42 protein-coding genes, 3 tRNA genes and 1 pseudogene are annotated in these 45,050 nt (G+C 28.1%); 34 read left to right on the forward strand and 12 right to left on the reverse strand.

Going from position 1 to position 45,050, the window contains the following annotated elements:
• From AMO08_RS01355 to lpxB, 6 genes and pseudogenes are all read left to right on the forward strand, one after another.
• Positions 1 to 312, forward strand: a pseudogene (locus tag AMO08_RS01355) (hypothetical protein); the annotation flags it as partial.
• A 2-nt stretch (positions 313 to 314) separates the two neighbouring features.
• On the forward strand, positions 315 to 761 hold the full coding sequence (gene fabZ / locus AMO08_RS01360; RefSeq protein ID WP_075484447.1) for a 3-hydroxyacyl-ACP dehydratase FabZ: 447 nt from the start codon (positions 315 to 317) through the stop codon (positions 759 to 761).
• A gap of 51 nt (positions 762 to 812) precedes the next feature.
• A complete protein-coding gene (lpxD, locus tag AMO08_RS01365) occupies positions 813 to 1,793 on the forward strand; it encodes a UDP-3-O-(3-hydroxymyristoyl)glucosamine N-acyltransferase (RefSeq protein ID WP_075484449.1) in 981 nt (326 codons plus the stop codon).
• Positions 1,790 to 2,572, forward strand: a complete 783-nt coding sequence (gene lpxA / locus AMO08_RS01370) for an acyl-ACP--UDP-N-acetylglucosamine O-acyltransferase (RefSeq protein WP_075484451.1) — start codon at positions 1,790 to 1,792, stop codon at positions 2,570 to 2,572. The genes lpxD and lpxA overlap by 4 nt, the downstream gene beginning before the upstream one ends.
• Before the next feature lies 1 nt (position 2,573).
• Complete coding sequence (lpxI, locus tag AMO08_RS01375; RefSeq protein ID WP_075484453.1) at positions 2,574 to 3,359, forward strand: UDP-2,3-diacylglucosamine diphosphatase LpxI domain-containing protein; 786 nt, start codon at positions 2,574 to 2,576, stop codon at positions 3,357 to 3,359.
• Complete coding sequence (gene lpxB / locus AMO08_RS01380) at positions 3,356 to 4,498, forward strand: lipid-A-disaccharide synthase (RefSeq protein ID WP_075484455.1); 1,143 nt, start codon at positions 3,356 to 3,358, stop codon at positions 4,496 to 4,498. The genes lpxI and lpxB overlap by 4 nt, the downstream gene beginning before the upstream one ends.
• Here lpxB and gltX read toward each other — a convergent pair.
• From gltX to AMO08_RS01415, 7 genes are all read right to left on the reverse strand, one after another.
• On the reverse strand, positions 4,469 to 5,866 hold the full coding sequence (gene gltX / locus AMO08_RS01385) for a glutamate--tRNA ligase (protein WP_075484457.1): 1,398 nt from the start codon (positions 5,864 to 5,866) through the stop codon (positions 4,469 to 4,471). The genes lpxB and gltX overlap by 30 nt on opposite strands.
• Before the next feature lie 22 nt (positions 5,867 to 5,888).
• Positions 5,889 to 6,566 (reverse strand): transcriptional repressor LexA, encoded by a 678-nt coding sequence (gene lexA, locus AMO08_RS01390; protein ID WP_075484459.1) that lies wholly within the window; start codon positions 6,564 to 6,566, stop codon positions 5,889 to 5,891.
• Positions 6,567 to 6,655: 89 nt separating this feature from the next.
• Positions 6,656 to 7,447 (reverse strand): indole-3-glycerol phosphate synthase TrpC, encoded by a 792-nt coding sequence (locus tag AMO08_RS01395; RefSeq protein WP_075484461.1) that lies wholly within the window; start codon positions 7,445 to 7,447, stop codon positions 6,656 to 6,658.
• Positions 7,440 to 8,432 carry an anthranilate phosphoribosyltransferase gene (trpD, locus tag AMO08_RS01400; protein WP_075484463.1) on the reverse strand — a complete coding sequence of 331 codons (993 nt, stop codon included), beginning with the start codon at positions 8,430 to 8,432 and terminating at the stop codon, positions 7,440 to 7,442. The genes AMO08_RS01395 and trpD overlap by 8 nt, the downstream gene beginning before the upstream one ends.
• A gap of 4 nt (positions 8,433 to 8,436) precedes the next feature.
• Entirely contained in the window at positions 8,437 to 9,003 is a 567-nt protein-coding gene (locus AMO08_RS01405) for an anthranilate synthase component II (RefSeq protein ID WP_075484465.1), read from the reverse strand.
• Positions 9,003 to 10,460 carry an anthranilate synthase component I gene (gene trpE, locus AMO08_RS01410; RefSeq protein ID WP_082255000.1) on the reverse strand — a complete coding sequence of 486 codons (1,458 nt, stop codon included), beginning with the start codon at positions 10,458 to 10,460 and terminating at the stop codon, positions 9,003 to 9,005. Before trpE ends, AMO08_RS01405 begins: the two co-directional genes overlap by 1 nt.
• Complete coding sequence (locus AMO08_RS01415; RefSeq protein WP_075484469.1) at positions 10,460 to 11,878, reverse strand: SurA N-terminal domain-containing protein; 1,419 nt, start codon at positions 11,876 to 11,878, stop codon at positions 10,460 to 10,462. Before AMO08_RS01415 ends, trpE begins: the two co-directional genes overlap by 1 nt.
• Before the next feature lie 56 nt (positions 11,879 to 11,934).
• On the opposite strand from AMO08_RS01415, the gene tpiA reads away from it, so the two are divergent.
• From tpiA to AMO08_RS01455, 8 genes are read left to right on the forward strand one after another with little or no spacing between them, the layout of a single operon-like run.
• Complete coding sequence (tpiA, locus tag AMO08_RS01420; protein ID WP_075484471.1) at positions 11,935 to 12,675, forward strand: triose-phosphate isomerase; 741 nt, start codon at positions 11,935 to 11,937, stop codon at positions 12,673 to 12,675.
• Between the two features lie 6 nt (positions 12,676 to 12,681).
• Positions 12,682 to 12,981: a preprotein translocase subunit SecG gene (secG, locus tag AMO08_RS01425; protein ID WP_075484473.1), complete on the forward strand. Its 300-nt coding sequence runs from the start codon at positions 12,682 to 12,684 to the stop codon at positions 12,979 to 12,981.
• Between the two features lie 44 nt (positions 12,982 to 13,025).
• Positions 13,026 to 14,642 (forward strand): CTP synthase, encoded by a 1,617-nt coding sequence (locus AMO08_RS01430; RefSeq protein WP_075484475.1) that lies wholly within the window; start codon positions 13,026 to 13,028, stop codon positions 14,640 to 14,642.
• The gene (gene kdsA, locus AMO08_RS01435) at positions 14,639 to 15,463 is read left to right on the forward strand and encodes a 3-deoxy-8-phosphooctulonate synthase (protein WP_075484477.1); all 825 of its coding nucleotides are present in this window, start codon (positions 14,639 to 14,641) and stop codon (positions 15,461 to 15,463) included. Before AMO08_RS01430 ends, kdsA begins: the two co-directional genes overlap by 4 nt.
• Positions 15,463 to 16,719 (forward strand): phosphopyruvate hydratase, encoded by a 1,257-nt coding sequence (gene eno / locus AMO08_RS01440; RefSeq protein WP_075484479.1) that lies wholly within the window; start codon positions 15,463 to 15,465, stop codon positions 16,717 to 16,719. Before kdsA ends, eno begins: the two co-directional genes overlap by 1 nt.
• The gene (locus AMO08_RS01445; protein WP_075484481.1) at positions 16,719 to 17,021 is read left to right on the forward strand and encodes an FtsB family cell division protein; all 303 of its coding nucleotides are present in this window, start codon (positions 16,719 to 16,721) and stop codon (positions 17,019 to 17,021) included. The genes eno and AMO08_RS01445 overlap by 1 nt, the downstream gene beginning before the upstream one ends.
• A complete protein-coding gene (lipA, locus tag AMO08_RS01450) occupies positions 17,011 to 17,937 on the forward strand; it encodes a lipoyl synthase (protein ID WP_075484483.1) in 927 nt (308 codons plus the stop codon). Before AMO08_RS01445 ends, lipA begins: the two co-directional genes overlap by 11 nt.
• Entirely contained in the window at positions 17,937 to 18,392 is a 456-nt protein-coding gene (locus AMO08_RS01455) for a type II toxin-antitoxin system RatA family toxin (RefSeq protein ID WP_075484485.1), read from the forward strand. Before lipA ends, AMO08_RS01455 begins: the two co-directional genes overlap by 1 nt.
• On the opposite strand, the gene AMO08_RS01460 is transcribed toward AMO08_RS01455, so the two are convergent.
• Genes AMO08_RS01460 through ispF form a run of 3 tightly spaced genes read right to left on the reverse strand, consistent with a single transcriptional unit; the run spans position 18,385 to position 20,437 of the window.
• Positions 18,385 to 18,849: a CinA family protein gene (locus tag AMO08_RS01460; RefSeq protein WP_256997634.1), complete on the reverse strand. Its 465-nt coding sequence runs from the start codon at positions 18,847 to 18,849 to the stop codon at positions 18,385 to 18,387. The genes AMO08_RS01455 and AMO08_RS01460 overlap by 8 nt on opposite strands.
• Entirely contained in the window at positions 18,849 to 19,340 is a 492-nt protein-coding gene (locus AMO08_RS01465) for a phosphatidylglycerophosphatase A family protein (protein WP_075484489.1), read from the reverse strand. The genes AMO08_RS01460 and AMO08_RS01465 overlap by 1 nt, the downstream gene beginning before the upstream one ends.
• Complete coding sequence (ispF, locus tag AMO08_RS01470) at positions 19,337 to 20,437, reverse strand: 2-C-methyl-D-erythritol 2,4-cyclodiphosphate synthase (RefSeq protein ID WP_075484491.1); 1,101 nt, start codon at positions 20,435 to 20,437, stop codon at positions 19,337 to 19,339. Before ispF ends, AMO08_RS01465 begins: the two co-directional genes overlap by 4 nt.
• 24 nt (positions 20,438 to 20,461) lie before the next feature.
• On the opposite strand from ispF, the gene AMO08_RS01475 reads away from it, so the two are divergent.
• The 10 genes from AMO08_RS01475 to AMO08_RS01520 all read left to right on the forward strand — a co-directional run bounded on the left by AMO08_RS01475 (position 20,462) and on the right by AMO08_RS01520 (position 31,684).
• The gene (locus tag AMO08_RS01475; protein ID WP_075484494.1) at positions 20,462 to 22,243 is read left to right on the forward strand and encodes a sensor histidine kinase NtrY-like; all 1,782 of its coding nucleotides are present in this window, start codon (positions 20,462 to 20,464) and stop codon (positions 22,241 to 22,243) included.
• A 2-nt stretch (positions 22,244 to 22,245) separates the two neighbouring features.
• Positions 22,246 to 23,601, forward strand: a complete 1,356-nt coding sequence (locus tag AMO08_RS01480) for a sigma-54-dependent transcriptional regulator (RefSeq protein WP_075484496.1) — start codon at positions 22,246 to 22,248, stop codon at positions 23,599 to 23,601.
• Positions 23,602 to 24,993, forward strand: coding sequence for a Trk system potassium transporter TrkA (trkA, locus tag AMO08_RS01485; RefSeq protein WP_075484498.1), 1,392 nt, complete (start codon positions 23,602 to 23,604; stop codon positions 24,991 to 24,993).
• Between the two features lie 238 nt (positions 24,994 to 25,231).
• A complete protein-coding gene (locus AMO08_RS01490) occupies positions 25,232 to 26,404 on the forward strand; it encodes a TrkH family potassium uptake protein (protein WP_256997635.1) in 1,173 nt (390 codons plus the stop codon).
• A gap of 28 nt (positions 26,405 to 26,432) precedes the next feature.
• Positions 26,433 to 26,509 (forward strand) — tRNA-Arg (locus AMO08_RS01495).
• Between the two features lie 176 nt (positions 26,510 to 26,685).
• Positions 26,686 to 27,726 carry an amino acid ABC transporter substrate-binding protein gene (locus AMO08_RS01500; RefSeq protein WP_075484502.1) on the forward strand — a complete coding sequence of 347 codons (1,041 nt, stop codon included), beginning with the start codon at positions 26,686 to 26,688 and terminating at the stop codon, positions 27,724 to 27,726.
• A 63-nt stretch (positions 27,727 to 27,789) separates the two neighbouring features.
• A complete protein-coding gene (locus tag AMO08_RS01505; protein WP_075484504.1) occupies positions 27,790 to 28,941 on the forward strand; it encodes an amino acid ABC transporter permease in 1,152 nt (383 codons plus the stop codon).
• Positions 28,942 to 30,384, forward strand: coding sequence for an amino acid ABC transporter permease (locus tag AMO08_RS01510; protein ID WP_075484506.1), 1,443 nt, complete (start codon positions 28,942 to 28,944; stop codon positions 30,382 to 30,384).
• A 3-nt stretch (positions 30,385 to 30,387) separates the two neighbouring features.
• The gene (locus AMO08_RS01515) at positions 30,388 to 31,122 is read left to right on the forward strand and encodes an amino acid ABC transporter ATP-binding protein (RefSeq protein ID WP_075484508.1); all 735 of its coding nucleotides are present in this window, start codon (positions 30,388 to 30,390) and stop codon (positions 31,120 to 31,122) included.
• Between the two features lie 190 nt (positions 31,123 to 31,312).
• On the forward strand, positions 31,313 to 31,684 hold the full coding sequence (locus AMO08_RS01520; RefSeq protein WP_075484522.1) for a helix-turn-helix domain-containing protein: 372 nt from the start codon (positions 31,313 to 31,315) through the stop codon (positions 31,682 to 31,684).
• 63 nt (positions 31,685 to 31,747) lie between these two features.
• Here AMO08_RS01520 and AMO08_RS01525 read toward each other — a convergent pair.
• Positions 31,748 to 31,823: transfer RNA gene (locus AMO08_RS01525), tRNA-Asn, on the reverse strand.
• Positions 31,824 to 31,873: 50 nt separating this feature from the next.
• Positions 31,874 to 31,947, reverse strand: a tRNA-Cys gene (locus AMO08_RS01530).
• Positions 31,948 to 32,071: 124 nt separating this feature from the next.
• Here AMO08_RS01530 and AMO08_RS01535 point away from each other — a divergent pair.
• The 10 genes from AMO08_RS01535 to phoB all read left to right on the forward strand — a co-directional run bounded on the left by AMO08_RS01535 (position 32,072) and on the right by phoB (position 44,816).
• Complete coding sequence (locus AMO08_RS01535; RefSeq protein ID WP_075484524.1) at positions 32,072 to 34,699, forward strand: valine--tRNA ligase; 2,628 nt, start codon at positions 32,072 to 32,074, stop codon at positions 34,697 to 34,699.
• A complete protein-coding gene (gene ilvD, locus AMO08_RS01540; RefSeq protein WP_075484526.1) occupies positions 34,699 to 36,417 on the forward strand; it encodes a dihydroxy-acid dehydratase in 1,719 nt (572 codons plus the stop codon). Before AMO08_RS01535 ends, ilvD begins: the two co-directional genes overlap by 1 nt.
• Positions 36,417 to 37,622 carry a sugar phosphate nucleotidyltransferase gene (locus tag AMO08_RS01545; protein ID WP_075484528.1) on the forward strand — a complete coding sequence of 402 codons (1,206 nt, stop codon included), beginning with the start codon at positions 36,417 to 36,419 and terminating at the stop codon, positions 37,620 to 37,622. The genes ilvD and AMO08_RS01545 overlap by 1 nt, the downstream gene beginning before the upstream one ends.
• Positions 37,622 to 38,779 (forward strand): ATP-binding protein, encoded by a 1,158-nt coding sequence (locus AMO08_RS01550; protein WP_082254999.1) that lies wholly within the window; start codon positions 37,622 to 37,624, stop codon positions 38,777 to 38,779. Before AMO08_RS01545 ends, AMO08_RS01550 begins: the two co-directional genes overlap by 1 nt.
• Positions 38,780 to 38,886: 107 nt before the next feature.
• Positions 38,887 to 39,906: a substrate-binding domain-containing protein gene (locus AMO08_RS01555; protein ID WP_075484530.1), complete on the forward strand. Its 1,020-nt coding sequence runs from the start codon at positions 38,887 to 38,889 to the stop codon at positions 39,904 to 39,906.
• A 112-nt stretch (positions 39,907 to 40,018) separates the two neighbouring features.
• Positions 40,019 to 41,422 (forward strand): phosphate ABC transporter permease subunit PstC, encoded by a 1,404-nt coding sequence (gene pstC / locus AMO08_RS01560; protein ID WP_075484532.1) that lies wholly within the window; start codon positions 40,019 to 40,021, stop codon positions 41,420 to 41,422.
• Positions 41,415 to 42,677, forward strand: coding sequence for a phosphate ABC transporter permease PstA (gene pstA, locus AMO08_RS01565; protein WP_075484534.1), 1,263 nt, complete (start codon positions 41,415 to 41,417; stop codon positions 42,675 to 42,677). The genes pstC and pstA overlap by 8 nt, the downstream gene beginning before the upstream one ends.
• Positions 42,677 to 43,438: a phosphate ABC transporter ATP-binding protein PstB gene (gene pstB, locus AMO08_RS01570; protein ID WP_023853850.1), complete on the forward strand. Its 762-nt coding sequence runs from the start codon at positions 42,677 to 42,679 to the stop codon at positions 43,436 to 43,438. Before pstA ends, pstB begins: the two co-directional genes overlap by 1 nt.
• Positions 43,439 to 43,441: 3 nt before the next feature.
• The gene (gene phoU, locus AMO08_RS01575; protein WP_075484536.1) at positions 43,442 to 44,134 is read left to right on the forward strand and encodes a phosphate signaling complex protein PhoU; all 693 of its coding nucleotides are present in this window, start codon (positions 43,442 to 43,444) and stop codon (positions 44,132 to 44,134) included.
• Position 44,135: 1 nt separating this feature from the next.
• Positions 44,136 to 44,816, forward strand: a complete 681-nt coding sequence (phoB, locus tag AMO08_RS01580; RefSeq protein ID WP_075484538.1) for a phosphate regulon transcriptional regulator PhoB — start codon at positions 44,136 to 44,138, stop codon at positions 44,814 to 44,816.
• Positions 44,817 to 45,050: the final 234 nt, after the last annotated feature.

Below are 45,050 nucleotides of genomic sequence, written 5' to 3' on the forward strand. Positions count from 1 at the left end.
AAAACAGAAGAAGACAAAATTAATAAAAAAAAAAATTTAATATCTAAGGAAGAATTTCAAAAAGAGATAAATAAACTTCGTATTAAACTTAATGAATTTAATACAAATAAAGATTTGATGTCTAATAGTTTTAAAATTATGAAAAGTAAAGAATTAGAAAATCTTTTCAAAGTTATTAATCCTGTTATCCAAAATTATATGAATGAAAATTCTGTACAAATTTTGCTCAATAGCAAAAATATATTTATGGGTAAAAAAGAAATTGATTTAACAAAGCAATTAATAGATGAAATAAATAAACAAGTTAAATAATAATGACAAAATTGAATAAACAACAAATAATCGAGCTTCTGCCTCATAGAGAACCAATGCTACTTATTGATGAGCTTTATGATATTAAAAAACTAACTTCTGCAACAGCAGTTGTTAATGTCAAAAAAGATAGTTTTTTTGTTCAAGGGCATTTTCCAGGTAATCCCGTTATGCCCGGTGTGTTAATAGTCGAGTCTTTTGGTCAAGCAGCAGCAGCACTTACAGCCAATGGTTTAGATAAAGCTACCTATGAAAACAAGTTGGTTTTCTTAATGGGTGTGGAGAAAGCTAGATTTAGAAACCCTGTTATACCTGACTGTGAACTAATTCTCAAAATTGAAGCAATTAGATCTCATGGTAAAGTTTGGAAGTACAAAGGTGAGGCTTTTGTTAATGATAAGAAAATGGCTGATGCAATTTGGTCAGCTACGATTGTAGATAAGAAATAAATAGCAATAAATATTGATAACTTATTTAAAATTGCTTTGGTAAAAGCAACTATGTCTAATCCTTTTTTTAAAAATCATGGTCCATTTAAAATCTCAGAAATTGTAAATTCTTTAAACATAAATATTGATAATTTACACTATAAGAAAGATATCCATGATATTAAAGATCTTGCTTCATCTACTAAAAATGACATAACTTTTTTTCATTCAAAAAAATATAAAGATGTTGCAAAAAAAACTAAAGCTTCATTTTGTTTAACCACAGAAGTTTTAAAAACAGAATTACCTAAAAGTTGTTTACCTTTGGTTGTTGACAATGTTTTAGTTTGCACTTCAAAAATTACATCAATTTTTTATCCAGATTCCATAAATGATATTTTTGATGATACAGTATCCTTAATTGATGATACTAATTTTAAGAATAAAGTTAATTATGGTAAAAATGTTTTAATTGGAAATAATGTTTCTATAGGAAACAATTGTAAAATTGGACACAACACAATTATAGAAAAAAATGTTATCATTGGGGATGATTGTTTTATTGGATCAAATAATGTTATTAGAAATACATTAGTAAAAAATAATGTTAAAATATTAGATAATTGTATAATAGGTAAACACGGTTTTGGTTTTTTTCCTATTAAAAATAAGAATTTAAGATACCCACATATTGGAATAGTTATAGTTGAAGATAATTGTGAAATTGGTTGTGGTTCCACTATCGATAGAGGATCAATGTCAAACACAATAATTGGTAAAAACACATATTTAGACAATCAAATACACATAGCTCATAATGTTAAAATTGGTGAAAATTCAATTATAGCTGGTCAAGTAGGGATAGCTGGAAGTTCCATAATTGGTAATAATGTTAAAATTGGTGGTCAAGCAGGTATATCGGGACATCTTAAAATTGGAAACAATGTTGAAATTGGAGGTGGTTCTGGAGTAATTAGAGATATTCCTGATAACACTAAAGTAATGGGCTATCCAGCAAAAAATATTAGAGAATTTTTAAGAGATAATAAATGATACACAAAACAGCTATAATTGACTCTAATGCTAAAATTTCTAAAGACGTAAGTATCGGCCCTTATACTGTTATTGGTCCAAATGTTGAAATAGGTGAGGAAACAGAAATTAAATCACATGTTAATATTACAGGGAATACTAGAATTGGAAAAAATAATATAATTTATCCATTTGCGTCAATAGGTAATGACCCTCAAGATCTTAAATTTCAAGGTGAAGAAACTAAATTAGAGATTGGTCATAATAATAAAATAAGAGAATATGTTACTATTAACCCTGGAACACGAGGCGGTGGCGGATTAACAAAAGTTGGAAATAATTGTTTGTTTATGGTTTCTGCACATATTGCTCATGATTGCTTTGTTGGAAGCAATGTAATACTAGCCAACAATGTACCACTTGGAGGTCATGCCCACATTGATGATGGTGCTATTATTGGTGGCAATTCAGCAGTTCAACAATTCACAAGAGTAGGTAAATCGGCAATGATTGGAGGCATGTGTGGTGTTGTAAGAGATATAATTCCATATGGCATTGCACATGGAAATAGAAGTATTTTACAAGGATTGAATTTAATAGGTTTAAGAAGAAAAAATATTCCAAATAAAGAAATAATGATTTTAACCGATGCTTATAAAGAAATATTTAAAAATGAAAATTTAACAGAAAATTTAAACAATCTATCAAAAGATTTTAAGAGTAATGAACTAGTAGCAGAAGTTGTTGGATTTATAGAAAAGGATAAAAAAAGACCAATATGTACACCGTTTTCAAAATAAAATGATAGGATTGTTTTTAGGTGATACTGATTTTTCAGAAATAGTTTTAAAAAAAATAAAAACAAAAAAAATTAAATATTTCATAATAGATTTTTCAAAAAGAAATAGATTTAAGAAAGATAAGAATTCATTCAGAATAAGTATTGGAAAATTTGGAACAATTATAAATTTAATTAAACAAAAAAAATGTAAAAAAGTTTTATTTGCAGGTAGGATCGCAAAACCAAATTTTTCATCTTTACGATTAGATTTTAAAGGTATTTATTATATGCCAAGTGTAATCAGAGCCGCTAAGATAGGTGATGCAGCTATAATTAAATCAATTATAGAAATTTTAAGTAATGAAGGAATAAAAGTCATTAGCTCAATATTTTTTAATCCTGAATTATCTTTAAAGAAAGGTTGTTACACGAAACTAAAGCCAAATCATCAAGATTTAATATCAATTAAAAAAGGAAAATTTTTTTTTAATCAAACAAAAAGTTTAGACCACATCCAAGCGCTAGTAGTTAAAGGAGATAAAATTTTAGCTAAAGAAGGTAAAGAGGGAACAAAAAAAATGTTATCAACATTAAAGAAAAAATCAGATGGTATCTTAATTAAATTACCAAAAAAGAAGCAAGATTTGAGAATGGACCTTCCAACAATTGGTTTACAAACCTTTAAGGATGCTAAAAAATGTGGATTACGTGGTGTGGTTTTACAATCTAAAAAGAATATTTTTCTAGATAAACTCAATTGCATTAAATTTGCTAATAAGAACAATATATTTATCAATATTATATGAAAAAAATATTCATACTCACAGGCGAGCCTTCTGGAGACAAGTTAGCTTCAACAGTTATTTCTAAGTTAAAGTCTCAAATTCCTAATATTGAATATTCATCTGTTGGTGGAGATCATTTAAAAAAATTAGGAATTAAAAGTATTTTTAATTTAAATGAAATAACCTATCTGGGTTTTACTAGTATTTTATTAAATATATTTAAAATTAGAAATAAAATTAACCACACTGTTAATGAAATAATAAAATTTAACCCTGATATATTATTTTCTGTTGATAGCCCTGATTTTACTATGCGTGTCGCCGAAAGAGTAAAAAAAATTAATAATAATATTAAAATAATTCATTATGTAGCTCCACAAGTTTGGATATGGCGAAAAAATAGAGTAAAAAAAATTAAAAAATATATCGATCATATTCTTCTATTATTTGACTTTGAAAAAAAATATTTTGAAGAAGAAAATATTAAAAATACTTTCGTTGGACACCCATTAATTGAGAATAATCAAGATAACAAAAAAATTGTTGAAAATATAATTCCTAAAGATAAAAAAATTATATCAATTTTCCCTGGAAGTAGAAAATCTGAAACAGACGTATTATTAAACATTTTAATTGATTTTATAAAGCTAATGAACAATAGACATAATGATTTTTATTTTTACTTTCATGCAACTGATGAAAATAAAAATTTAATTTTGTCGGAAATTAAAAAATTTAATTTTGAGAATGTAGATGTGGTTTCAGATGAAGGTATTAAATCTAAAATTTTATCTAATTCAGTTTTCGCTGTATCTAAGTCTGGTACAGTTTCACTACAAATTTCAAGCTCAAACATACCTTCTATAATAATTTATAAACTCAGTTTTATTAATTTTTTGATATTTAAAATGTTAGTTAACGTTAAATTTGCAAATATAATCAATATTATCAATAATCGTGAAGTCATTCCTGAATTATTACAAAGTGAATGTAATGCTGACGAAATTTATAGATCTGTAATTTATCTTTTAAAAAACCCTAACCTTATCAAAAAACAATTATCTGTTTGTTCAAAAACATTAGATGGAATAAGATCTAAAACATCTTCATCTGAAGAGGCTTGTCTAGTTTTAAGAAATTATCTTATCCAGCCTAATTAACACCTCTTCTTTGCCAAGAGCTATAACTATATCATATAAACCAGGACCAAATTTTGACCCAGTCAAAGCAATCCGTATAGGCTGACCAACTCCCTTAAAATTTGTATCATTTTTTTTAATCAAATTATTTACTACAGGCTCTAAACTCTCCTTATTTATATTTGATATAAGTGATAATTCTTTAATAAATTCTGAAATAATTTTTTTTGCTTTATCATCAATCAATTTGAAATCATCCTTATTGAAGTTAACTTCATCATTGATGATAAACTTTGCATTATTATATATATCTTCTAATGTTTTAGCTTTATTTTTTAAAAAAGATAATGAGGATTTAATTTTTGTTTCTTTATCACTTTTAATTTCTTCTTTATAAATTTTGCAATATTCAAATAGATTTTGATAAAGATCGTTCTCATCGATTGTTTTTATATAGTGCTCATTCAGTGATAATATTCTGCTAATGTCTAGTTTTGATGGTGATTTACCAATACCCTCTAAATTAAAGCACTTAATACTCTCATCCAGAGTAAATATTTCTTTGTCTTGATATGACCATCCAAGTCTAAGTAAATAGTTTCTTAATGCATCAGGCATTATACCTATTTTTGAGTAATCATCCAAAGTCGAGGCATTATCTCTTTTTGACAGTTTTTTACCTTCAATTGTATGAATTAATGGAATGTGCGCAAATTCAGGAACATCCCAACCCATTGCTTGATATATTTGTATTTGTTTAAAAGTATTTATCTTGTGATCATCTCCTCTAATTATATGTGTCATTCTCATTTGATGATCGTCAACGGTTGCAGAAAGATTGTAAGTCGGCGTTCCATCGTTTCTTAAAATTATAAAATCTTCTATTGTATTATTTTCAATTTCAATATCTCCTTGGACTAAATCTTTAAGTTTAGAATTTCCATTTATTTTACTTTTAAATCTAATCACGGGTTTAATATCTTTAGGAACATCTTTTTCATCAGAATCTCTCCATTTTCTATTATAAATATATGGCATCTTTTTTTGCCTAGCTCTTTTTTTTTGTTCCTCTATCTCTTCAGCAGAGCAGTAGCATTTATATGCGTTACCTTTTTTTAATAATTCATTAGCAATTTTAATGTGATCTTCTATTTTTTGTGACTGAATATATTCTTCACCATCATGTTCAATTCCTATCCACTTTAATGATTTAATAATTTGTATTTTATATTCTTCTTTTGATCTTTCTTTGTCAGTATCTTCAATTCTTAGGTGAAAAGTTCCTTTTTGATTTTTAGAGAACAACCAATTAAATAAGGCAGTTCTAACCCCTCCAATATGAAGAGCTCCAGTAGGGGATGGAGCAAAACGTGTTGCTACTTTAGACATCAATGTTGTTTAGACTATTTTTTTAGAAGTTTCTATATAAAGATACTAAAACTCCTTGAACTTTTACTCTATCAGGTCCAAAAATCTTAGTTTCATAGTTTCTATTAGCACTTTCAAGCGCCACAACTTTACCTTTTTTTCGAATTCTTTTTAACATCGCTTCATGCTCATCTATTAATGCAACAACAATTTTACCATTATCAGCAGTATCTGTTCTTTTAATAATAACAGTATCACCTTCATGAATACCTGCATCTATCATGGAGTCACCTTGAACTTTTAATCCAAAGTAATCACCATTTTTTTCTAAATTATTTGGTAGTGGAATTCTAGATACCTCATTTTGTATTGCTTCAACAGGTGTTCCAGCTGCAATTTTTCCAAGCACTGGTACTTCTACTTCATCTGAAACAGTTTGTTCTTCATCTAATCCACCTTTAATCACACTAGGTGAAAAGCTATTATAAATATCATTGGCAGAAGCTGTTTCTGGCAATTTAACTACCTCTAAAGCTCTTGCTTTGTGAGCTAATCTTTTTATAAAACCTCTTTCTTCTAAAGCACTAATCAATCTATGAATACCTGATTTAGATTTTAAATTAAGAGACTGTTTCATCTCTTCATATGAAGGAGATACGCCAGAACTTCTCAACTTTTTGTTGATAAATAAAAGTAGGTTTTTTTGTTTTTTTGTTAGCATAAGAACAAATATCGTACAAACAATGTTCTATAAAAGTTCTTTTAAATTAACAATACTAAAAAAAACTAGTAAAATAGGGCTTTATTTGTCTATAAAACTGAAAATATAGAATTTTTATCTAAGTTTTTCAAAAGTGATTCACCAATTAAAAAAGTGTTAATTGATGTTTTGTTATTAAGCTCTAATAGCTCTTCTTTATTCTTAATTCCACTTTCAGATATTAAAGGACCTTTGTGACTTTTTACAACATCATAAATATCATAAGTTGTATTTATATCAGTTTTAAGTGTTTTTAAATTTCTATTGTTTATTCCAATTAATGCATCTTTAAAATTTAATGCTTTTTTAGCTTCTTCCACCGTATGAACTTCAACTATAACCGACATATTGTATTTCGTAGCTTCATCATATAATTCAGAAGCAAGATCATCTGAAACCCCAGCTAAAATAATTAAAATAGCATCAGCGCCATAACTTTTTGCCAAAGGTATTTGAAATTTATCGATAAAAAAATCCTTACACAATATAGGTAAATTTATTTTATCTTTTATTTTTCTTATGTGAATTAAATTTCCTAAAAAATAATCTTCTTCTGTTAAAACTGAAAGACAAGTTGCCTTATTATTTAAATAAATCTGAGCAATATCTACAGGATTATAATCGTCAATTATTATACCCGCTGAAGGACTTGCTTTTTTAATTTCAGCAATAATTGAAGTTTTATTATTTTTTATATTATTTTCTATTTTCTCTTTAAAATTAATAAAGCTGTTGTTTTTATTAATTAATTCATCCAAAATTTTAAGATCTAGAGATTTTTTTAATTTATCAACTTTTTCAATTTTCTTTTGAATGATATTTTGAAGTATATTTTCAGACATTTTGAATTTTTTCTAGATGTAAAAAAGTTTTTCCAGAAAGGATAAATTCTCTTGTGTAATTATATGCTTCAGAAAAGTCTGAAAATTTTTCTCCAACAATTAAACCTGCTGCAGCATTTAAACAAACTGCTTTTGAAAAGTCATTATCTTTACCTTTAAAAATTTCAATCATCTTATCAGCATTAAATTTTGCATCATCACCCACTAGATTTTGAAAATTATCTGCATTAACCCCTAAAGCATTTGGATCTATTTTTATTTCAGATATTTGACCATCTTTTAATTGAATAACATTAGTGATTGTATATGGAGATATTTCATCTAATCCATCCTCGCTATTTACTATCCAAGCAAATTTTAAATTTAAATTTTTAAGTCCTTCAGCAAAAATTTTTAATAATTTTTTATCAAAAACTCCTACAACTTGTCTCTCTGCAAGTGCTGGATTACTTAATGGACCAATCATATTAAAAATGGTTCTTTTTCCAATTTTTTTTCTTACGGGTCCTACAAATCTCATCGCACTATGATAATTTGGTGCAAACATAAAACCAAAATTGTTGGTATTAATTTCTTTTTCTATATCCTCAGGTTCTAAATCAATTTTAATTTTAAGAGCTTCTAAAACATCACCGGACCCACATTTCGAGGAAACAGCTTTATTACCATGCTTAGCAACTTTTGTACCCATACTAGCTAAAAGTAGGGCAGAAGCAGTTGAAATATTGAGGGTATTCATACCATCACCGCCAGTACCACAAGTATCAATACAATCACTTACATTTACTCGTTTTGATTTTTCTCTAAGAACAAAAACTCCACCTGCTATTTCATCTGAAACTTCACCTTTTTCAGATAGTAAAGTTAAAAAGTCAAAAATTTCATCATCACTGGCTTTTCCTGTCATTAATATTTCAAAAGCAGTTTTACTTTCTTTAAAAGTTAAATTTTGTTTATTTTTAAGTTTTTCTAAAATTTGATCCATAAATTTAATTATTAATAAAGTTTTTAAGAATTTTCATTCCAAACTTAGTTTTAATACTTTCAGGATGGAATTGTACACCATGAATATTAAATTTTTTATGTTGAACACCCATTATAATTCCATCTTCAGTCTCTGCTGTAATCTCTAGCTCTTTTGATAAGGTTTTTTTATCAATTACCAAACTATGGTATCTAGTAGCTTCAAATCTATTTGGGAGGTTTTTTAAAATACCAATTTTTTTAGATTTTATTTTGCTTGTTTTACCGTGCATTAACTTTCTTGCTTGGACAATTTTTGATCCAAAAACTTGTCCGATTATCTGATGACCCAAACATACTCCCAAAAAAGGCAATTCTTTGTATAATGATTTCAATATTTTAATACAATTACCAGATTGATTTGGGTTGCCTGGTCCTGGTGAAATAACAATTTTATCATATTTCTTTTTAATGATTTCTTTAGAATTAATTTTATCATTTCTAACTACGTCAACATTAACATTTAATGAGGAGATGTAGTGATACAAATTAAAAGTAAAACTATCGTAATTATCTATTAATAATACTTTCATTATTTTAAAGCATTAATTAAAGCTTTCGCTTTATTAACTGTTTCCTCGTATTCATTTTTGGGTTTACTATCTGCAACTATACCTGCACCTGCTTGTACATAAAATTTTTTATTTTTAGCAACTGCGGTTCTTAAGGCTATACATGTATCAAATTCTCCATTTGCAGCGAAATATCCAATTCCACCTGCATAAACTTTTCTTTTTGTTTTTTCTAATTCATCTATAATTTCCATAGCTCTAATCTTTGGAGCTCCAGAAACAGTACCTGCTGGAAAACCAGCTAAGAGCGATTTAAATTTTGAAAATTTTTTATTATATTCCCCAACTACATTTGAGACTATATGCATTACATGAGAATATCTCTCAATAATGAAGTTTTCTGTAACTCTTACCGAATTTATCTTTGAGACTTTACCAGCATCATTTCTGCCCAAATCAAGTAACATCAAATGCTCTGAAAGTTCTTTTTTATCTTTAAGAAGATCTTTTTCATAAAACAGATCTTCTTTTTTAGTTTTACCCCTTGGTCTGGTTCCTGCAATTGGTCTTACAGTAATTTTATTATCCCTAAGTCTCACAAGTATTTCAGGACTTGCGCCAATTATTTGAAAATCATCAAAATTGAAGAAAAACATAAAAGGAGAAGGGTTTGTTACTCTTAGTTTTTTATAAATATCTAATGGTTTCTTTGTTAATTTTGCCTCAAATCTTTGGCTTAAAACAACCTGAAAAATATCTCCTAATTTAATATATTTTTTTGCCTTATTAACCATTGATAAAAATTTATTTTTTGAAGTGTTAGATTTCACTTTTATATTTTTTGATTTTTGAATTATTTTTTTATCAATATTTTTGATTGATGACTGAATGAGTAATTTAAACAAATCAGATTTAATTTCTTCAAATTTATTTTTATAGTTTTTAATTTTTTCATCTTTAAAAATATTAGATATGTAAAAAATTTCTTTTTTTAAATTATCATGAATGACTAAAGTTCTTGGACGAAGAAGCCTTACATCTGGCAAATTAAGATCGTTTTTACAATTATTTGGAATTTTTTCTATGTATCTAATTGAGTCATAAGAAAAATACCCAGAGATTAATGAGCAAATGTTAGGTAAATTTTTGGGAGTTTCAAACTTGAAATCTTCAATTATTTTTTCAATTAATTTATCTGGTTTATCATTTAATTTTCTTTTTTTATTTCTTCGAATTAGATAAGAATTATTATTATTAAATTCCCAAATTTTATCAGGATTTTTACCAAATATCGTATATCTACCTTTGATTTTACCTTTTTCTACAGACTCAAATATAAAGCTGTTTTTTTCCTCTAGGAAATTATCAATTAAATTTAATACTTCCTCATCATTTTTTACTTTCTTTTTAGTAAAGATGATTTGATTTTTTTTGCTTCTATGTCGAAACTTAAAATCTTTGAAGCTTCGATTAATAATCATTTGAAATAATTTTTAACTCTATCAATAGTTTTTTGATTTAATTGAACTTGATATTTATCATTAAGTAATTGATCATACGATTGTAAGATACTTTTTCTATTATTTGTATTTTGGCTATTTACAAATTTAAGATATTTTTCATCGGTTTTGTTAAATGAATTTTTATTTGTTCTAGTAATTTTTACTAAATAAATTTTATCTTCTTTGTTTACTAGTGCAAAAGAGTTTACAGGTAACGCATAAAGCATTTTTACTGAATTAATATCAATGAGGTTGTCGTCTTCTATAGAATTAATAGAAGAATATTCCTTGTTTGATCCTGCTAGTTCTTCAAATCTTGAATTATCGAATTTCTTTTTTTGAATTTCTTCAATAATTTCTTTATTGTAATCAAATTTACCTTTTTGATAAATAAACTCAACTATTTCTTCTTTAATGATTTCATCATTTAAATCTGGGGCTCGATCATATTGATTACTAATATTATAAAGTAAAAAGTTGTCACCACTTTCTATCAAGTCTATTTTTGATGCTTTCTTAGAATAAATAAGATCTTCATTAATTTGTTTATTAGAGCTAGGTGCAAACTCATTTACTTCAATAATTTCAACATCTATATCTTCTAATATATTTTCAAATGTAATCCCTTGAGAAATTTTGTTCTCAACTGAATCAATTTCATCAAAAAATTCTTGATTGAATTCTTCAATTCCAATTAGATTTTTTGGATTTAAAATTGTATACTTAAAATCTATATATTCTTTTTTTAATTGATCTTTATTTTCATCAATAAATGCTTCAATTTCATTTGTTGTGTAATCATTTTTTGTTTTATACAGATTTTCCATATCAAAATACTCAATATCCAAAGATTTATTATTTTCTTCAAACTTTTTTTCTATCAAAAAATTTGGTGTTATTGTTCCAGCACCAATAAAATCAAATAAATGTTTCTGTAATTCTCTATTTTTTAATTGCAATTCAAACATTGCAGCTGACAAGTTGTTGGAGAGTAAAAATTTTTCATATTTAATTCTTTGAAAAGTACCGTTTTCATCATGGAAATTTTTATTTTCTTTAATGTTTTTAAGTATGGTTCTCTCATTAATTGAAAGATCAAAGTCTTTAATTTCTAAATCAATCAATGTAGTTGAAATTAATCCTGATAACAATTCCTCAATAATATTGTTATCTAAATTATCTCGAATAGCTTCTTGTGAAATTCCACTTTGATTCACATAGTCAATAAAATCTTGGGTTGTTACATTTGTTTTATTTATTTTTGCAATATTGTTTTGATTGTTTGTACTAAACCCACCGCCAAAACCACCAAAACCAAAAGCGATGATGATTATGACAATTAACACCAATCCACCAAGTTGTTTCCAGCCTAAGTTTTTTAATTTCTCAATCATAGCGTTATAAATTTATTGATCTGTAAAAAACAAATCTATAGATTAAAAAGTCAATTATGACAAATAAATATATGTATTTTGTAGCTAATTGGAAAATGTTTGGTGATTTAAGAACTCTAAATTCGCTTGATAAAGTAATAAAGTTTTCAAAAAATAATAAAAAAAATAAGTTTAAAATAGTTTATTGCCCACCAAATACATTAATTCGTCCATTATCGAGAAGACTTAAAAAAACAAAAATAGAGGTTGGTGCCCAAAACTGTCATCACAGCTATGACTACGGTGCGCACACTGGCCAAGTAAATTCTACTATGCTTAAAAATGTTGGAGCAAAGTATGTTATTTTGGGACACTCAGAAAATAGACAACTAGGTGAGAAAGATAATTTAATTAATTTAAAAATAAAAAGTTCAATTAAAACAGGTCTCAAAATTATACTTTGTATTGGCGAAACCCTGAAAGAAAGAAGACAAAATAAAACTAATCAAATTTTAAAAAGACAAATTGAAAAAGGATTAAAATCCATAAAGAATAAATCCAAAATTATTATAGCCTATGAACCGGTATGGTCTATTGGCAAAGGTGTAATTCCAAAAGAAGCTGATTTAAACAAAGCTATTTCATTTATTAAAAGTAGATTTGTAAAAAAATATCCTAAAATTCTATATGGTGGATCTGTAAATGCTAATAACTTAAGTGTATTAAAAAAAATTCCCAACATTGACGGTTTTTTGATTGGAGGCGCATCGCAAAACCCAAAAAAATTTATTGATATAATCAAAAAAACCATTAATTAGACCCACATGGAAACTTTATTATTAGTAATCAACATCATACTTGCAGTTATTCTAGTTCTTTTAGTTTTATTCCAAAAATCAGAAGGAGGTGCTCTTGGTATTGGAGTTTCTCAAGAAAATTTTATGCTCTCTAGATCAGCAGGCAGTTTTATGACAAAAGCCACTGCAATCGTGGCAACACTTTTTATTATTTGCAGTCTAGCTCTAACAATAATTTCAAGAGCAGAACTTACTCCTACGGGGTCTGTATTGGATACAGTTGAGGAAAAAACTGAAGACACGCCTTCAATTCCAGAAAATAATTAATTAATCCTTTTCAATTCATTTTTTATTCGCTATAAGATACTTCCATGGCGCGATATATATTTGTCACTGGCGGCGTGGTTTCCTCTCTTGGTAAAGGTCTATCTTCTGCATCACTTGCTTATTTATTACAATCAAGAGGTTACAAAGTTCGTTTAAGAAAATTAGACCCATATTTAAATGTCGATCCAGGAACAATGAGTCCGTTTCAACATGGTGAAGTTTTTGTAACAGACGATGGAGCTGAAACAGATTTAGATTTAGGTCACTATGAAAGATTTTCTGGCGTTACTGCAAAGAAAACTGATAACATTACAACTGGAAAAATTTATAGTGATGTTCTTAGAAAAGAGAGAAAAGGTCAGTATTTAGGTAAGACAGTTCAAGTTATTCCTCATATCACAGATAGAATTAAAGAATTTATAAAACACGATACTCACAAAGAAGATTTTGTCATTTGTGAAATAGGAGGAATAGTAGGTGATATAGAAAGTTTACCATTTGTAGAAGCTATAAGACAATTTTCCAATGATATTGGCAAAAAAAATGCATTATTTATTCATTTAACTTTAGTTCCTTATTTAAAAGCATCGGATGAAATAAAAACAAAACCAACCCAACATTCAGTTAAAGAATTAAGAAGCATTGGTATTCAACCTGATATAATTATTTGTAGATCAGAAAGACCTATTCCTTTAGACCATAGAAAAAAAATATCTTTGTTTTGTAATGTTGATATCAAAAATGTAATTGAAACTGTTGATGTTAAAACTATTTATGAGGCTCCGATTAGTTTTTTTAATCAAAAATTAGATATTCAAGTTTTAAATTATTTTAAATTAAAATCAAAAAAACCCGCAAATCTGAATCCTTGGAAAAAAATAACTCAAATTACTCTTAATACTAAAAGACATGTTAACATCGCAATTATTGGTAAATACGTTGAATTAAAAGATGCTTATAAATCTTTAGATGAAGCACTTACTCATGGAGGAATATCCAATAATCTTAAAGTTAATTTGGTTAGAATAGATTCTGAAAAATTAAAAGTTTCAGAGATTAAAAATAAACTTAAAAATGTTTCAGGAATTCTAATTCCAGGTGGTTTTGGCAAAAGGGGAACTGAGGGTAAAATTGAAGCAATAAGGTATGCAAGAATAAATAAAATTCCATTCCTTGGAATTTGTTATGGAATGCAAATGGCAATAATTGAATTTGCTAGAAATCAATTAAAGATTAAAAAAGCAACTTCTTCTGAGTTTGATAAAGGCGGTGTTCAAATTATCGGCTTGATGCATGAATGGGAGAAGAGTGGTAGAAAAGTTAAAGGAACAGATAAAGACTTAGGAGGCACCATGAGACTTGGTTCTTATGATGCAATTTTAAAAGATAAATCTAAAATTAGAGATATTTATAAGTCCAGATTAATCAAAGAGAGACATAGACATAGATATGAAGTGGATATTTCATATAAAGAAAAGTTTGAGAAGAAAGGGTTAATATTTTCAGGTTTATCTCCAGATCATAAGCTTCCAGAGATAATAGAACTTAAAAATCATCCTTGGTTTATAGGAGTTCAGTTCCATCCTGAATTTAAATCTAGACCTTTGAACCCGCATCCTTTATTCTCTTCTTTTATCAAAGCAGCAAAAAATCAAAAATGAGTGCGATTAAAGTAAATTGTGAAAATATAGAAATTTCAAACAACAATAAGATTTGCATTATTGCAGGTCCATGTCAGTTAGAGACAGAACAACATGCACTCGATATGGCTGGAAAAATTAAGGAAATTACTTCGAAATTTGGCCTTGGATTTATTTACAAAACCTCATTTGATAAAGCAAACAGAACAAGTTTAAAAGGTAAAAGGGGAGCAGGATTAGATGCATCACTTCCCGTATTTGATAAAATTAAAAAGGAGTTGAATGTCCCTATTTTAACAGACATTCATAATGCTGAACAATGCGAAATTGTTTCAAAACATGTTGATGTTTTACAAATACCAGCTTTTTTATGTCGACAAACAGACTTATTAATTGCTGCAGCTAAAACAAATAAAATTATTAATGTAAAAAAAGGTCAGTTCTTAGCACCGTGGGATATGGAGAATGTTACAAAGAAAATTTCAGAGTCTGGAAATGAAAAAATATTAGTAACTGAAAGAGGTGCAAGTTTTGGATACAACACTTTAGTTTCTGACATGAGGTCATTACCTATAATGGCAAAAAATGGTTATCCAGTAATTTTTGATGCAACACATTCAGTTCAACAGCCGGGTGGACAAGGAGATTCTTCTGGTGGTCAAAGAGAATTTGTAGAATATTTAGCAAGAGCAGCAGTAGCTGTTGGAGTTGCTGGTGTATTTATTGAAACGCATCAAGATCCTGACAATGCACCTTCCGATGGACCAAACATGGTAGCATTGAATAAATTAGAGAATCTATTAAAACAATTACACGATATAGATAATCTAATAAAAAAATAGTGAGTAAAATTTTAAAAGTAAAAGCACGTCAAATTTTTGACAGCAGAGGAAATCCAACAGTAGAGGCTGAGGTTTATATTAAAAATAATAGCGCATCCGCTATCTGCCCTTCAGGTGCTTCCACAGGAACTTTCGAAGCTTTTGAAAAAAGAGATAAAAATAATAAACGTTATTTAGGAAAAAGTGTTTTAAATGCAGTTAACTTAGTTAATACAAAGATTTCAAAAAAATTAAAAGGGCAAAGTATCCATAATCAAGAAAGAGTTGATGCTTTGTTAATTAACTTGGATGGTACAAGACAAAAAACAAACTTAGGAGCTAATGCGATGTTAGCTGTTTCTATGGCTGTAAAAAAATTGTCTGCAAAAGCAAAAAAATTACCTTTGTATAAAACATTTTTTCAAAAAAATAACTTTCAATTACCTTATCCATTAATGAACATTATTAATGGTGGAGCACATGCAAATAATGGTCTTAGAATTCAAGAGTTTATGATTAGACCTGATCGAGCAAAAAACTTTTCTGAGGCTATGAGAATTTGTTTTGTAGTCATTAAAAACTTGAGTAAATTAATTAAAGATAAAGGTCTATCAACCTCTGTAGGTGATGAAGGTGGGTTTGCACCCATGATCAGTAGTAATAATCAAGCACTAGATTTGATTGTAACTGCAATAAGAAAATCAGGATTTATTAACGGTAAAGATGTTTCTATTTGTCTAGATGTGGCAGCTAATGAATTATATAAAAAGAAAAAATACTCTATTCATTCAAAAAGTTACATTTCAGTAGATAAATCCATTAAAGAATATCAAAAAATTATTAAAAAATATAATATCAAGTCTATTGAGGATCCATTTGCTGAAAATGATTGGTTGGCATGGAACAAATTAATGAAATCAATAAAAAAAGTTCAGATCGTAGGAGATGACTTGTATGTAACAAATCTTGAAAGATTAAAGAAAGGTTTCCTAAATATTTCCTCTAATTCTATCTTAATTAAGCTAAATCAAATTGGTACCGTCTCAGAAACCTTAGATGTAATTAAATTTGCTCAAACCATTGGATATAAAACAATTATATCTCACCGATCAGGCGATAGTGAAGATACTTTTATTGCTGATTTAGCGGTGGGCACTAATTCAAATCAAATTAAAACTGGATCTTTAGCTAGATCTGAAAGGGTCGCAAAATATAATCAATTAATTCGTATTGAAGAAGAACTTGGAAAAAAAGCGAGGATGAATAAGATCAATTAATGCTTAGATTAATAAAAAAAAATTATTTTTTATTAATATCTATTTTTCTTATTTTCTATTTCGGTTTTAATTTAGTATCTGGGGAAAGAGGTCTTTTTTCTTATATAGAAAAAAAAGAGGTTTTGTCTAACTTGAAAAAAGAAGAATTGTCCTTAACTAGTAAAATAGAAGATATGGATCATAAAAATTCACTTTTAAGCACTAATTTAGATCTTGATTATATAGAGATTTTAATTAGAGAAAGATTCTTATTTGGAAAAAAGAATGAAACAATTTATATAATAAAAAAAAATGACAACTAAAATTAGACATCCTGAAAAAGTTAATAAACCCATTAATCCAATTAAAAAAAAACCAGATTGGATAAGATCAAAATTATCAAACAGTAGAGAGTTTTTTTTAACTAAAACAGTAGTAAATCAAAATAACTTAGTCACAGTATGTCAGGAAGCTAATTGTCCAAATATAACAGAATGTTGGAGTAAGAGACACGCAACATTTATGATTATGGGAGACACATGTACGAGAGCATGTGCTTTTTGTGATGTAAAGACTGGGAAACCTGAAAGCATAGATCCATTCGAGCCTTACAAAATATCAAACGCTGTTAAAAAATTAAATTTAAAACATGTTGTTATCACCTCAGTAGATAGAGATGATCTTGATGACGGTGGATCTAATCATTTTTATGAAGTAATACAAGCTACACGTAAAAAAAATCCAAAAACATCTATTGAAGTTTTAACACCAGACTTTCTTAGAAAAGGTGACGCGTATAAAAAACTTTTAGAGGCTGATTTTGATGTTTTCAATCATAATATAGAGACTGTTCCACGTCTTTATCTTAAAGTAAGACCTGGTGCTAGATATTTTGGATCTTTAGAACTTTTAAAAAATGTTAAAAAATTTAATAAAAAAGTTTTTACAAAATCTGGTTTAATGGTTGGTCTTGGTGAAGATAAGGATGAATTAATTCAGGTAATGGATGATCTAAGATCAGCTGAAGTAGATTTTTTAACTATTGGTCAATATCTACAACCATCCCCAAAACACCATCCTCTAAGTAGATATTACCACCCTGATGAATTTAAAGATTTAGAAAATATTGCTAAAACCAAAGGCTTCTTGTTAGTTTCTTCATCGCCTCTAACCAGATCTTCGTATCATGCTGATGAAGATTTTGCGAAACTTAAAGAAAAAAGATTACAAAACAATTAATGCCAAAAGCATCAGTTACGAGATTAATTGATAATAGAAAAGATAAACTTATAGAGTTCGTTTTAGATATTGAAAAATACCCAGAATTTATTCCTTTCTGTCACAATTCAAAAGTTTATGAGAGAAGTGATAACGGGGATACCATAAATATAATTGCTGACCTTACAATAGGTAAGGGTCCTTTTAAGGATACATTTAAAAGTGACGTTAAATTAGATAAAAAAAATGATCATATTCATGTTGTTAATTTAGGTGGACCATTAAACCATTTAGAAAACAACTGGAAATTTATTGAGATAGGAAATGATACTGAAGGTTATAAAACAGAAGTTTTATTTGATATTGATTTTGAAATTGAAAATAAGTTTTTAAATATTTTAATGAGCAAATCTTTTCAATTTGGCTTGGAAAAGATAGCAGACGCGTTTCAAAAAAGAGCAGAAAGTATTAAATAATTTTACTGATTATCTTAATTACGTTACGAACAGTTAATTTTTGAATTGAATTACGATTTTTTGATTTAAATTTATTTTCTCTAATAAGCAGTGTTTTACCTTTTTTGACCCCAATATAAACAAGGCCAACGGGTTTTTCTTTTGATCCACCTCCTGGTCCAGCAATTCCTGTAATGGAGATGTTGATTTTACTCTTTGAAATTTTAGATAAATTTTGAACCATTGCCTTACAACACTCATGGCTCACTGCACCATATTTTTTTATAATATTTTTATTAACCTTTAATATTTTTATTTTAGCTTGATTAGAGTATGTGGTTAGACCCATTTGAAAATATTTTGACGAATTAGCTAATTTAGTCAAATTATGAGCCAATAATCCACCCGTACAAGACTCAGCTACGGATATATTTAATTTTTTTTTAATTAATTTTTTATGAAGATATTGAATACTCATTAGAATTTTAAACTTATTAAATATATTAATATCATTGAATATAACCCTGCCATTATATCATCCATAATTATTCCAAAATAGTTCTTATGGTTTTTATCAAAGTAACTTACTGGAAAAGGTTTTAGGATGTCAAAAAATCTAAAAAATACAAAAGATAAAATGTAATAAATTTCAATTGAAATACTTATTTGATTAGTTTGATTTAAATATAATAATAAAACTAAAGGCATAGATTGCCCTAAAACTTCATCAATTACTATTTGCCTTGGATCTTTATTTTTAAATTCAGACTCAGAGTCTTTTACAGCATAAAATGAATAAAAAAATAAAATTATAAAAAAAATAATTGAAAATTTAAGATCTGTATAACCTAAGATTTCGTAAGCAATATAAATAAAAACAGTTGTTACAGCAGAGGTTACAGTGCCAGGAATTTTGGTTAAATATCCATAACCAAAGAAAGTGGATAACAAAACATTTATTTTTTTCATTGCGTAATAGAGCAAATAACTTCACAAGCTATTGCTTTTTCCTTTCCAATTAATCCAAGTTTTTCTGCTGTTTTACCTTTAAGATTAATTAATTCTTTATCAATATTTAATAAATTAGATAGAGATTTGATTATTTTATCACGATACTTTGAAACTTTTGGTTGTTCACATATTAAATTTATGTCTAAATTATTTATATAAAAATCATTATTATTTAATATTTCAACAATTGGCTTAAGCATTTTATGGGATCTAATATTTTTATATCTTTTTTGATTATCTGGAAAAAAGGAACCAATATCTTTTTTTCTCATAGCCCCAAGAAGGGAATCGATTATTGAATGAATAATTACATCTCCATCAGAATGTCCTTTAAGTCCTGAGTGATAAGGAATTTTTATACCACCTAAAAAAAGTTTTTTGCCTCTTATTAATCTATGAATATCAAAACCAATACCAAAATAAGTTTTGTTAGTTTTGATATCTTCTTTAAATGTAATTTTATTATTTAAGTTTTCACCTTTTATAAATTTTACTTTTAAATTATTTTCAATAAATAAAGTTGCTTCATCAGTGATTTTATTTTTTTGTTTATTCGAAAGAATATATAAATCTTTAAATTTAAAAGCTTGTGGTGTTTGAGTTAATATTGAATTATTTCTATTTAAATTAAAAAGTTGGTTTTTTACTTTGTATTTAATGGAATCTTTTGAATGTATGAAAGGTACTACAGCTTTATTGTTTTTAAGTGATTTAATCAGATTTCTTAAAAGCTTGATTGTAAAATTTGGTCTAGCAGCATCGTGAATTAGAACATTATTTGGTTTAAATTTCTTTATATATTTTAAAGCTATTAATGAAGAATCAGATCTTTCTTTACCACCTTTTATAATTGATACATTTTTGGGAAATTTATCTTTAATATTTTTTTTATTGTTTACGACCAATATAATTTTTTTAAACAGGTTTGATTTTATTGCTTTTTCTGTAGAATGTTTAAAAAGAGCCTTGTTTTTATAAATATTGAATTGCTTTGGACTTTTTGAATTAAATCTTTTGCTTTGTCCTGATGCTAGTATTATAAAATAATTATTCATTTATATGGTAGTTTTTATATTCAAATGTACGAATTTATTAAAAAAAATATATATCTAATAATATTATTTATTATCACATTATCGATAGGTTTTTTAACCTTTTTAACTTTTATTGATAAAGGATTTATTGAGCTATCAAATCAAAATTTACAAATATTATTAGTTCTAAATATTGTTCTTTTAGTAGCACTTTTCGTTTTTATTTTTATTGAAATTAAGAGCGCAATTAAAAATGATATCGATAAAGATGGTTTAAAATCAAATAAAAAATATATTACATACTTTGGTTTATTTACTTTAATTCCCTCAGTATTAATTTCAATATTTTCACTCTTTTTATTTTCTTTCGCTTTAGAAAAGTATTTTGACAAAAAAGTTACTACAGTTGTTAATAATTCTTATGAGTTAGCAAGAAATTATGTTGAGGAAATTAGAAATAAAATCCAATCTGATATAGTTTTAATAGCTTTTGACACAAATAAAAGTAAAAAATTTCTCAATGATAATCAAAATGAATATAGGAGATTTTTAAATACCCAAAAATTGATAAGAGATGTTGATGAGGTGCATATTATAGATATTAATAAAAAACTTTTATTTTCAACTTTAAATGATGATCAACCATATGTCCCTCCAGTTGATAGAGCTTTAAATTTAGTATTGGATGACGATCGTCCTTTAAAGATTATTAATGCACCTGAAAATATTTCTGCTGCGATAATGAGACTGCAAAATTTTGAAAATAGATTTTTATATGTTGTTAAATATTTAGATAAAGATATTTCAAGGTATTTAACAGAGTCTGAAGAAGCTATTAATTTTTATTATACAGTTGAGGAAAAAAGCACTGGTATTAAAATCTCTTTTGCTATTATTTATATTATAGTTGTTAGTGTTTTATTATTTGTCTCTATATCTATTGCGATCAGATTTTCATCTAGGTTTTTTAGATCTATCAATAATTTAATTCTTGCATCAACATCTATAGGGCAAGGAAATTTTAACGCAAAAGTTCCCGAAGTCAAAACTGATAAAGATTTAGAAACCTTAAATAAAAATTTCAATTTGATGATAGATAGACTGAAAAGTCAGCAAGAAAAGTTAATAATTAATGAAAGACATGAGGCTTGGGGAAGTTTAGCTAGAAAACTTGCTCATGAAATTAAAAATCCACTTACACCAATTCAATTAACTATAGATAGATTGAAAAATAAATATTCAAAACAATTAAATGAAAATGAAACAGAAAATTTTAAAGATAATTTAAAAGTTATAAATAACCAAATAAAACAAATCGAAAAATTAGTAAATGAATTTTCTGACTTTGCAAGAATGCCCAAACCAATATTTAGAGAAAATAATTTAGTAAATATTATAGAGGAAAATATAAATTTGCTCAAAGAATTAGACAATTCTATTGATATTAATTTTAAAAAAGATTTTAATAAAATTTCTTTAGAGAGTGATAAGGAGCAAATAAGTAGAGTATTTTTAAATTTGATTAAAAATTCTATAGAAAGCATCAATCAAAAAGCTCAAAACAACAATAATTTCAGGAAAAAAATTGCTATTGAACTTACAGAAGATGATAGCCACATAATAGTAACTTTAGAAGATAATGGTGTTGGTTTTAGTGAATTAAAAAATAATATTAAAGATATACTTAATCCGTATTTCACAACTAAGAAAAATGGAACAGGTTTAGGATTATCAATAGTTAATAAGATAATTAATGATCACAATGGAAAAATAGACTTTATACCAATTCAGAATGGTGCAAAAATTAATATTACATTTATAAAATAATAATGAGTGAAGAAATTTTAATTGTAGACGATAACGCTGATATCAGAAATATAATTAATGAATTAATTATAGATGCTGGTTATAAAACTAGATTAGCTGCAAATTATAACCAAGCACTTGCAGAAATAGATAAAAAATTACCTGATGTTGCAATACTTGATGTTAAATTAGATAAGGGAGACAACGATGGTATTGAGCTTCTTTCACATATTAAATCTAAAAATAAAGATACTCCTGTCATAATTATTTCTGGTCATGCAAATATTGAAATGGCTGTTAAATCTTTGCAGCACGGAGCATTTGAATTTATAGAAAAACCATTTGATCAAGAAAGATTACTTAACTTTGTTAAAAGAGCGGTTGAAAACTTTAATTTAAAAAAACAAAATAAAGAATATGAAAGTAAATTATTTTCATCTTATGAATTAATAGGAAACAGTAAAAATATAGTAAATATAATTGATCAAATTAAAAAAATATCAGTAACTGAAAGTAGAGTATTTATAAGTGGACCTTCAGGTTCAGGAAAAGAATTAATTGCTAGAAAAATCCATAAAGCATCTGCTCGAAATAAAAATTCATTTATTGTCCTAAATGGTGCTTTACTAGATATCAATAAGTATGAATTAGAATTATTTGGTGAAGAAAAAGAAAATGGTTCTATCTCATACGGTGCGCTTGAAAAAGCTAATAAAGGAACACTTTTAATTGATCAAGTTTCAGAAATACCATTAGACATACAGTCTAAAATTTTAAGAGTTTTGACTGATCAAAAATTTAAAAGAGTTAATGGAATTAATGATGTTAGTGTGGATGTAAGGTTAATTTGTTCATCAAGTAAAGATTTAAAAAAAGAAATAGAAATTGGAAATTTTAGAGAAGATTTATTTCATAGAATAAATGTTTTTGAGATAAATATTGAACCTTTAAACCAAAGAATTTCAGACATTCCTTTATTGATTAAATATTTTTCAAAAAAAATATCTGAAAATTACAAAATTAGAGAATTAGACATAGATGAAAATAATAGTTACATACTCAATCATAATTGGCACGGTAACGTAAGAGAGTTAAGAAATTTAATAGAGAGAATTGCAATATTACAACCTGATTCAAAAGATAAAATTTCAAATATTATTAAGGAATCTTTAAAAAATTCAAATTTTGATGATCAATTGGCCGAAAATAGCCTTTCTGTGCCATTAAAAGAAGCTAGAGAAAAATTCGAAAAAGAGTATTTAACTATTCAACTAAAAAAATTTAATGGAAATATTTCTAAAACAGCTAATTTTGTTGGGATGGAAAGAAGTGCATTACATAGAAAATTAAAAGGTTTGGGCATCAAAGAATTTAATTAGATGAATATAATCATTTGTGGAGCTGGAAGAGTTGGGTTTACTATAGCTAAACAGCTAAGTGAGCAAGGTCATTCCATAACTGTAATTGACCCTTCTAGTGAAGATATTCAAAAAATTGATGATGCTTTGGACGTTAAAGCTATAGTGGGAAAAGGTACCTATCCTTCAATATTAGAAAAAGCCAACGCAGCAGAGACTGACATGATTATAGCAGTCACTAGAAACGACGAAATTAACATGCTTATTTGCCAAATAGCTTTTTCAATTTTTAAAATTCCAAAAAAAATATCTAGAATAAGATCTCAAGATTATCTAAACCCAAAATTTACAAGAGTTTATAACAAAGAAAATTTACCAATAGATGTAATTATTTCACCAGAGATTGAAATTGCTAAATCAATACAAAGAAAACTTGAAGCACCTGGAGCACTTGATAGTGTTCCATTTGCTGATAATAAAATTAGATTATTAGAAATTTTAATTAATGAAAATTGTAAATTAATTAATATCAAACTTAACGATTTAACTAAGAAACATCCTAATTTAGATGCAAATATTATTGGAATAATAAGAGATGAAAAATTTTTAATTCCAAAGAAAAACAACGACGTTAAAAAAAATGATAAAATTTATGTAATAATCAATTCTTCACAAATGTCAGATACCTTAGAAGCTTTCGGACATGATGAAAAAGTATCTAAAAATATTTTAATTGTAGGTGGTGGTAATATAGGTTTTAATTTAGCTAAAAACATTGAAGAAACTTTGGATGCTGCAAGAGTTAAGATTATTGAAAAAAACAAAGAAAGAGCCGAATTTCTTGCAAGCGAATTAAACAATACAATTATCATTAATGGTGATGCTTTAGATGAAGAGGTTCTTGTAGAGGCTAATTTACAAGAAGCAGAAACTGTTCTTGCTTTAACAAATGATGATGAGGATAATTTGATGGTAAGTGTTCTAGTTGAAAAATTTGCAAAAGATGAAAAGGATATTGATGATAAAAGAACAATGGCTTTAATTAATAAGCCTAATTATTCTTTATTACAAAACTCGTTAAAAATTGATGATCTTATAGATCCTAGAATGAATACTGTATCAAGTATTTTAAAACATATCCACAAAGGGACTATAGAAACAGCTTATACAATTATGAATGGTGAATATGAAGTAATTGAAGCTGAAATTATAGAAACGTCAGAACTTATCAATAAAGAATTAAAAAATTCAAACTTACCAGAAGAGATAAGAATTGGAGCAGTCTTAAGAGATAACAAAGTGATAATACCTCGATCAAATTTTGTTTTCCAAAAAGAGGATAAAGTTGTTTTTTTAGCAAAGAAAGACTCAATTTCTTTTGTAGAAAATATATTTAGAATTAGTTCTATTTAATTAAATGTCATTTTTTAGAGTTAGATATTTAAGTTTCTTTTTTATATTGATATCTATTTTTTCTTTTTTAAATATTATTTATTCGTACTATTTTAATTTATATCTAAATCTAAACACATATTATTTTAGCTTAATTATTTCTGCACTAATTGGAATAATTTTTTACAAAATTAAAAATGATTCCAAAAAACCCTCAATATTTGAAAAAATATTAACCGTACTATTGGGATATATTTTAATGCCTTTGATTTTATCGATACCTTTTTATTTAAGTATTTATAATTTGTCCTTTTTAAATTCTTTATTCGAGGCAGTTTCTGGATTTACATCAACAGGTTTTACTGTCTTTGATAATATTAAACATATTGATCAAGGCTTAATTTTATGGAGATCATCGATACAATGGATAGGTGGGTTATACTTTTTATATTCTATTATTTTTTTAATTGATATTTATGACAAAAGTTTAAAAAAATCTTTAACTAATTTTTTATCTTTTAATTCGTCTGAGATTTTAAAACAATCAATTAAAATTCTTTTACTATATTCAGGATTAACTTTATCAATTTTTATTATTCTAAACATTCTTGGAATTAGATCATTTAATTCACTGAATCTAGCAATGACGATAATTTCTTCAGGGGGATTTCTACCTGTGAATGAAATTTCATCGATTTTAATAAATGATTTTCAAATAATTATATTTTCTTTTTTAATGCTGATTTCTTTTTTTAGTATTTTTTTTACATACAATTTAATTTTTCTAAGAAATAAAAATTTAAATTTCTTTTATGAAGATATACATTTATTTTTATATTTTATTGTAGTTGTGAGCATATTTTTTGTTTTCTTTAGTTATGATGCAAATTTCATATTCAGTTTTTTATCTTTAGTAAGTAGTATTTCTAATATTGGTATTTCTCTTGAAGTTGATCAAGCTAACTTACATTTTATATATATCTTACTTGTAATTATTGGTGGATCTTTTTTTTCCACAAGCTCAGGTTTAAGGTTTTTAAAAGTATATTCTTTAACCAAATATTCTATTAATCAAATTCTTTCTTTTAGCCGGCCAAAAAATGTGTTTATGAATAAATTGATTTTTTCTAAAATTAATTTTGACACAAAAGACATAAATAAATATTTTTTAACAATATTAATTTTTGTTATTTCTCTTTTTTCTTTAACTATCTTATTATCATTGTCCAACATTCAATTTGAATACTCATTTAAATTAGCTGTATTGACATTGATGAATACAGTTAATTCATCTGCTTATGGTATATCGGACTTTGATTTTCAAAATTTGCACTTTTTAACCAAATATTTTCTCATATTTTTTATGATTATCGGAAGGGTTGAACTGTTATCTTTATTGCTGATTGCTAAAAAATTCCTTTTTAAAAATTAATTTAGTATTATATATATCAATAAATTTTGCGCCCTTAGCTCAGCTGGATAGAGCATCGGTTTTCTAAACCGAGGGTCGTAGGTTCGAATCCTTCAGGGCGCGCCATTTCTTAGTTTTTAACGCATAATCATATATAATTTTGCTTGACGAGAATTTAAATTAAATCTGATTAATATATTATTTTTTCTTGAACACTATTTTCTAACATGCTTAAATTAAGAATATTCAAAAGTAATTTTGAATTATTTGTTAACAAATAAAAATAACATAAAGGAAGAATAATGTTTAAATACTTAAAACAATTAACTTCTTTAGTTGCTATGGTTGCAGTGTTGTTTACTTTTACAACAGAAACTATGGCTGCTAAAAAATCTAAAACACTTAAAAACACTCAAAAGAAGGGTTTTGTAAGATGTGGAGTATCTCAAGGTCTTCCAGGATTTTCTAATGCTGATGCAGCAGGAAATTGGACTGGTATTGACGTTGATGTATGTAGAGCGGTAGCTGCTGCAGTGCTAGGTGATGCAAACAAAGTTAAGTTTACACCATTAAGTGCTAAAGAAAGATTTACAGCTTTAACTTCTGGTGAGATTGATATCTTATCAAGAAACACAACTTGGACTCTTTCTAGAGATGCTGATATCGGACTTACTTTCGTTGGAGTAAACTTCTACGATGGTCAAGGTTTCATGGTTAGAAAAAGTTCTGGTATTACTTCAACAAGCCAATTCAAAGATGGTATCTCAGCTTGTACAAACATTGGTACAACAACTGAGTTAAACATGAGAGACTTCTTTAACTCTAAAGGAATTTCTTATGAGCCAGTTGCTTTCGAAAAAGCTGATGAAGTTGTAGCTGCTTATGATGCTGGTAGATGTGATACATACACTACTGATAAATCAGGTCTAGCTGCACAAAGAACCAAAATGTCTAACCCAGATGAACACATTGTATTACCTGAAACTGTTTCTAAAGAGCCTTTAGGACCAGTTGTAAGACAAGGTGACTCTGTATGGGAAGATATCGTTAGATGGTCTTTAAATGCTATGATCGAAGCAGAAGAGTACGGAATTACTTCTGCTAATGCAGACTCAATGAAAACTTCAGACAACCCAGCCGTAAAAAGATTAGTTGGTGCTGAAGGTGAATTAGGTGCTGCTTTTGGTCTAGACAATGAGTGGAGCTTAAGAATTATTAAGCAAGTTGGTAACTATGGTGAAAGCTACAAAAGAAATATAGCTGACACTGGAATTTTACCTGACAGAGGTCCAAATGAATTATGGACTAAAGGTGGAATTCTTTATGTACCACCTGCAAGATAATTGCACATTTAACTAATTAAAAAGGGCTAGATTTTTCTAGCCCTTTTTTTTATAAGCGTTCAAATGGACCTAAAATTACAAAAAATCATTCCCCAATTAATTACCGTTTTAGTTGTAATATTAGTTTTTGGATTTTTTACATATAACGCTCAAATCAATATGGAGAATAGAGGTATTGATTTTGGATATGGGTTTCTTTCACAAGAATCTTCATTTGATGTACAATTTTCACTTATAGAATACGATGGATCCCATTCTTACTTCAGAGCTTACCTAGTTGGTTTGCTTAATACTATTTTAGTTTCTGTAATTGGAATTATTATTGCAACGATTTTAGGTGTTATTGTTGGTGTTGCAAGACTCTCGCCAAACTATTTAATAAAGCAGTTCGCTGCTTTTTATGTAGAATTTTTTAGAAACATCCCATTACTTTTACAAATATTTTTTTGGTATTTTGCTGCTTTAAGAGCTCTACCATTGCCTCAGGATGCGGATGCAATATTAGGTGTTTTTTTCTTAACGATTAAAGGTTTGTATGTTCCAGCATTTATTTGGGAAAATCTTAATGTATTTTTATATTCAATAATTGCAGCAATAATTGCAATAGTTGTAATTAGAATTCATGCAAGAAAAGTACAAGAAACTCAAGGTAAACAGTTACCAGTTTTTTGGATATCAGTAGGTTTAATTTTTATATTACCTTTACTAAGCTTTTTAATTGGAGGTGTGAGTTTATCGTTTGAAATTCCTAAATTAAAGCAATTGGCTACAACATCATTCAAATATGAAGGTGGTATAAGCTTACCCCCTGAATTAATAGCCTTAACTTTATCGCTGGCATTATATACAGCGACGTTTATTGCCGAGTGTGTAAGAGCTGGAATTCAAGGTGTAGGTAAAGGTCAAAAAGAAGCTGCAGCATCGATAGGATTAAATCCTAACCAAGTTTTAAAATTAGTTGTTATGCCACAAGCATTAAGAATTATTATTCCACCAACAACTAATCAATATTTAAATTTAACAAAAAATTCTTCTCTAGCAGCTGCTATTGCTTATCCTGATTTGGTATTAGTTTTTGCTGGTACAGCGCTTATGCAAACTGGTAAAGCAATTGAAATAGTTTCTATAACGATGCTTACCTACCTAAGCTTAAGTATTTCAATTTCAATTCTTATGAATTGGTACAATAAAAAAATTGCTATTAAGGAAAAATAAATGTCAAAAATTAATTTTTTAAAACCAGATAAAGATAATTTGACTACCTTTTTATACATGGGTTCTTTTTTATTTGTTATTAGTGTTATTGATGTTTTTCTTAATTCATTCTTTAGTTTAAACATCACTGGATTTTTACCTGCATCATTAAGCTTTATAATCCCGATTATATTAGGTTTTATAGGATTGTATTTTATTAGAATTGAACACAGCGGTAATAAATTACTAGATCAATTAAATAAAAATATCAATACAAGTAATTTTAATGCAATCCTATCTCTATTAATTATTTTTATAATTATTAAATCAATACCACCAGTTTTAAGTTGGTTTGTGGTTGATGCAAGTTTTGCTGGTGATAGTAAAGATGTTTGCTCTGGTACTGGTGCTTGTTGGACTTATATTAAAGTCTGGTTTAGAAGATTTATGTATGGAATGTATCCAAATGCTGAGCAGTGGAGAATAAATTTATCTTTTATTGCCTTAGCTCTTTTAGGTTCTGTAGGATATTTTGCTACAGAAAAATTTAAAAAATATTTAACTTTATATTATGTTGTAATTTATCCATTTATAGCATTCCTATTTATTTTCTTTTTTATATCAGGTGGTCCTATATTTTTTGACTTTTCTTATGGAATAATAGCAGCAGTAATTTCAATAATAATTGGTTTTTTTATTCCAGGCAGGTTTAAATTTTATTATTTTATATTTGTGCCAATCACTCTTTATATTGCTTTAAAATATTTCATCTTTTATGAGGAATTAATTGAATTAGGTAAACTTGATGGATTAAATTGGGTTGAAACTGGAGCTTGGGGCGGATTATCACTTACATTTATAATTTCATTTTTCTGTTTAATTTTCTGTTTTCCTATTGGAATGGCATTTGCACTAGGTAGAAGATCTGATTTTCCATTAATAAGATATATATCAATTGGATTTATTGAATTTTGGAGAGGTGTTCCGTTAATTACAGTTTTATTTATGTCTGCTGTGATGTTTCCAATGTTTTTACCTGCAGATTTTTTTATAGATAAATTGGTGAGATGTATAATAGCTATTTCTTTATTTGAAGCAGCTTATGTTGCAGAAGTTATTAGAGGAGGTTTACAAGCATTGCCACGTGGTCAATATGAAGCTGCAAAATCATTAGGTATGGGATATTGGAGAATGCATATATTTGTAATCCTTCCTCAAGCTTTAAAATTAGTAATTCCAGGAATTGCTAATACTTTTTTAGCTCTAGTTAAAGATACTCCTCTAATATTTGTAGTTGGTTTACTTGAAATAGTAGGAATGTTAAATTTAGCCAAAACTAATCCAGAGTGGTTAGGTTTTGCTATGGAAGGCTATGTTTTTGCTGCAATAATTTTCTGGATTATTTGTTATGCAATGAGTAAGTATAGCTATAATCTAGAACAGAAATATAAAACAGAGCGATAAATTATGTCTGACAGTATTATTCAAATAAAAAATGTCAATAAATGGTTTGGTGATTTTCAAGTTTTAAAAGATATTAATCTAGAGGTTAAACCAAAAGAAAAAATCGTTGTTTGTGGTCCATCAGGATCAGGTAAATCTACATTAATTAGATGTATCAATAGATTAGAAGAACATCAGCAAGGTGATATTATTGTTGATGGAAACATTTTAACGGAAGATACAAAAAATATTGAACAAATTAGAGCAGAAGTTGGAATGGTATTTCAACAGTTTAATTTATTTCCTCATTTATCAATTGTAGATAATTGTACACTTGCACCAATTTGGGTAAAAAAAATGCCAAAAAAAGAAGCTGAAGAATTAGCTTTAAAACATTTAGAAAGAGTTCAAATTCTTGATCAAGCACAAAAATTTCCAGGTCAATTATCAGGAGGTCAACAACAAAGGGTGGCTATTGCTAGAGCCCTTTGTATGGAACCTAAAATAATGTTATTTGATGAGCCTACATCAGCTCTAGATCCAGAAATGATTAAAGAGGTTTTAGACGTAATGGTTGATTTAGCAAACCAAGGCATGACAATGATAGTTGTTACTCATGAGATGGGATTTGCTAAAGAAGTAGCTGATGAGGTTATATTTATGGATGAGGGGATGATTGTTGAAAGGGCTGAGACTAAAGAGTTTTTTGCTAACCCTAAGAGCGATAGAACTAAGCTGTTTTTAAGTCAAATACTATAAAAAATATATTAATTTAAGCCAATAAATTTAGATTAAATCAATCGAAATATCTTCATTTTGCATCCAACTAATGCTTGACAGTATTTTAATTATATTAAGTTTCTTACAAAAAAAAATAAATTTTTTTATTGCAGTAACATTAATAAATAGGTTCAATACTCTTTATAAAATTTAATTAAGAGGGGTCTTAATGGAAGATAATTTCAATAAACACTTAGGCAACAAGCTTAAGCTAAGAAGGTTAGCTTTAGGTTTAACACAGACTAAAGTAGCAAAAGCAATCAATGTAACATTTCAACAAATACAAAAATATGAAAAAGGTACAAACGGGGTAAGTTCAATAAGATTACTTCAGCTTTCGAATTATTTAAAAGTACCAATTAATTATTTCTTTGAGGATTTTTCAGAATATTTAGTGAATTTAGAAAAATCTCAAGAGGGTCACATGAATGTTAATTATAATTTTTTAGTCAAATTATATTCAGAACTAAATGCTGATCAAAAATTAAAATTTAATAAATCTTTACAAATTTCAGGATCAGGAATTTCAAAAGCAGTGTAATTAAAGTTTTAATTAAGACCCTAGATATTAATTTTAGAGATATTCTATTTTTTAATTTGATTTTGGCTCCTCGGGCAGGACTCGAACCTGCGACCAATTGATTAACAGTCAACTGCTCTACCAACTGAGCTACCGAGGAATGTAAAAAAGCCAACTTACTTTTTTTTATAACTAAAACAAGATTTTTTTTGGAGGCAACGCCCGGAATCGAACCGGGATACAAGGATTTGCAATCCTCTGCGTAACCATTCCGCCACGTTGCCATCTTATTTTTAGCTTATAGCTACAGATGCCTTTTTATAATAAATTTTTTCTATTAGTCTATTAAATAACGATCCAAATTGATTATTGTTAATTTAGATTATTAAATTATAAACTTTAAAATCAATGAGTAGCGATAAATATATACATTCTGATGTAGAAAATAGAATTTATTCTTATTGGGAAAAAAATGGTCTTTTTAAACCAAAGGAAAATTCAAAAAAATTCTCAATTGTAATTCCTCCACCAAATGTAACTGGTAGTTTACATATGGGACATGCGCTTAACAATTCTATTCAAGATTTATTAGTTCGTTACCATAGAATGAATAATTTTGAGACTTTATGGCAACCTGGTACAGATCATGCTGGTATAGCCACACAGGCTTTAGTAGAGAAAAAATTGACCTCTGAAAAAATTGATAAAAATGAAATTGGTAGAGAAAAATTTATTGAAAAGGTATGGGAATGGAAAGACCAATATGGAGACATAATAATTAATCAATTAAAAAAACTTGGTTGTTCCTGTGACTGGTCAAGAAATGCTTTCACCATGGATGAGAATTTATCCAAATCAGTAATTAAGGTTTTTGTAGATCTTTACAACAAAGGCCTAATCTATAAAGATAAGAAATTAGTTAACTGGGACACAGTTTTAAAAACAGCTATTTCAGACCTAGAGGTAGATCAAAGAGAGGTAAATTCAAAAATTTATTACATCAGATATCCAATAGATGGATCAGACCACTTTATAACTATTGCAACAACAAGACCTGAAACCATGCTTGGTGATACAGCTATAGCTGTAAATCCAAAAGATGAACGATTTAAATCCTTTGTTGGAAAAACAGTTACTATTCCAATTGTTGGAAGAAAAATAAAAATTATTGAAGATGACTATGCAGATCCTGAACAAGGAACAGGGGCATTAAAAATAACTCCTGCACATGATTTCAATGACTATGATGTAGGTCAAAGAAATAATCTTGAAATAATAAATATTTTTACCGAAGCCGGTAAAATAAATGAAAATGCTCCTCAACATTTTATAGGTCTTGATAGGTTTGAAGCTAGAAAAAGAATTTTAAAAGAACTTAAAAAAAAAGAATTTTTTGTAAAAGAAGAAAATATTAAAAACAAAGTTCCTTATGGAGATAGATCCAATTCAATAATTGAACCTTTTTTAACGGAGCAATGGTTTGCTGATGCGGGTAAATTATCTGTTAAAGCTAAAGAAGTTGTTAATTCAAAAAAGACAAATTTCTTTCCTGAGAATTGGTCAAAAACTTATTTTCAATGGATGAACAATATAGAACCTTGGTGTATATCAAGACAGCTTTGGTGGGGTCATCAAATACCTGCCTGGTATGGTCCTGATAAAAAAATTTTTGTTGCTGAAAATGAAGATGATGCAAGACAACAAGCTAAAAAACATTATAGTAAAGATGTTGAATTAAATCGTGATCCAGATGTTTTAGACACTTGGTTTTCATCTGGCTTATGGCCTTTTGCTACACTTGGTTGGCCGGATGATAATAAATTTGTAGATAAATTTTATCCAACATCAGTTTTAGTTACAGGTTTTGACATTATATTTTTCTGGGTAGCTAGAATGATTATGTTTGGTACAGAGTTTTTAAATAAAGAACCATTTAAAGATATTTACGTTCATGCATTGGTTAGAGATGAGAAGGGACAAAAGATGTCTAAGTCAAAAGGTAATGTAATTGATCCTTTAGATTTAATTGAAAAATATAGCGCAGATGCACTTAGATTTACTTTGTTATCGATGGCTTCACCAGGTACAGATGTTAAGCTTTCTGAGGACAGAGTAAAAGGTTACAGAAATTTTTTAAATAAATTATGGAATGCAAATAACTTTTTAATCACTAATGAATGTGATTTTAAGGAAATAGATAAAGTTCCAAGTTTAAATGTAAATATTAATAAATGGATTTACTCAGAACTCGTTGAAGCAAAAAATAAGATAGAAAAAAATCTTGAAGATTATAGGTTTGATGAAGCAGCTAAAAATGCTTATCAATTTGCATGGCATTCGTATTGTGATTGGTATTTAGAGCTATCTAAAACTATACTCTTTTCAGATGATGAAAAAGCTAAAGCAGAGGTTAAAAAAGTATCATCTTTTGTATTCAAACAAATTTTGATTTTGTTACATCCTTTTATTCCGTTTGTTACTGAAGAAATTTGGCTTAAAAACAAATTTGATAATGATGGTAGGGATTATTTGATGCTTAAAAATTGGTTGTCGGGTGAGATAAATAAGGACAGTAGTACTGAACAAGTTGAAAATATCATCAATATTATTTCAGAGATTAGATCATTTAAAAACGAGTTAAATGTAAGCCCAGGCTCATTTATTGATGTATCAATAAGCAATATTAATAAAAATCAAAAAGATTTTATTAATACAAATGAAATTATTCTAAAAAAACTAGGAAGAATAAACAGCATATTAGATAAAGATTTAGACAAACCAGCTGCGACAATGGTTGTTTCTGGTGATTTGTTTAAGATTTATTTTGATAAAGATGTTGATTTAAAATTAATAAAGGAAAATTTAACAAACAAACAAAGTAGATTAGAGCAAGAGATGAATAAAATATCTCAAAGATTAGAGAATAAGAGTTTTGTTGACCGTGCTCCAAAAGAGATTGTTGAACAAGAAAAAAATAATTATAATAACTTAAAGAATGATATTGAGAAAATATCGGTAACAATAAAGGGTATATAATGGCTAAATTTAATAAAAAGAAACTTCCAAGCAGACATACTTCGTTAGGTGCAGATAGAGCTCCTCATAGATCATTTTATTATGCCATGGGGGAAACCGAGAAAGATGTGGCAAAACCCTTTGTTGGCGTCGTTTCCACATGGAATGAGGCAGCTCCTTGTAATATTGCGTTAATGAGACAAGCTCAATCAGTTAAAAAAGGAGTTAGAGCAAATGGTGGAACTCCAAGAGAATTTTGTACAATTACTGTAACAGATGGAATCGCAATGGGTCACGAAGGAATGAAGTCTTCATTGATATCAAGAGAAGTAATCGCTGACTCAGCCGAACTTACGGTTAGAGGTCATTGTTATGATGCTTTAGTTGGGATTGCGGGATGTGATAAATCCTTACCAGGTCTTATGATGTCTATGGTTAGATTGAATGTACCGAGTGTATTTATATATGGTGGTTCAATTCTTCCAGGGAGATACAAAGGTAAAGACGTAACAGTTGTAGACGTATTTGAGGCAGTTGGAAAACATTCAACAGGTCAAATGTCCGCTGCAGAACTTAGAAAATTAGAATTAGTTGCTTGTCCAAGTGCAGGTGCTTGTGGTGGACAATTTACTGCAAATACAATGGCATGTGTATCTGAAGCAATTGGATTAGCACTTCCTTATTCAGCTGGAACACCAGCTCCATATGAAGAAAGAGATAAATACGCAAAAGCTAGTGGTAAAACAGTTATGAACCTTTTGAAAAAAGGAATTAAACCAAGAGATATAGTTACAAGAAAAGCTTTAGAAAATGCTGCAACAGTTGTTGCTGCAACTGGTGGTTCTACAAATGCAGGTTTACATTTACCTGCTATTGCAAATGAAGCAGGAATTAAATTTGATTTAATGGACGTTGCTAAAATTTTCAAAAGAACACCTTATCTTGCAGATTTAAAACCAGGTGGAAAATATGTTGCAAAAGATATGTGGTTAGCAGGTGGTGTTCCAATGTTATTAAAAACTTTATATGAAGGCGGATATATTCATGGTGATTGCATGACGGTTACAGGAAAAACTATGAAAGAAAATTTAAAAAGCATTAAATTTAATCCAAAACAAAAAGTAATGAGGTCTTATAAAAATCCGTTATCACCAACAGGTGGTGTTGTTGGATTAAAAGGAAACTTAGCACCAGAAGGTGCAATTGTAAAAGTTGCAGGATTAAAGAAATTACAATTTACTGGTAAAGCAAGATGCTTTGATAATGAGGAAAGTGCAATGAAAGCTGTTCAAAGCAAAAAGTATAATGATGGTGATGTAATTATAATTAGATACGAAGGACCTGTTGGAGGTCCAGGTATGAGAGAAATGTTATCTACAACAAGTGCAATTTATGGACAGGGAAAAGGGGAGAAAGTAGCCTTGATTACAGACGGTAGGTTCTCTGGTGCTACAAGAGGCTTTTGTGTGGGTCACGTGGGCCCTGAGGCCGCTCTAGGGGGTCCTATAGGCCTTTTACGTACAGGAGATATTATTGATATCGATGCCAAAAAGGGAACAATCAATGTAAGGCTTTCTAAAAAAGAAATGGCTGCAAGAAAAAGAAAATGGAAGGCTAGAAAATCAGATTTTGGATCAGGTACTTTATGGAAGTATGCACAAACAGTAGGACCTGCATATTTAGGAGCACCAACTCATCCTGGTAAGAAAAAAGAAGTTAAGGATTATTCAGAAATTTAATGAAAATTCGTCCAGTTATTTTATGTGGAGGTGCTGGAACTCGACTTTGGCCAAATTCTAAAAATCATCAAGCAAAACAGTTTATTGATTTTGGTAATTGGACTTTACTTGGAAAAACACTCGAGAGAACAAAAGCTTCAATATTTGATGCTCCAGTTATAAGTACAAATAAAAAATATCTAAAACAAATAAAACAACATCTTAGAAAATATAAAATAAATAAGTACAAAATTGTTCTAGAACCAGCAAAAAGAAATACTGCACCAGCTATTTTAAGCACTGCTTTAATTAAAGATATTCCAGATAATCAACCTTTAATGTTTTTTACTGCAGACCATTTGATTGAAAAAATGAGTATTTTTAATATGGCAATAAATAAAAATAAATCAAATCTTAATGAAGAAAATATATTTGTTTTTGGAATTAAACCTAAATCTCCAACTAGTGATTATGGTTATTTTTTAACAAAAAAGATTAAAGGAAATATTAATAAGGTAACAAGATTTATTGAAAAACCAAAAGAAGCTAAAGCAAAACAAATTATAAAGAATAAAGGTTATTGGAATTCTGGAATGTTTTATCTTAGAAAAGATTCTATTATTAATAACTTCAAAAAATATCAGCCTAAAACTTATAGAAATTGTTTAAATGCAGTTAATAAAGCAAAATATAAAGCTAATACTTATTACTTAAACAAAGCTTCATTTATTAAAGCAACTGCTAAATCTTTTGATTATGCAATTCTAGAAAAAACCAAACAAATCAACGCTATCAAATTAGACATTCCTTGGTCAGATCTTGGTAGTTGGAAAGAAATTCTGAAGATGTATGACAAAAATAAAAACAAATATATTAAGAAAAAAAATATCTATTACCGTCCATGGGGTAGATACACCAATCTATTTGAAGGAAAAGAGTTTTTAATTAAAGAGTTATATGTAAAACCAAAAGGTATTTTGAGTTTACAAAAACACCATCATCGAGCTGAACATTGGTTAGTTACACAAGGTAATGCCAAAATAACACTTAATAAGGATATTATAATTAAAAAACCAGGTGAACATATTTTCATTCCGTTAGAAGCAATCCATAGAGTTCAAAATCCAGGAAAAAAACCTGTTAAAATTGTCGAAGCTCAAGTTGGCTCAATTTTGAGGGAAAGTGATATTGTTAGATATCAAGATGTATATGGTAGAGTGAAGTAATGGAGTTATTAACAATAATTTTATTAGTAATAATTGTTCTTCTTACTTATCTATTACTAAAAAAAGAAAAAGTATTAGGTATTAAAACTGAAACTAAAGATAATAATGATCAAATTAAAGTTGTAGAAAATAAAGACTATAGAAAAAATATTTGTGATTTATTAAATTATATTCCTGAAGGAATAATAATTTTAGATAAAGGTAAAAAAATTCTTTTTAGCAACAATTCTGCTAATAAATTATTTCAGATAAAAATAGATGAGAATATAAGCGGCTTTTTAAGAAATCCCGATCTTTTAAGTTCTATTGATAAATCATTCGAGGGTAGCAATATTTCAGATCTTGAAATTGAAATTAGAAATCAAGCTGTTCAAAGATTAAATATAACAATTTACCTTGATCAGAATAATCTATTTTTTGATGAAGTATGTTGTGTCTTATTCATAAGAGATTTAACTGAATTCCATAAATTCCAACAATTAAAATCTGATTTTGTGGCTAACGTATCACATGAACTAAGAACACCTCTACAATCCATCAAAATGGGACTTGAAACATTTGAAAATAATTCAGATTTAAAAAAGAATTCTGAGGTAAATAATTTACTTCCTGTAATGAGCTCTCAATCTGAAAGAATGGAAAATTTAATCAGAGACTTATTGTCATTATCAAAAATTGAATTACAGGAACATATACGACCAACACATGAAATAGATCTTATAGAATTGATTGATTATGTTATTAAAACTTACGAAAAAATAATTAGTAAAAATAATATTAGTATTAAATTTAACAAAACTGATAATTTTAAAATAATTGGTGATAGGGATAAATTAATAGAGATTTTTACTAATCTTATCGATAATTCAATCAAATACAGTGATAAAAATAAAGAAATTACAATCACTGCTAAAAAAGATGGTGAGTTTAATACTGTTTCAGTAGCAGATCAGGGAATAGGTATTCCAAAAGCGTCTATACATAGAATCACTGAAAGATTTTTTACAGTTGATCCAAGCAAAAGCCGAAGTGTAGGTGGCACGGGTCTTGGTTTAGCCATTGTAAAACATTTAGTCTCACAACATAGAGCTGAGATGGACATTAATAGTATTGAAAATAAAGGAACTACAATAGACATCAAATTTAATCCTTTGTAATTCAACTAAAAAGTTAGTCGTTGTAACAAAAGTTTAACCTTCCTTTAATAAACTATTAAAGAATCAGAATTATTTAGTTTTGCATTATGAATTTAACAAGGAGAAATATGAATAAATTAACAAGTATATTTATAGGCTTTCTTTTAGTAATTGGTTTTACGACATCAAGTTACTCAAGAGATCAAATCAAAATAGTGGGGTCATCAACTGTTTACCCTTATGCAACAGTAGTTGCAGAAAAGTTTGGTAAAAGTGGAAAATTCAAAACACCAGTTATTGAAAGTACAGGAACAGGTGGTGGAATGAAATTATTCTGTGCTGGAGTTGGTGCTAATCATCCAGATATTACTAATGCTTCAAGAGCAATTAAGCCAAAAGAAAAAGCATTATGTGAAAAAAATGGAGTTTCTGAGATTATTGAAATTGTAGTAGGTAATGATGGAATTTCATTTGCACATGCAGTGAGTGCTCCAGATGCAGATTTTACAAAAGAGCAATTGTGGAGAGCTTTAGCTGCTAAAGTTGATATTGATGGTAAACTTGTTGAAAATCCATATAAAAAATGGAGTGATATAGATGCAAGTCTTCCTAATAAAAAAATTGAAATTTTAGTTGCTCCTCCAACTTCTGGTACTAGAGACGCATGGAATTCTCTTGTAATGGTTAAAGGATGTACAAAAACTGCTAAATCTTTATTTGGTGATAAAGCTAAAAAAGAATGTGCTAAAATTAGAGAAGATGGTTACGCTGTAGAAGCAGGTGAAAATGATACTTTAATTGTACAAAAACTTACATCTAACCCTGATGCTTTTGGTTTTTTTGGTTATAGTTATCTAGTTGCTAATAAAGATAAGGTTAAAGCATCCTCTGTTGAAGGAGTTCAACCATCTTTAGAAGGTATTCAAGATTACTCTTATCCGATAGCAAGACCTTTGTTTTTTTATGTTAAAAAAGCTCACATAGGTGTAATTCCTGGCATTCAGGAATTTTTAAAAGAGTTCACTTCTAAAAAAGCTATGAGTAACAGGGGTTACTTAGCGAAAATAGGATTAGTCCCTTTAGCATCTGAAGAATACCAAATAACAAGAACAGCTGCTTTAGATTTAAACACAATAAGTATCAAATAAATTTAAACTTATCCCCAATAAAAGGCCAGTAAATACTGGCCTTTTATTTAATTTCAATTTCAGAGTTAGTTTGTAACAAAAATGTAACATTTAAAAGTTATAGAAACCTCGAATGAACTTCGTTCTAATATTTTTAATAACAATATTTTCTCTATCATTATTTTTTTATGGAAGATCAAAAACTAAAAGTATTGCAATCGAAAAAAATATTAAATTAAATGCATTACCTAAATTTTATGGATATTACCTTGTTTTATGGTGTTCAATTCCTTCTCTAGTTTTTTTATTAATATGGTCATTATTTGAGCCTGTAATAATTAAATCAATAATAATTGAAACTGCAGCAAATCAAGGGGCTATTTTTAATGACAAAAATGAAGCTAATTTAATTTATGAAAAAATCAAAGCTATTCATTTAGGAACTTATTTTGGTGATATTGACAGTATTTTAAGAGAAAGCGCACTTGCTTATGCAAAATTTATTAATCTTTTTACAAATTCAAAAGTTGTACTAATTTTTGCTATAGTAATAGTATCGGTAATTTATTCCTTAAAAAAAATTAACAAAAATAATAAAGCAAGAGATGATGTAGAAATTATATTAAAAGGCTTATTGTTTGTATCATCTCTTATTGCAATTTTAACAACACTAGGAATAATTTTTTCATTATTATTTGAAAGTATTAAATTTTTTTCTGTAATTAATATTTTTGATTATTTATTTGGAACAAATTGGAGCCCACAAAGAGCTTTTGTAAGAGATGCCTCTTCAATTACTGCAGCAGAATTTGAAGAATTAAAGGATGCTTTCGGTTTTATTCCTTTAATTGCTGGAACAACTTTTATTGCATTCATAGCAATGTTAGTTGCAGTGCCAATTGGACTTTTTTCAGGAATTTATATGGCAGAATACGCCTCATTAAAAATTAGAAGGATTTCAAAACCAATAATCGAAATTTTAGCAGGTATTCCAACTGTTGTTTATGGTTTTTTTGCAGCTTTAACAGTTGGACCTTTTTTTAGACAAATTGGAGAAAATTTTGGTTTAACAGTTTCATCAGAAAGTGCTTTGGCAGCAGGATTGATAATGGGTATAATGATTATACCGTATGTCTCATCTTTATCAGATGATGTAATTAATTCTGTCCCTCAATCACTTAGAGATGGTTCATATGCAATTGGTGCTACAAAATCTGAAACAATTAAAAAAGTAGTTATACCTGCGGCTTTACCGGGAATAATAGGTTCTATTCTTTTAGCAGTCTCTAGAGCAATAGGTGAAACTATGATCGTTGTGATGGCTGCGGGTTTAGCTGCAAACCTTACTATAAATCCTCTTGAATCAACCACAACAATCACAACTCAAATAGTTATGATTTTAGTTGGTGACCAAGAATTTGATAGCCCTAAAACACAATCTGCATTTGCTCTAGGGTTAACATTATTTATTGCAACCTTAATTTTGAATTACATTGCTCAAAGAGCTGTTAAAAAATATCGAGAAAAGTATGACTAAAGAACAAAGACTTAAGAAAAGACATAATGCAGAAAAAAGATTTAGGTTTTATGGTCTAGCATCAATTTTTTTCGCTTTGTTATTTGTTTTGATTTTAGTGCATAACATTTTTTCTAAAGGTAGTTCTGCATTTATGAAAACAGCAATAAATGTTGAGGTTTTCTATGATAAAGATCTTCTTGAATTGGAACCTGGGGCATCCGAAGAAGAAATATTAGAGGCTGACTTTTTTGATATTACGATAGAAAGTTTGCTAAAGGTATATCCAGCAAAAAACATGGATGAAGAAGATGCGCTTATAGAACTTTTTACAACTGATGCTGAAATTGAAATAAAAAAAGCTTTTTTAAATAATAAAAATTTAATCGGTAAAAAAATTAATTTAGAAATCACGGCCTCAGATGATATTGATCAATTACATAAGGGGAATTATCCAAGAGATTTACCTGAAGACAGGAGAAGAATTTCCAATTTCCAGTTAGAAATTTACGATGTCTTAGTAGAAAATAAAACAATCACTAAAAATTTTAATAATTACTTTTTTAAAAATGGAGACTCAAGAGATCCAGAAATAGCTGGTATAGGTGGTGCTCTTGTAGGTTCTTTTTATAGTATTTTAATTTGTTTATTATTGGCATTCCCAGTAGCAGTATTAGCTTCGATCTACCTGGAGGAATTTGCACCTAAAAATAAAATCACTGATTTCATAGAAATAAATATTAATAACTTGGCCGCTGTACCTTCAATTGTTTATGGTTTATTGGCTCTTCAAATACTTCTAGCTACGATTCAATTACCAAGATCTACTCCTCTGGTAGCTGGTATCACTTTGGCGCTTATGACTTTACCTAGAATAATAATTCCTTGTAGGGCTTCTTTGAAGGCGGTACCGCCATCAATAAGAGAAGGTGCGTTAGCAGTAGGTGCATCAAAATTTCAATCTGTATTTCATCATGTAGTTCCTTTAGCTTTACCTGGTACTTTATCAGGAACTATTATTGGATTAGCACAAGCATTAGGAGAAACAGCTCCATTAATTTTGATAGGAATGGTAGCTTTTGTTGTTGATATTCCATCAACACCAATTGATCCTTCTTCATCTTTACCCGTACAAGTCTATTTATGGTCAGAGTCTGCTGAGAGAGGGTTTGTTGAAAAAACATCAGCCACTATTATGATGTTATTAAGTTTTTTGATTGTAATGAATTTTTTAGCAGTATACTTAAGACAAAAATTTGAGAAAAGATGGAACTAATGAATAATGTAAAAATAAAATCTAAAAATCTAAATGTCTATTATGGAGAAAAACAAGCTTTGTTTGATGTGAATTTAGATTTAAACGAAAAAGAAGTTACTGCTTTAATTGGGCCATCAGGATGTGGAAAATCTACCTTTATTAGATGTATAAACAGAATGAATGATGTAATCGATATTTGTAAGGTATCTGGAAACATTGAAATAGATGGTGTTGAAATCAACGATAAAAATTTAGATGTAGTATCTTTAAGAGAAAGAGTAGGAATGGTTTTTCAAAAACCAAATCCATTTCCAAAAAGCATTTATGATAATATTTCTTATGGTCCAAAAATTCATGGAAAAGGTGAAACTAAAAGTGAATTAGATGAAATCGTAGAAAATAGTTTAAAGAAAGCTGCATTGTGGGAAGAAGTTAAAGATAGACTCGATGAACCTGGAACTGGTCTTTCTGGTGGTCAACAACAACGTCTTTGTATTGCTAGAGCAATTTCTGTTAATCCTGAAGTTATATTAATGGATGAACCTTGTTCTGCTCTAGATCCTATTGCAACGGCAAAAATTGAAGAATTAATTGATGAACTAAAAAAAACTTACACTATTGTAATTGTGACGCATTCAATGGCACAGGCAGTTAGAGTTTCGCAGAAAACAGGGTTTTTTCACCTTGGTAAATTAATCGAAGTAGGCAAAACAGAGAAAATTTTTAAAAATCCTGACAATAAAATGACACAAGACTATATTACAGGTAGATTTGGATAAATTATGAGTAATGAACATACAGTAAAGTCTTATGAAGAAGAATTAAGATACTTAATAGACTCTGTTATAAAAATGGGAAGTTTAACCGAGTCACAATTGGTCGACTCTATGGACGCCGTTATCAAAGTTGATAAAGATTCAATTGATAAAATTATTAAAAGTGATGATGAAATAAATAAATTCAGATCTAAAATTGATACTCAAATAATGACATTGTTGGTAAAGAGAGCGCCAATGGCAATTGATTTAAGAGAAACAATTAGCTCATTAAAAATATCTCAAGATTTAGAAAGAATTGGAGATTTGTCTAAAAGTAATGCAAAGAAAGTTAAACCTCTTCCATTAGATTTACCTGAGGAACTTTTAGGTAATTTAAAAAGACTAGGTGATTTAGTTATAAAGCAGTTAAACGATGTGCTAGATAGTTACGTTAATAAAAACTATGATAAGGCAAAAGAAGTGTGGGAAAAAGATGAGCAAGTAGATGACCTTACTTATATTGCTATGGAAAGTGTAATTGATTTTCTCTCTAAAGATAAAAAGAATTTAGACTTTTCAACACATTTAATTTTCGCAACAAAAAATCTTGAAAGAGCTGGAGATCATATAACAAATATTGCTGAGTCAATTTGTTATTTAATTAAAGGCGAGTATCTAAAAGGAAGCAGACCAAAAGGTAAAGTTATTCAACAATAAAATGAATGGCAAAATATTTATTATTGAGGACGAACCTTCAATAATTCAATTAGTTCAACATAATTTAGAAAAAAATGGTTTTTTAGTTTCATCGTCATTGAATGGCAATGATGGCTTAAAGGAATTAAAAAAATTTCAGCCAGATTTACTTTTATTAGATTGGATGTTACCTGATCTCTCCGGTATTGAAATTTGCAAAAATATTAGAAAAGACAATAGTTTTAAAAATTTACCTGTGATCATGTTAACTGCCAAAGGTGAAGAAGAAGATAAAATTAAAGGGTTAGATAGTGGGGTAGATGATTATTTAACTAAACCTTTCAGTTTCAATGAGCTAATGGCGAGAATTAAAGCTGTTTTAAGAAGATCTAACCCTAACACTGTATCTGATAATTTAGAGTTTGAAGATTTAGTTTTAGATAGGATTGAAAAAAGAGTTTACAGAGATAAAAAAGAAATACAACTTGGACCTACGGAATTTAGGTTACTAGAATTTTTTTTGGTAAATCCAAAGAGAGTTTATTCTAGAGATCAGATTTTAGAAAATGTTTGGCCCAACAATATAAATGTTGAAAGCAGAACTATTGATGTTCATATCAGAAGATTAAGAAAATCAATTAATATCCAAAATAAAAAAGAACTTATAAGGACTGTAAGATCCTCTGGTTATTCTCTAATTTAAAATTTAATCTAATTTTTTTGAAGTTCGTAGATAGAAACATAATGTTTCTTCTTAGGCAGTGGGATTATGGTTGGAACTTTAGTCAATCTTGGTTTTATTGATTTATTTCCTACAATTATATTTTTGTCATAATTTTCCAAATCAACCTCAGGATGAGGATTTCCATCATTGATTAATGGCCACGCAAAATAATAAAGAATTCACACAAAAAGAAATTGTACAGCCACCACAGCA

Origin of the sequence: Candidatus Pelagibacter communis (assembly GCF_001180205.1) — a bacterium.
Classification (GTDB): domain Bacteria; phylum Pseudomonadota; class Alphaproteobacteria; order Pelagibacterales; family Pelagibacteraceae; genus Pelagibacter; species Pelagibacter ubique_O.

What these genes read in the sequence shown, in the direction of transcription:
- fabZ (WP_075484447.1), top strand. Translation starts at nt 315, where the DNA reads ATGACAAAATTGAATAAACAACAAATAATCGAGCTTCTGCCTCATAGA.
- lpxD (WP_075484449.1), top strand. Translation starts at nt 813, where the DNA reads ATGTCTAATCCTTTTTTTAAAAATCATGGTCCATTTAAAATCTCAGAA.
- lpxA (WP_075484451.1), top strand. Translation starts at nt 1,790, where the DNA reads ATGATACACAAAACAGCTATAATTGACTCTAATGCTAAAATTTCTAAA.
- lpxI (WP_075484453.1), top strand. Translation starts at nt 2,574, where the DNA reads ATGATAGGATTGTTTTTAGGTGATACTGATTTTTCAGAAATAGTTTTA.
- lpxB (WP_075484455.1), top strand. Translation starts at nt 3,356, where the DNA reads ATGAAAAAAATATTCATACTCACAGGCGAGCCTTCTGGAGACAAGTTA.
- gltX (WP_075484457.1), bottom strand. Translation starts at nt 5,866, where the DNA reads ATGTCTAAAGTAGCAACACGTTTTGCTCCATCCCCTACTGGAGCTCTT.
- lexA (WP_075484459.1), bottom strand. Translation starts at nt 6,566, where the DNA reads ATGCTAACAAAAAAACAAAAAAACCTACTTTTATTTATCAACAAAAAG.
- AMO08_RS01395 (WP_075484461.1), bottom strand. Translation starts at nt 7,447, where the DNA reads ATGTCTGAAAATATACTTCAAAATATCATTCAAAAGAAAATTGAAAAA.
- trpD (WP_075484463.1), bottom strand. Translation starts at nt 8,432, where the DNA reads ATGGATCAAATTTTAGAAAAACTTAAAAATAAACAAAATTTAACTTTT.
- AMO08_RS01405 (WP_075484465.1), bottom strand. Translation starts at nt 9,003, where the DNA reads ATGAAAGTATTATTAATAGATAATTACGATAGTTTTACTTTTAATTTG.
- AMO08_RS01415 (WP_075484469.1), bottom strand. Translation starts at nt 11,878, where the DNA reads ATGATTGAGAAATTAAAAAACTTAGGCTGGAAACAACTTGGTGGATTG.
- tpiA (WP_075484471.1), top strand. Translation starts at nt 11,935, where the DNA reads ATGACAAATAAATATATGTATTTTGTAGCTAATTGGAAAATGTTTGGT.
- secG (WP_075484473.1), top strand. Translation starts at nt 12,682, where the DNA reads ATGGAAACTTTATTATTAGTAATCAACATCATACTTGCAGTTATTCTA.
- AMO08_RS01430 (WP_075484475.1), top strand. Translation starts at nt 13,026, where the DNA reads ATGGCGCGATATATATTTGTCACTGGCGGCGTGGTTTCCTCTCTTGGT.
- kdsA (WP_075484477.1), top strand. Translation starts at nt 14,639, where the DNA reads ATGAGTGCGATTAAAGTAAATTGTGAAAATATAGAAATTTCAAACAAC.
- AMO08_RS01445 (WP_075484481.1), top strand. Translation starts at nt 16,719, where the DNA reads ATGCTTAGATTAATAAAAAAAAATTATTTTTTATTAATATCTATTTTT.
- lipA (WP_075484483.1), top strand. Translation starts at nt 17,011, where the DNA reads ATGACAACTAAAATTAGACATCCTGAAAAAGTTAATAAACCCATTAAT.
- AMO08_RS01455 (WP_075484485.1), top strand. Translation starts at nt 17,937, where the DNA reads ATGCCAAAAGCATCAGTTACGAGATTAATTGATAATAGAAAAGATAAA.
- AMO08_RS01460 (WP_256997634.1), bottom strand. Translation starts at nt 18,849, where the DNA reads ATGAGTATTCAATATCTTCATAAAAAATTAATTAAAAAAAAATTAAAT.
- AMO08_RS01465 (WP_075484489.1), bottom strand. Translation starts at nt 19,340, where the DNA reads ATGAAAAAAATAAATGTTTTGTTATCCACTTTCTTTGGTTATGGATAT.
- ispF (WP_075484491.1), bottom strand. Translation starts at nt 20,437, where the DNA reads ATGAATAATTATTTTATAATACTAGCATCAGGACAAAGCAAAAGATTT.
- AMO08_RS01475 (WP_075484494.1), top strand. Translation starts at nt 20,462, where the DNA reads ATGTACGAATTTATTAAAAAAAATATATATCTAATAATATTATTTATT.
- AMO08_RS01480 (WP_075484496.1), top strand. Translation starts at nt 22,246, where the DNA reads ATGAGTGAAGAAATTTTAATTGTAGACGATAACGCTGATATCAGAAAT.
- trkA (WP_075484498.1), top strand. Translation starts at nt 23,602, where the DNA reads ATGAATATAATCATTTGTGGAGCTGGAAGAGTTGGGTTTACTATAGCT.
- AMO08_RS01490 (WP_256997635.1), top strand. Translation starts at nt 25,232, where the DNA reads ATGCCTTTGATTTTATCGATACCTTTTTATTTAAGTATTTATAATTTG.
- AMO08_RS01500 (WP_075484502.1), top strand. Translation starts at nt 26,686, where the DNA reads ATGTTTAAATACTTAAAACAATTAACTTCTTTAGTTGCTATGGTTGCA.
- AMO08_RS01505 (WP_075484504.1), top strand. Translation starts at nt 27,790, where the DNA reads ATGGACCTAAAATTACAAAAAATCATTCCCCAATTAATTACCGTTTTA.
- AMO08_RS01510 (WP_075484506.1), top strand. Translation starts at nt 28,942, where the DNA reads ATGTCAAAAATTAATTTTTTAAAACCAGATAAAGATAATTTGACTACC.
- AMO08_RS01515 (WP_075484508.1), top strand. Translation starts at nt 30,388, where the DNA reads ATGTCTGACAGTATTATTCAAATAAAAAATGTCAATAAATGGTTTGGT.
- AMO08_RS01520 (WP_075484522.1), top strand. Translation starts at nt 31,313, where the DNA reads ATGGAAGATAATTTCAATAAACACTTAGGCAACAAGCTTAAGCTAAGA.
- AMO08_RS01535 (WP_075484524.1), top strand. Translation starts at nt 32,072, where the DNA reads ATGAGTAGCGATAAATATATACATTCTGATGTAGAAAATAGAATTTAT.
- ilvD (WP_075484526.1), top strand. Translation starts at nt 34,699, where the DNA reads ATGGCTAAATTTAATAAAAAGAAACTTCCAAGCAGACATACTTCGTTA.
- AMO08_RS01545 (WP_075484528.1), top strand. Translation starts at nt 36,417, where the DNA reads ATGAAAATTCGTCCAGTTATTTTATGTGGAGGTGCTGGAACTCGACTT.
- AMO08_RS01550 (WP_082254999.1), top strand. Translation starts at nt 37,622, where the DNA reads ATGGAGTTATTAACAATAATTTTATTAGTAATAATTGTTCTTCTTACT.
- AMO08_RS01555 (WP_075484530.1), top strand. Translation starts at nt 38,887, where the DNA reads ATGAATAAATTAACAAGTATATTTATAGGCTTTCTTTTAGTAATTGGT.
- pstC (WP_075484532.1), top strand. Translation starts at nt 40,019, where the DNA reads ATGAACTTCGTTCTAATATTTTTAATAACAATATTTTCTCTATCATTA.
- pstA (WP_075484534.1), top strand. Translation starts at nt 41,415, where the DNA reads ATGACTAAAGAACAAAGACTTAAGAAAAGACATAATGCAGAAAAAAGA.
- pstB (WP_023853850.1), top strand. Translation starts at nt 42,677, where the DNA reads ATGAATAATGTAAAAATAAAATCTAAAAATCTAAATGTCTATTATGGA.
- phoU (WP_075484536.1), top strand. Translation starts at nt 43,442, where the DNA reads ATGAGTAATGAACATACAGTAAAGTCTTATGAAGAAGAATTAAGATAC.
- phoB (WP_075484538.1), top strand. Translation starts at nt 44,136, where the DNA reads ATGAATGGCAAAATATTTATTATTGAGGACGAACCTTCAATAATTCAA.